The organism is Kocuria oceani, assembly GCF_029524215.1.
GTDB lineage: Bacteria > Actinomycetota > Actinomycetes > Actinomycetales > Micrococcaceae > Kocuria > Kocuria oceani.
Genome location: NZ_JARAMH010000015.1, coordinates 57,672 through 102,492, shown reverse-complemented (window position 1 = coordinate 102,492; position 44,821 = coordinate 57,672). Strand labels below are relative to the sequence as shown.

47 protein-coding genes (1 of these 47 running past the window's edge) are annotated in these 44,821 nt (G+C 67.5%); 18 read left to right on the top strand and 29 right to left on the bottom strand.

The annotated features are described in order from the left end of the window. Window positions 1–239: 239 nt before the first annotated feature. From PU704_RS15390 to PU704_RS15370, 5 genes are all read right to left on the bottom strand, one after another. Window positions 240–971, bottom strand: a complete 732-nt coding sequence (locus tag PU704_RS15390; RefSeq protein ID WP_051317669.1) for a helix-turn-helix transcriptional regulator — start codon at window positions 969–971, stop codon at window positions 240–242. Window positions 972–1,474: 503 nt separating this feature from the next. Further along, window positions 1,475–2,329 (bottom strand): helix-turn-helix transcriptional regulator, encoded by an 855-nt coding sequence (locus PU704_RS15385; protein ID WP_024476689.1) that lies wholly within the window; start codon window positions 2,327–2,329, stop codon window positions 1,475–1,477. 49 nt (window positions 2,330–2,378) lie between these two features. Beyond that, a complete protein-coding gene (locus tag PU704_RS15380; RefSeq protein ID WP_024476688.1) occupies window positions 2,379–3,068 on the bottom strand; it encodes an NAD(P)-dependent oxidoreductase in 690 nt (229 codons plus the stop codon). Then, a complete protein-coding gene (locus tag PU704_RS15375; RefSeq protein WP_197425747.1) occupies window positions 3,065–3,292 on the bottom strand; it encodes a hypothetical protein in 228 nt (75 codons plus the stop codon). Before PU704_RS15375 ends, PU704_RS15380 begins: the two co-directional genes overlap by 4 nt. A 30-nt stretch (window positions 3,293–3,322) precedes the next feature. Beyond that, window positions 3,323–4,213 (bottom strand): MFS transporter, encoded by an 891-nt coding sequence (locus PU704_RS15370; protein WP_197425748.1) that lies wholly within the window; start codon window positions 4,211–4,213, stop codon window positions 3,323–3,325. Between the two features lie 174 nt (window positions 4,214–4,387). Between PU704_RS15370 and PU704_RS15365 the strand changes: the two genes are divergently transcribed. The 5 genes from PU704_RS15365 to PU704_RS15345 all read left to right on the top strand — a co-directional run bounded on the left by PU704_RS15365 (window position 4,388) and on the right by PU704_RS15345 (window position 9,779). Further along, on the top strand, window positions 4,388–4,972 hold the full coding sequence (locus PU704_RS15365) for a TetR/AcrR family transcriptional regulator (RefSeq protein WP_024476687.1): 585 nt from the start codon (window positions 4,388–4,390) through the stop codon (window positions 4,970–4,972). A 239-nt stretch (window positions 4,973–5,211) separates the two neighbouring features. After that, a complete protein-coding gene (mobF, locus tag PU704_RS15360; RefSeq protein WP_200951266.1) occupies window positions 5,212–8,655 on the top strand; it encodes a MobF family relaxase in 3,444 nt (1,147 codons plus the stop codon). A 103-nt stretch (window positions 8,656–8,758) separates the two neighbouring features. Next, window positions 8,759–8,995, top strand: coding sequence for an addiction module protein (locus tag PU704_RS15355; protein WP_024476685.1), 237 nt, complete (start codon window positions 8,759–8,761; stop codon window positions 8,993–8,995). Further along, a complete protein-coding gene (locus PU704_RS15350) occupies window positions 8,992–9,309 on the top strand; it encodes a type II toxin-antitoxin system RelE/ParE family toxin (protein WP_024476684.1) in 318 nt (105 codons plus the stop codon). Before PU704_RS15355 ends, PU704_RS15350 begins: the two co-directional genes overlap by 4 nt. Further along, window positions 9,201–9,779, top strand: a complete 579-nt coding sequence (locus PU704_RS15345) for a relaxase domain-containing protein (RefSeq protein WP_174524654.1) — start codon at window positions 9,201–9,203, stop codon at window positions 9,777–9,779. The genes PU704_RS15350 and PU704_RS15345 overlap by 109 nt, the downstream gene beginning before the upstream one ends. Window positions 9,780–9,933: 154 nt before the next feature. On the opposite strand, the gene PU704_RS20010 is transcribed toward PU704_RS15345, so the two are convergent. Continuing rightward, complete coding sequence (locus tag PU704_RS20010) at window positions 9,934–10,116, bottom strand: hypothetical protein (protein WP_168212703.1); 183 nt, start codon at window positions 10,114–10,116, stop codon at window positions 9,934–9,936. A gap of 49 nt (window positions 10,117–10,165) precedes the next feature. Beyond that, on the bottom strand, window positions 10,166–10,615 hold the full coding sequence (locus PU704_RS15340; RefSeq protein WP_024476682.1) for an aldo/keto reductase: 450 nt from the start codon (window positions 10,613–10,615) through the stop codon (window positions 10,166–10,168). Here PU704_RS15340 and PU704_RS15335 point away from each other — a divergent pair. The 3 genes from PU704_RS15335 (at window position 10,497) to PU704_RS15325 (ending at window position 12,761) form a co-directional block, all read left to right on the top strand. After that, the gene (locus PU704_RS15335) at window positions 10,497–10,946 is read left to right on the top strand and encodes an IclR family transcriptional regulator (protein WP_084423838.1); all 450 of its coding nucleotides are present in this window, start codon (window positions 10,497–10,499) and stop codon (window positions 10,944–10,946) included. The genes PU704_RS15340 and PU704_RS15335 overlap by 119 nt on opposite strands. Before the next feature lie 161 nt (window positions 10,947–11,107). Beyond that, complete coding sequence (locus tag PU704_RS15330; protein ID WP_024476681.1) at window positions 11,108–11,830, top strand: alpha/beta fold hydrolase; 723 nt, start codon at window positions 11,108–11,110, stop codon at window positions 11,828–11,830. Between the two features lie 16 nt (window positions 11,831–11,846). After that, window positions 11,847–12,761 carry an alpha/beta fold hydrolase gene (locus tag PU704_RS15325; protein WP_024476680.1) on the top strand — a complete coding sequence of 305 codons (915 nt, stop codon included), beginning with the start codon at window positions 11,847–11,849 and terminating at the stop codon, window positions 12,759–12,761. Window positions 12,762–13,798: 1,037 nt separating this feature from the next. On the opposite strand, the gene PU704_RS15320 is transcribed toward PU704_RS15325, so the two are convergent. Then, window positions 13,799–14,149, bottom strand: coding sequence for a winged helix-turn-helix transcriptional regulator (locus tag PU704_RS15320; RefSeq protein WP_024476679.1), 351 nt, complete (start codon window positions 14,147–14,149; stop codon window positions 13,799–13,801). 71 nt (window positions 14,150–14,220) lie between these two features. On the opposite strand from PU704_RS15320, the gene PU704_RS15315 reads away from it, so the two are divergent. Next, window positions 14,221–15,228, top strand: coding sequence for a zinc-binding alcohol dehydrogenase family protein (locus PU704_RS15315; protein WP_024476678.1), 1,008 nt, complete (start codon window positions 14,221–14,223; stop codon window positions 15,226–15,228). 55 nt (window positions 15,229–15,283) lie between these two features. On the opposite strand, the gene mobF (PU704_RS15310) is transcribed toward PU704_RS15315, so the two are convergent. Next, a complete protein-coding gene (gene mobF, locus PU704_RS15310; RefSeq protein ID WP_277551939.1) occupies window positions 15,284–17,926 on the bottom strand; it encodes a MobF family relaxase in 2,643 nt (880 codons plus the stop codon). Window positions 17,927–18,494: 568 nt separating this feature from the next. Here mobF (PU704_RS15310) and PU704_RS15305 point away from each other — a divergent pair. Then, window positions 18,495–18,848 carry a hypothetical protein gene (locus PU704_RS15305; RefSeq protein WP_277551938.1) on the top strand — a complete coding sequence of 118 codons (354 nt, stop codon included), beginning with the start codon at window positions 18,495–18,497 and terminating at the stop codon, window positions 18,846–18,848. Between the two features lie 195 nt (window positions 18,849–19,043). Here the strand turns inward: PU704_RS15305 and PU704_RS15300 are convergent, their stop codons facing one another. The 4 genes from PU704_RS15300 to PU704_RS15285 all read right to left on the bottom strand — a co-directional run bounded on the left by PU704_RS15300 (window position 19,044) and on the right by PU704_RS15285 (window position 21,645). Beyond that, entirely contained in the window at window positions 19,044–19,526 is a 483-nt protein-coding gene (locus PU704_RS15300; RefSeq protein WP_277551937.1) for a hypothetical protein, read from the bottom strand. Continuing rightward, window positions 19,513–19,791, bottom strand: a complete 279-nt coding sequence (locus PU704_RS15295) for a hypothetical protein (RefSeq protein WP_277551936.1) — start codon at window positions 19,789–19,791, stop codon at window positions 19,513–19,515. The genes PU704_RS15300 and PU704_RS15295 overlap by 14 nt, the downstream gene beginning before the upstream one ends. Window positions 19,792–20,158: 367 nt before the next feature. After that, complete coding sequence (locus tag PU704_RS15290; protein ID WP_277551935.1) at window positions 20,159–21,247, bottom strand: glutamate--cysteine ligase; 1,089 nt, start codon at window positions 21,245–21,247, stop codon at window positions 20,159–20,161. 152 nt (window positions 21,248–21,399) lie between these two features. Beyond that, on the bottom strand, window positions 21,400–21,645 hold the full coding sequence (locus tag PU704_RS15285; protein WP_277551934.1) for a hypothetical protein: 246 nt from the start codon (window positions 21,643–21,645) through the stop codon (window positions 21,400–21,402). A gap of 433 nt (window positions 21,646–22,078) precedes the next feature. On the opposite strand from PU704_RS15285, the gene PU704_RS15280 reads away from it, so the two are divergent. Both PU704_RS15280 and PU704_RS15275 read left to right on the top strand, forming a co-directional pair. Next, window positions 22,079–22,465 carry a hypothetical protein gene (locus PU704_RS15280; protein WP_277551933.1) on the top strand — a complete coding sequence of 129 codons (387 nt, stop codon included), beginning with the start codon at window positions 22,079–22,081 and terminating at the stop codon, window positions 22,463–22,465. Continuing rightward, entirely contained in the window at window positions 22,462–23,160 is a 699-nt protein-coding gene (locus tag PU704_RS15275) for an RES domain-containing protein (protein ID WP_277551932.1), read from the top strand. The genes PU704_RS15280 and PU704_RS15275 overlap by 4 nt, the downstream gene beginning before the upstream one ends. Window positions 23,161–23,489: 329 nt before the next feature. Here the strand turns inward: PU704_RS15275 and PU704_RS15270 are convergent, their stop codons facing one another. Both PU704_RS15270 and PU704_RS15265 read right to left on the bottom strand, forming a co-directional pair. Then, a complete protein-coding gene (locus PU704_RS15270) occupies window positions 23,490–24,728 on the bottom strand; it encodes an ABC transporter permease (protein WP_277551931.1) in 1,239 nt (412 codons plus the stop codon). After that, entirely contained in the window at window positions 24,728–25,681 is a 954-nt protein-coding gene (locus tag PU704_RS15265; RefSeq protein WP_277551930.1) for an ABC transporter ATP-binding protein, read from the bottom strand. Before PU704_RS15265 ends, PU704_RS15270 begins: the two co-directional genes overlap by 1 nt. 416 nt (window positions 25,682–26,097) lie before the next feature. On the opposite strand from PU704_RS15265, the gene PU704_RS15260 reads away from it, so the two are divergent. Next, on the top strand, window positions 26,098–27,231 hold the full coding sequence (locus PU704_RS15260) for an excalibur calcium-binding domain-containing protein (RefSeq protein WP_277551929.1): 1,134 nt from the start codon (window positions 26,098–26,100) through the stop codon (window positions 27,229–27,231). Window positions 27,232–27,365: 134 nt separating this feature from the next. Here the strand turns inward: PU704_RS15260 and PU704_RS15255 are convergent, their stop codons facing one another. Beyond that, on the bottom strand, window positions 27,366–27,560 hold the full coding sequence (locus PU704_RS15255) for a hypothetical protein (RefSeq protein WP_277551928.1): 195 nt from the start codon (window positions 27,558–27,560) through the stop codon (window positions 27,366–27,368). Between the two features lie 713 nt (window positions 27,561–28,273). On the opposite strand from PU704_RS15255, the gene PU704_RS15250 reads away from it, so the two are divergent. After that, window positions 28,274–28,747: a cupin domain-containing protein gene (locus PU704_RS15250; RefSeq protein ID WP_277551927.1), complete on the top strand. Its 474-nt coding sequence runs from the start codon at window positions 28,274–28,276 to the stop codon at window positions 28,745–28,747. 111 nt (window positions 28,748–28,858) lie between these two features. Here PU704_RS15250 and PU704_RS15245 read toward each other — a convergent pair whose 3' ends face one another. The 5 genes from PU704_RS15245 to PU704_RS15225 form a co-directional block, all read right to left on the bottom strand. After that, entirely contained in the window at window positions 28,859–29,248 is a 390-nt protein-coding gene (locus PU704_RS15245; RefSeq protein WP_136341574.1) for a heavy metal-responsive transcriptional regulator, read from the bottom strand. 115 nt (window positions 29,249–29,363) lie between these two features. Then, window positions 29,364–30,665, bottom strand: a complete 1,302-nt coding sequence (locus tag PU704_RS15240; RefSeq protein WP_465261031.1) for an FAD-dependent oxidoreductase — start codon at window positions 30,663–30,665, stop codon at window positions 29,364–29,366. Window positions 30,666–30,869: 204 nt separating this feature from the next. After that, the gene (gene merA, locus PU704_RS15235) at window positions 30,870–32,312 is read right to left on the bottom strand and encodes a mercury(II) reductase (RefSeq protein ID WP_277551925.1); all 1,443 of its coding nucleotides are present in this window, start codon (window positions 32,310–32,312) and stop codon (window positions 30,870–30,872) included. A 320-nt stretch (window positions 32,313–32,632) separates the two neighbouring features. After that, complete coding sequence (locus tag PU704_RS15230) at window positions 32,633–33,277, bottom strand: cation efflux transmembrane domain-containing protein (RefSeq protein ID WP_136341545.1); 645 nt, start codon at window positions 33,275–33,277, stop codon at window positions 32,633–32,635. After that, complete coding sequence (locus PU704_RS15225; protein WP_136341546.1) at window positions 33,277–33,624, bottom strand: ArsR/SmtB family transcription factor; 348 nt, start codon at window positions 33,622–33,624, stop codon at window positions 33,277–33,279. The genes PU704_RS15230 and PU704_RS15225 overlap by 1 nt, the downstream gene beginning before the upstream one ends. Before the next feature lie 192 nt (window positions 33,625–33,816). Between PU704_RS15225 and PU704_RS15220 the strand changes: the two genes are divergently transcribed. Beyond that, a complete protein-coding gene (locus PU704_RS15220; RefSeq protein WP_136341547.1) occupies window positions 33,817–34,551 on the top strand; it encodes a ZIP family metal transporter in 735 nt (244 codons plus the stop codon). A gap of 169 nt (window positions 34,552–34,720) precedes the next feature. After that, window positions 34,721–35,338, top strand: a complete 618-nt coding sequence (locus tag PU704_RS15215) for a class I SAM-dependent methyltransferase (RefSeq protein ID WP_136341548.1) — start codon at window positions 34,721–34,723, stop codon at window positions 35,336–35,338. Window positions 35,339–35,459: 121 nt separating this feature from the next. On the opposite strand, the gene PU704_RS15210 is transcribed toward PU704_RS15215, so the two are convergent. The 8 genes from PU704_RS15210 to PU704_RS15175 all read right to left on the bottom strand — a co-directional run bounded on the left by PU704_RS15210 (window position 35,460) and on the right by PU704_RS15175 (window position 42,730). After that, the gene (locus PU704_RS15210) at window positions 35,460–36,983 is read right to left on the bottom strand and encodes a multicopper oxidase family protein (protein WP_277551924.1); all 1,524 of its coding nucleotides are present in this window, start codon (window positions 36,981–36,983) and stop codon (window positions 35,460–35,462) included. Then, window positions 36,980–37,246, bottom strand: a complete 267-nt coding sequence (locus PU704_RS15205; RefSeq protein ID WP_144836537.1) for an SHOCT domain-containing protein — start codon at window positions 37,244–37,246, stop codon at window positions 36,980–36,982. Before PU704_RS15205 ends, PU704_RS15210 begins: the two co-directional genes overlap by 4 nt. A 115-nt stretch (window positions 37,247–37,361) precedes the next feature. Further along, a complete protein-coding gene (locus PU704_RS15200; RefSeq protein ID WP_136340785.1) occupies window positions 37,362–37,712 on the bottom strand; it encodes a HoxN/HupN/NixA family nickel/cobalt transporter in 351 nt (116 codons plus the stop codon). Window positions 37,713–37,786: 74 nt separating this feature from the next. Continuing rightward, complete coding sequence (gene cysK, locus PU704_RS15195; protein ID WP_277551923.1) at window positions 37,787–38,722, bottom strand: cysteine synthase A; 936 nt, start codon at window positions 38,720–38,722, stop codon at window positions 37,787–37,789. A gap of 176 nt (window positions 38,723–38,898) precedes the next feature. Continuing rightward, window positions 38,899–39,648: a cytochrome c biogenesis CcdA family protein gene (locus PU704_RS15190; RefSeq protein WP_109269467.1), complete on the bottom strand. Its 750-nt coding sequence runs from the start codon at window positions 39,646–39,648 to the stop codon at window positions 38,899–38,901. 71 nt (window positions 39,649–39,719) lie between these two features. Beyond that, entirely contained in the window at window positions 39,720–40,604 is an 885-nt protein-coding gene (locus tag PU704_RS15185; RefSeq protein WP_277551922.1) for a F510_1955 family glycosylhydrolase, read from the bottom strand. Window positions 40,605–41,390: 786 nt separating this feature from the next. Further along, window positions 41,391–42,344, bottom strand: a complete 954-nt coding sequence (locus tag PU704_RS15180; RefSeq protein ID WP_277551921.1) for a M56 family metallopeptidase — start codon at window positions 42,342–42,344, stop codon at window positions 41,391–41,393. 8 nt (window positions 42,345–42,352) lie between these two features. Next, the gene (locus PU704_RS15175; RefSeq protein WP_277551920.1) at window positions 42,353–42,730 is read right to left on the bottom strand and encodes a BlaI/MecI/CopY family transcriptional regulator; all 378 of its coding nucleotides are present in this window, start codon (window positions 42,728–42,730) and stop codon (window positions 42,353–42,355) included. An 844-nt stretch (window positions 42,731–43,574) separates the two neighbouring features. Between PU704_RS15175 and PU704_RS15170 the strand changes: the two genes are divergently transcribed. Next, window positions 43,575–44,195, top strand: coding sequence for a TlpA family protein disulfide reductase (locus tag PU704_RS15170; protein ID WP_277551919.1), 621 nt, complete (start codon window positions 43,575–43,577; stop codon window positions 44,193–44,195). A gap of 161 nt (window positions 44,196–44,356) precedes the next feature. Further along, window positions 44,357–44,821, top strand: partial view of a cytochrome c biogenesis protein ResB gene (gene resB, locus PU704_RS15165; RefSeq protein ID WP_277551918.1) — the 5' portion only. The gene runs 1,161 nt beyond the window's last position; the window shows 465 of its 1,626 coding nt (coding positions 1–465); it begins with the start codon at window positions 44,357–44,359; its stop codon lies beyond the right edge, outside the window.

The following is a 44,821-nucleotide window of genomic DNA, read 5'->3' as shown; positions in this document are numbered from 1 at the left end:
CAGCGGGCCGAGGTCGCAGGCTGGACGGTGTGGGAAATTTTCCCCGACCGTCGCCCCGCGAGTGTGGTGCCGCCGATTCGACGGAACCACCCCGGCCGGGAGTAAAAGCCCTGGTCGCACGGTTCCGGCAATTTGCCGGAACCGTCACCCCCACCCCGACATGCAGGCGCGCCGGAGCGTATCGCGGTCGCGTGGTGGCGGTGCTCATCGTCGGGTTCCTCCGGTCGTGTGGGCAGGTGTCAGTAGGTAGGTGCGCACCCGTTCCCACGGGAGTCGTCGGCGCGTGCGGTGGCGATGCCGACGCCCGGCCCCGCCCGGCTCGCGGACGGTGGGCCGTAGCGCCGGTACTCGATGGGGGTCACGCCCATGTAGCGGCGGAAGATGCGCGAGGCTTGCCCGCAGTGGTGGCACCAGCCGACCCGTTCGGTGATCGTGCCGATGAGCAGATCGGTTTCGCGGATCAGGCGCGCCATCTCCTGTACGCGCAGGATCGACAGGTACACCGGCGGCGTCACCCCGAACGAGTCCTTGAACACCCGATTGAGCTGACTCGGCGACAGGCAGGCGTGCGCGTCCAGTTCGGTGAGCGGCCACTGCCTGGCGATGTTGCTCTGCATGAGCGCCGCCGTGCGCATAATCTCGCGGCGCACCGGCTTGAACTCCCGCCACCGGGGAGGCGCGACCCGCACGGCCCGCTGCCGAGAGGTCAGCGGCGGCACCTCCACCGGCGCGTGACGAACCAGCGGCGCGATGGCGGCGAGCACCGTGAACAGCAGCGCATACGCACGGAAGTAGCCGCGCGGCGATTGGTCTTCGCCGGTGAGTGTGGCGAGTTCATCGAGGATCGGCCCGAGCCGTTCGGCCTGCGATTCTCCGACGCGCAGCACCTGCACCGGATCGGGATACAGGTGAGTTGCGAGGTCGCGTGCGGCTTCGCCGTCCGCGAGCACGTCGAGGTGCTGCCAGAACAACTGCTCGACCAGTAATCGGTATCCACTGCCACTGTCCTCACCGTGACGGTGCCCTCGGGTTCGTACCCGAACTCGACGTTCGGGGCGACCAGCACCACATCACCCACCGACGCCGACCCGCCCGCATCGGCATCGGCATCGGCATCGGTGAGGATGATCGAGCCGTCGCGCACGACCACGAAGCGCACACAGTCATAGGCGGTCGCCGCCAATATGCGACGGTGACGGATGCTGGTGACATAGACGCAACTCCACGGCTCGACCGGCTGCACTATCGCGGGGTGCGGCGACTGCGGCGTCCTTGTAGGCTCATGACCGGTCGGCGTGGTCGCCGGGCGTTCGAGTAGCAGCGACATGACGACCTCCCTTCTCTGACCACCCCCGAGCAACCAGGGGGAAGAACCGGCCTACCAAGCACCGGCGGTCGCGGCGAAGCAGGAGACGAGCAGGCCGGGCGTTTCCCGGTCACTCCGGCACTTTGCCGGGCAGCGCGACCGGCTCGGTCATGGGAGGTCGGTCATGAGCGGGCGCATGTCTCGGTAGCGGCTCGGTGTCACTCCGGTGTGCGCTGTGGATGCTTCTACCGCGCGCGACCGGCTCCGCCACCCCACCCGCTGCCCGGTGGCGGTGACGGTGATGTTCGTCTCGCGTAGGAGCCGCGCCATCTCTTGCACGCGGAGCATCACCAGGTAGGCGGTCGGGGTCTTCCCGAACGTGTCCGTGAACACGCGCACCAGGTGCTTCGGAGAGAGCCGCACCAGGGCTGCCAGTTCCGCGAGCGTCCACGGGTGCGTGATCCGGCTGTGCAGCGCGTCGCGCACCAGCATCGCCTCACGACGCAACGGTTCAGGCACCCGACTTCGAGCGGAGAACGGGCGAGCGCGGGCACGTTGCAGCCGGGTCAGCCGCACCGTCGAGACGCGGATGCACGGCGCGATCACATCGGTGATGAGGAACCAGAGCGCCTGCATCCGATGGAACCGTTCCAGGTACTTGCCCTCGACGGTGAGGGCGACCAGCTCGTCCAGCCACGGCAACAACCGCCCGGCTCGATCCCGGCCCAGGTGCAGTACCTGGGCAGGTTCGGTGTACACCTTTCCCGCGAAGTCGTGGGCGTCGAGGCGGTCGTGCAAGATCGCGGAGTGTTGCCAGAAGAACTGATCCAGCGCCATGTCGGTGTCGATGTAGACCGTCGTATAGGTGACCCGCCCCTCGGGTTCGACGCCGAACAGCACGCTCGGCCCCAGCAGCACCGCGTCGCCAAAGCTGACGGGTTGCTGTCCGAACTCGCTGAACACGATGGCCGTGCCGTCACGGATCACAACGAGCCGGACAACGTTGTACGCCGCCAGGCCCACAGGTCGATGCGTCGTCCGTGTCCGAGCCGACAACGGCGGGGAGATGCGCCTATCCACTCATCGGGTGCTTTTCTGTCAGTTCACTGGGCCATGCGATGAGTTGCGTGCGAGTGTCGTCCTTGGTGGAAGTCTCCGCGACTGCCGCTCCGAAGTCGGCATAACTGATCGCTTGTCGGGTGAACGCAGTCTCGTCTGTGGAAGGGGAGACTCGTTCCCAGCGTGCTGTCGTCGGCCCCTCCGGTTCGTAGACGGGCGGCGGGATCAGATACGCCCATTCTGATCCTGCGTTGCCCGCTTCGAGGTGGTCGCGCAGCATGGCGTGTGCTCTCCCGCGCGGCAGTGTGGGTTCTGGGAACCGGGGGTCTTGCCAGAACCGTCTGTCTCCAGGGAGTCGGAGTGCTCCTGCTCCGCCGACCGTGACGATCCGGGCCGGAGCGCCGTTGGCCTTGGTGCTTGCCTCGATGAGTCGATCATGTACGGCCACGAGTTCGGTCGGGGCGATGTCCTCACGCAGTCGGATCGCGTTCATGACGACGTCGATGCCGTGCATTGCTTGCGTGAGACTGGCGTTCTCAGCGATGTTCACGACCGTGGAGGTCAGCGATGCAGCAGTCTTGGCGAGCCGCGTGGTGTCTGCCGGATCGCGCAGCGCAGCGGTCGCCTCGATGCCTGCGGGGAGATGAGCGAGGATGGCGGCTCCGGTGCGCCCGGTCGCGCCGAGAATCAGGATGCGAGTCATACAGGTACCTCCGAAGCGGGCGTGCGGGTGAGTCGGGCGAACCCGGTGAGGCTGGCGACGGCGAGCACCATGAGCGCGGCGAGACTGACGAGCAGGATCGGGAAGTCCAAGCCCAGGTAGGCAGTGAGTGGGCCGACGCTGGCACCGAGGAACAGCACGAATCCGTTGAGCGCCATCCCACCGGCCCGGTTCGGGGCGGCGGTCTCGCCGAACAGGGTGATCATCGCGGGCACCGCGAGCGCGACCCCAGTGACTCACACGAGACTCGCCAGCGCCGTGCCCGCGAGGGATGCCGAGAGTGCGGCTTCGATCAGCAGCCCAATCGCGGCGAGGGCGAACCCGGCACGTGCAACCCCCGCGCCGCCGAGACGCTTCGCAATAGCGCCCGCGAAGAGGGAGGCGAACATGCCCGGCAGCCCGACGAGGCGGAGCCAGATCACCTGCGATGAGTCCAGGCAGAGGTCGGTCAGGTGCGGGCCGAGGCCGGTGTACATGCCGACGAACGACAACAGCAGCGTTAGGTGCGCGAGGCTCAGTAGCAGCACCGAGGGGCGTGTGGCGACCCTCCCGACTACGGCGAAGCGACGCACCAGGCTCGCATCGTCTCTGCGACTGTGCGGCTCGGTGACGAGCACGGCGACGCCGATCATGCCGAGGCCGAGCATGATGCCGGAGAGGATGAACACCCACTGCCAGCCCAACGTCAGGCTGAGCGCGGAGGCGAGTACTTGGCCTGCGATCCCGGCAACGAGGAATGCCGTCGACATGGCCCCGATCGCCGTTGCCCGACGCTTCAGCGGGGTCGCTTCGGCCAGATACGCGAGCGCAACCGGCGCGAAACTCGACGCCATCACCCCCTGCACCCCGCGCAGCGCAGCAAGCATCGGCACCGTGGAGGCGAAGCCGCAGGCGATGGTCGCGACGGTGAGATACACCAGGCCGATGAGCATGATCCGCTTCCGCCCGTACTGATCGGCCAACGGCCCCCAGATCAGGAACCCGACCGCATAGCACACGCTGAACACCGTCGAGAGCGCGAACGTCACATCAGAGCCGAGTTCCGCACCGATCGGGGCGATCAGCGGGATTGCCGCGTACAACTGCGTGAGCACCAGCAGCGCCGTGACCACGAGCAGCACGACCACGCCGTTCCCTGCCGGGTGCTCGCGCGCCTCGCCTGCTCCCGCTATCTGTTCCGTCGAGTTCGCAGACACCACCACTCCAAATCCAACGTTTCCGTTGGATTTGACTGTAGTAGGCTAACCGCGAAGACGCAACGTGAGCGTTGGGTTTACCGCACGAGACGGGAGGTGGGAACGATGGGCTGGGATGTTGAGGGCAGGAAGCGCCGCATCCTCGACGCGGCGGTGGCCGAGTTCGCCGCGCACGGGCCGCACGGCACGACCATCGAGCGCATCGCCAAGGCCGCCGGGGTGAACAAGGAGCGCGTCTACACGCACTTCGGGGGCAAGGACAGACTTTTCGCCACCGTACTGCGCGAGGAACTGGCGAAGGTAGCCCGCGACGTGCCCGTCGAATCATTCGCAACCGAGGACGTGGGCGACTACGCCGGGCGCGTCTACGACTACCACCGCGAGCACCCCGAACTCGGCAGGCTCATGCGCTGGGAAGGGCTCGTCTTCGACACCGAAGTACCCGACGAGGCCGAGCGGCGCGAATACTACGGATACAAAGTCGCCGCCATGACCGACGGACAGGCCAAGGGCACAGTAACGAGCGACCTCGACGCCGACCACCTGATGTTCCTCGTGCTCTCACTCGCCGGATGGTGGTCAGCGGTACCGCAGGTCGCCCGCATGATCACCGGAGCCGAGAGCGACGCCGAACACGCACGCCGCCGTGCCTCCGTCGTCACCGCTGCCCGAAGACTCATCGGGCAGTAATCAGGTCACGAAGTTCGCCGAGAAGACTAGTCACTTCATCGAACCGAACTCCGAAAGTTCCCTCGAACTTTGTGACGCCAACTCTTGCCAGCGACACTCTGTGCGACGCTCTCGCGCTGACGCTCGGCTCCATCAGTCATCTGCCCCCTATCTCAGTGAGGCACGTATTTTACGGCGGGGCCGTAGTGCGCACCTCTCTCACGAGACGACTCGTGAGGGAGGCCAGAGTGAAGGGTGGAGTGAAGCTGTTCCACGGCAGCGGTGCTGCCGCGCGCGCCTATGTCGAGGCCGACCGCTCCCGCGCTGACGAGTACTACCTCGGCGCAGACCAGGCCGTGGCCGAGTACGCCGTGATCGACGCGACCGGCGAGGTCACCGCTGCTCGGTCGCTGTCGGCGGATGAGTACGAAGCCTGGGTCGATTGGGTGAACCCGGACACCGGGGAGTCGATGGGTACCCCGCGCAAGCCGGGCAAGGTGCGTCGGGGGTCGCCGTTGTTCGCGGAGATGACGATCAACGCGCCGAAGAGCCTGTCGGTCGCCGCCGCACTCCACCCGGACGTGTCCGAGGCGTTGGACGCGACGCAGCGGGATGCGGCGCGGGAGATTCAGCACTTCCTTGGTCAGCATTCGGTCACGTTGGCGGGGCCGCGCGGCGCGCAGGAGGTGCTGCCGGTCGAGCACATGCAGACCGTCGCGATCACGCACAAGACGAGTCGTGCGGGTGATCCGCACCGGCATATCCATTTCCAGATTGGCACGAGGGTGTGGGCGGGCGGGAAGTGGCGGGCGCTGACCACGGCGGCGTTGTTCCAGCAGCAGGGCGCGATCCGTGCTCTCGGTACGGCGGTGATCGCCGCGCACCCCCAGCTCGCCGCCACGCTCTCCGAGCATGGCCTGACCCTCGACCCCGTAAGCGGTGAGGTTGTGGAGTTGGAGCCGTTCAACGCCGTCATGTCGAAGCGGTCGGCGCAGATCAGACGCAACCTGGAACGCATGGAGGCCGAGTGGCAAGCGAAGCATCCCGGCGAGACGCCCGGCCCGGTGTTGACCGCTCGGATGCAGGACGCGGCGTGGGCGTTCCAGCGGCCCGGCAAGAAACCGGCGGACTTGAAGAACGAGCAGTGGTGGCAGCAGGAACTCCGAGACGCCGGCTACCACCCCGAGAGCTTGCAGCACCCCGACACCGTTGCGCCGGCATCGCTGGATGACCTCAGCGTGCAACAGGTCGCCAGTCGTGCGCTGGATCGCTGCGCGGCGGCTGCATCGACCTGGACACCGCACACCGTGCGAGAGCACGTCACCCGCATCACCACCGAGGCAGGCGTGCAAGCGACCCCGGCGGAGTTGCGCGAGTTCATCGACCTCGCCACCGGACTCGCCGCCTCGGATTGTTTCTCGGTGCTGCCGCCGGGCATGGTGCAACCCGAGCACGTCGCCCACCTCACCAGCCTTGGCGTCGTCGCCGCCGAGACCGCACTCCGCGACCAACTCACCGCCGCGACGCCGGAACGGGAGCCGAAGCACCCCGACGTGACCGACGCTGCGCAAGCCGCCGGACTCGACACCGGGCAGACCGTGGCCGCCGCTGCCGTCGCCTCGACCAACCCGCTCGTGATTGTCGAGGGCGCGGCGGGCGCAGGCAAGACCACCATGCTCGGCGTCGCCATCGAGGTTGCAGCCGAGCACGGGCGATCCTCGCGGGTGGTTGCGCCGACGTTGCGTGCGGCGCAGGTCGCCCACGAAGAACTCGGCGTGCCCGCAACCTCCGTCGCGGCGCTCGTGTATGCGCATGGGTGGCGGTGGAACGAGGACGGCGTATGGACACGCCTCGCACCCGGCGACACCGACCCTGCAACCGGGAACATCTACACCGGCCCACCAAACGACGCCGTGCTGTCGCGGGGTGAGCGGGTGATCGTGGACGAAGCGGGGATGCTCGACCAGGACACCGCCCTCGCTCTGCTGACCGTCACCGCCGAGGCAGGCGCGTCGGTCGCGTTCGTGGGCGACCGGGCGCAGCTCCCGGCGGTCGGGCGCGGCGGGGTGCTCGACATGGCCGCCCAGATTCGTGGCCGTACCTACGACATGACCGAACTCCACAGGTTCACCGATGCCGAGTATGCGGCGTTGACGTTGGTCATGCGTGACCGGGAGCACCCCGGCGACGTGTTCGACCGACTCGCCACGATGGGCCTCGTGACCTTGCATGCCGACGAGGAAGCGGCCCGCGAGCACATCACCGCCCACGCCCACGACGGCGAAGCGATCACCGTCGCCACCAACGACGAGGCCACCGAGCTGAACGAGCACATCCGCGCCGGGCGGGTCGAGCGCGGCGAGGTCGACGACACTATGACGACGACCGGCAGCGACGGGCTGAGCATCGGCGCTGGCGACCTGATCCAGACCCGGAAGAACAGCAGCGACCTCGGCGTGGCAAACCGGCAGCAATGGATCGTGCAGCATGTGACCGACGAGGGCAGCGTCTACGCCCGCGAAGTCAGCGGCGGAGGCAAGCACAGCCGCACCGTCGCCCTCCCCGCCGAGTACGTGAGCGAGTGGGCGCACCTGTCGTATGCCGCGACCGCCTACGGCGTCCAAGGCGCAACCGTCGATGCCTCCCACACGGCCTTGTCGGAGGCGACGAGCGCGGCAGGCGTCTACGTCGGCATGACGAGAGGCCGCCAACAGAACCAACTCCACGTCGTCGCCGCTGATATGGCGGATGCGCGGGCGCGGTTCGTTGAGGCGATGGAACGCGACCCGGCAGACCGTGGCCTCGACCACGCCACCGCCCAAGCCATCGACGCCGTGCAAGGCCTCGTCAGCGATGGCCCCGTGCAGCTCATCACCGAAGAACTCGCCCGCCTCACCGCCGAAGCCGAACGAGCCGAACGTGCGGCGGAACGCTGGGAGCAGACCGCTGCCAGGTTCGACGCCCAGCGCGCAACACACAAGACCGAGGACGACGAGCACGCCGACGTGCTCCGCCACGCCGAGGACGAGGCGGCGCGCATCCGTGCCGAAATCGCGGAACCGTTGACGGTGCAGGCCGAGGCAGACGGCACCACCTATCTCGATGCTGTCGAGCGCGAGGCCGCCGCAAGCAGCCGACTCGCCACCGTCGGCAGGCTCGGCAGGCGCAAGGCCCGCGCGGAGCACCGCCAGACGAGCGAGCACACCCGGACGGTTCGGGCACGGGTGCGCGAAACATGGGGCGAACCACCCCGCACCACCGACACCCTGCCCGAGTGGGCGGCACGACAGGCCGAGCGTCGCGCCGAGGCCGATCCCCGCGTGATCGACGCCGCCCAGCACGTCGAGGCCGCGCGAGCCGACCGTGACGAGTTGCGGCAGCGGCACGAGCAGGAACGCCGGGCGTTGCTGGTCAGCGAGTACGGGCCGCAGGCGGTGATGCGCCACCGGGTCGGGATGCGACTGCCGAACCCAGCACAGCAAGCAGGACAGGCGCACCAGCAAGCCACCGCGCTCCGAGCCGAGGCCGACTACCTCCGCGCGCTACCGATCCGCGACGCCGCCGCACGGATCGAAACCACCCGCGCCGAGCACGAAGCAAGGCAGCAAGCACTCGCCGAACGCGAACGGCAACTCCGCGAGCCGACCGAACGCGACCCGCGGCGCAACGACCCGCGACATGACGGGCCAGCACGCGGCCTATGAGCATCAGCAGCACGTCGCGTCGGCGTGACGTTCACAGCAGCCCCGCAACCCGAGCCACAGACGCCCAGCGCGATTGTCGGCCGTTCGACGTACACTTGAATACATGACACCCGACACCGCAACTCTGATCCGAGACGGCCTCGCGCTCGACGCCGATCAGCGCGCGGTCGTCGCTAACGCCCTGCTCGAAAGCCTCCATGATGCAGACGACGAGAGCGAGGTCGATGCAGCCTGGCGTGCCGAGGCTACCCGGCGACTGGCCGAGGTGCGTGAGGGTGCGGTCGATCTGGTGGATGCCGACGAGCACTACGAGCGTTTGCGCGCCTTGCTCACCGCATGACCTTGGCCCAGCGAGAGCACCCCGAGGCCGTCGCGGAGTTCGACGCCGCCGTGCGCTGGTACGAAGACCAGGAGCCAGGGATCGGCCTTGCGCTCATCGACCGAGCAAGGCAAGCCCGGAAAGACCTCGACCAATGGCCGAACGCCGCCCCACCATTCACGACCGCTGACGATGGCACCGTGATCCGCAGCAAGGCCGTTCGCGGATACCCGTACCGCATCGTCTACACGGTGGAGCCGGACACGATCCTGATCCTCGCCTACGCCCACGAGCGCCGCGAACCCGGCTACTGGCTCCACCGGCTGAACGACTGAACAGCACGCCGCCGGGCTCATGGCTCGGATCGGGTCTCGCGTACATTTCTGGCGCCGTCGAACCCGGTGGTGAGGTCAGCGAGGAGCAGCTCCGCCGTCTCATGGGGCACGGCCAGGACCCCAACACGAGCGAACAGTTGGGTCGTCCGTACCGCCGATTCGCAAGCACTGCCGAGCGAGTTGCCCGTCGGCTTGAGAAGCTTCCCGAGACCCTCGCTCCCGCTGATAGGGGTGCACAGGTGGCGTTGATCGAGGCGGAAGAGGCAGGGAAACCGACGGGTGTGTTCGGCGAAGTCGGTGAGGCGGGCGAGGTTCTGTCGGGTCTTGACGGCGAGGTAGCGGCCGTTGACTTTCCGGTCTTCGTTGATCTCAAGCAGGGCTTCGGCGGCATGCTGGCGGACGTAGGGGTCTTCGGCGTCGTCGGCGGCGATCTGTGGCCCAGACTTCGCGAATTCGGGCAGGGGTACTAAAGCCCACCCCCTGTTCCCGATCGGGCACACTGCAGAACTTACTCTCTCCCTCGCCGCCATCTGCAGTGCACGCGACTTCGCGATGGTTTGGACGCGGCTGTCGAGCGAGCCGAAGGTGAGGCGAGCAAGGCAGATCGCGCCTACGTTCGAGCCATCACCTTCGCCGCCGGTCAGTTGCTTCGCGCAGTCGCCGAAGTCCACCGGGCAAGCCTGGCGAGCCGTATTCGTCGGCGGTCTCGAGGCAGCGGTCGTGTGTGCAGCGCATGATGGCGGAGAGCCGGTCCTGCGTGTAGTCGAATGTCCAGGAGCCGCGCGAGGCGTTCTGCTGCGTCTCCAGAGCGCGCTGAATTTACCAGATCGGTGACGATTTTGGTGTTCTTGGTGGACTAATGACCGTTCTCGGGCAGGTCAGAGTCCCGCGCGGCGGCTTCGCCGTTGTCGAGGGACGCAAGCGTGGCCATCTGGTCGGTGCTAAGGCGGAAGTCGAAGACCGAGAGGTTCTCGACCAGGCGTTTGGGGTCTGACGATCTCGGCACCGGCACGAGGCCCTGCTGCACGTGCCAGCGGAGCACCACCTGTGCCGCCGTTCGTCCGACGTCCGCCGCGATCTGCACGATCGTCGGGTTCTCCCGCAGCTCGGGCCCGCGGCCGAGCGGGCTCCAGCTCTCGGTCACGATACCGAGCACCTCGTGCGCGCGTCGAGGAACGGTACGGGCGATGTCGGGGCTGAGCTGGATCTGGTTCACGTCGGGCACGACCCCGGTCGCGGAACCGACGACGGCGGTGCGAGTCGCTTCACGGTTGGGCAAGGAGATGCCGGCCCATTGCACCTCCACGGGAAAGGTTCTCCTGGCGCAGCTCCCGCGAGAACAATTGGACCGTCTCTACCCCGACGAGCAACTCTCACAGGTGACTCCGCAGTCGATCCGTACCAAGACCGAGCTCCTCGCACAACTGGATCTTGTCGCGAAGCAGGGCTATGCAACGAACCGGGAGGAGAGCGAGGAGGGCGTGGCCTCGGTGGCCGTGGCCGTTCCCTCGGCGAGCGGGCTGCGGTTGGCGATCAACGCATCTGCCCCGGTGTTCCGCTTGCCTCCCCGCAAGGTGAAGACCCTCGTCGCACTCCTCGATGAGGCAGCCGTACGTCTGGCCGACCTGACCTCCTGAAGGCTCGTCGTCTCTTTCCCCTGCGACCTGGTGCAGGGGTCGTTCGGCGCGTTCTGAAGAGAGCTCGAGCCATGCTGGACTGTTGGCGCCGCGCAAGCTATTGTGTCTTCTAGTTAGGAACAAGTTCTGCTCAGCAGATAAATATGCGAAGAGGATGATCAATGCAGATCGTACTGGTGCACGGCGGATGGGTAGGCGGCTGGGCGTGGGACGGCGTCGCCGACGAATTGCGCAGAATGGGGCACGAGGTGATCGCGCCGACGCTGCGCGGTCTCGAAGACGGTGACGTGGACCGCTCCGGCGTCACGATGAGCATGATGGCGCGCGATCTGATCGATCAGGTAAGAGAGCTCACCCAGCTCGACATCGTGCTCGTCGGTCATAGCGGCGGAGGTCCGCTCATCCAACTCGTCGCTGAGGCGATGCCCGAGCGCATCGGCCGGGTCGTCTTCGTCGACGCCTGGGTGCTGCGCGACGGCGAGACCATTAACGACGTGCTCCCCGATCCGTTGGTCGCAGCGATGAAGGCGCTTGCGAGTCAGTCCGACGACAACACCATCGTCATGCCGCCTGAGCTCTGGGCCGCGTCTATGCAGGACATGTCCCCGTTCGAGCAGCAGCAGCTCGCCGCGCTCGAGCCGAGGCTCGTCCCAACGCCGGCAGGCTGGTCCAATGAGCCGATCCGCCTCGACCAGTTCTGGGCGAGCAGCATCCCGTCAAGTTATGTGTTCCTCGCTCAGGACCAGGCCGTTCCCGCTGAGATCTACCAGGCCGCGGCCGGGCGGCTTGATAGTCCGCGCACGATCGAGATCGACGGAAGCCATTTGGTGATGCTCACGCATCCGGAGAGGCTCGCACGGGCCCTCGACGCCGTCATTGCCTAACAGGCCTGGGGAAGCTATGGATTCGATTTCACGCCCAGACGACGTCGCGCCGATCTCGTACACCGAACTGGCGCCGTCGGGTGCGCCTGCTCGGTGGATCGTCCTCGTGCACGGGGGTGGTGTCTCGAAGGAGTGCTATCTCGAGACGCCCGACGGCCGACAGGGCTGGGCGGCACGATTGGTATCGCTTGGCTACGGTGTGCTGGTGGTGGACTGGCTGGGGTTGTCCTATGAGGCGGCCCAACACGTCGATGATCGTGCGGCGTCTGCGCGGCTGGACTATGAGAGCGTGTGCCGAGGGATGGGCGTGTTCCTCTCTGGTCTCGGCCGGAACGTCGTGCTGGTCGTGCACTCGATGGCAGGTCCGATTGGCTTCCGCCTCCTAGAGACGCATGGCGATCTCATCGACGGGCTCGTAGCCGTCGCTCCGGGCCCGCCTGGAAATGTACAGGCGGTGCCCGAGATCGTGAGGGAGTCCGACCAGGAGGTCTCCATCCGTGGAGCGGCCATCGACTGGACCATCCCGAAGATGGGTTTCTGGGAACCCACAAGCGCCTTCGTGAACGACAAGGCCATCGGACCCAGCCGGCGGTTCCCCCGCGAGTGCATCGAGGTGTTCCGCCGCACCCTTCGGCCGATCCCGGCCCGGATGCTTTATCAGCGTCAGAACATCGGTGGGAGCCAAATGAGGATCGGGCCGACCGACGCGTTCACGAACAAGCCGATTCTCGTCTTCACGGGTGGAGCCGATACCGACCACCCCTCGCAGCTGGATCAGGACATCGTGGCCTGGCTCACCGATCAGGGCGCCGCCGTCACCTTCTGGTCGTCCGAACTGCCTGTTCTCGCTGGGAACGGCCACATGCTGATGGTCGAAGACAATAGCGACGAGCTCGCTGACGAGATCGCGCGGTGGATCACGGCGCTCTGACTCGCCACCGTATCGTCCCGGCCATTATTTCAGCCGACCCGACGTCCCCAACAGCGGAGGAGAACGCCAGTCGTTTCCTTCGTGTCACTCGAGGGAACGCTGTGCCAGCTCGTTGCCGACTACGACTTGGTCGATCGGGCCCTTGCTCGAACTCCTCATTTCATACGTCTGGCGATGGACTCAAGGGAGATGTTCGCCGACGGCCGCGTGCAACTCCAGGTCATCGGTGGACAGCTGAGGCGTCTGCCACGACGCATCGAGACGATCGGTTCGCAGCTCGAACGGAACGTTCGGGCTGAGCATAAGGATGTTCCGAGACCTCCAGGAACGCGGATGGATCGGTTCGTTGGTCGGGGAGCTGACGACCACCCTGGTTGGCGTGGCGCTTATCGTCGCTGCGGTGCTACTTTCGGTCTCGGGGGGTGGCCCCCAGCTCGCCCCGACGTCGCACTCCTACCGTTCCTAGGGGCGGGGTGGTCGGCCTCGCGGGCAGGCTCCTCGTGCTGAGGCCGCTGCGCACCTCCTTGATGCGCACCACGCTGATCGCCGGATCCTGGCAAACTATCCCGCGACGCGAATTCGCAGGGGGTGTCGGCGCGACTTTCGATCGACGTACAGTGCCGTCCGTTAACAAACGATCGGTTCGTGCGACCGAACTGTCGAACGCCTGTGCATCGCTGCGGCGAGTTCCTCATGGCGCAGTACCTGGGTTTCGCTTCCGGAAGAAGATTTCACGAACCCCAGCGACACGGTGTTGCGGTGACGTTCGACGAAAGAGAAGAAGGATGGCCCGGCGAATCCCAATCGCGCGAAGTCTCGCCTTCGAAATGACAGAAGCGCTCCTGTGCTCGCGCGTCGGTTACTTCGCACCTTCTAGGTGTGACGTTATCAATTAGGGTGATGACGACCGGTGACGGGTACCGGTACCTGCTGAACTCTGTCGTGTCCGGTGACGGCGACCGCGACGCCTCGTCTGTGTTGACGCGGTATTACGCGGAGGCCGGGACTCCTGGCTCGATGTAGCGCCGAGGGGGTCGCTACTGGTCGGTTCCGACGTTGTGTTCAACCCAGTCGCGCAGATGCTTCAACGGGGCGGCTGCGCTGTGTCCGAGGTCAGTAAGTTCGTACTCCACGCGAGCGGGAACCTCGGGGTAGACGGTGCGAGTGAGCAGGCCGTGGTCTTCGAGACGCTTGAGGGTCTGGGACAGCACCTTGGGGCTGACGCCTTCCAAGCGTCGTTTGAGTTGCCCGTTGCGTTGCGGCCCGTCTTCGAGCGCACCGATGGCCAGGGCGCTCCACTTGTTGGCGAGCAGGTCGAGCATGTCGCGGCACGGACACATGGCCGCGTACACGTCGTTCCGGTCGCACTCATCCACGGTCTGACTCATACGTTCATGGTATCCGATGGGTACTAGGTTGCCTTGACGGTAACCAGTAGGTCTGGGGAACCATAATTGGCATGACGGCTACGACTGCGATCGGATACGAGAAGAACCTCCCCGCCACCGACCCCGAGGCGCTGACCGCCCGCGAGGTCGAGGTGCCCGAACTTGGACCGCATGACTTGTTGGTCGAGGTCGAGGCGGTCTCGGTGAACCCGGTCGATGTGAAACTGCGGGAAGGCGCTCCTGCGAACGGGTTCAAGGTGCTCGGCTTCGACGCCGCCGGTACGGTGCGCGAGGTCGGCTCAGCGGTGACGCTGTTCGCTCCGGGTGACGAGGTGTACTACGCGGGCAGCATCGACCGGCCAGGTACGAACCAGCGCCTGCATGTTGTGGATGAGCGGATTACGGGGCGCAAGCCGCAGGTGCTGTCGTTTGCCGACGCTGCTGCGCTGCCGCTGACGGCGATCACCGCCTGGGAGACCCTGTTCGAGCGGCTCGCCCTTACCGAGGACTCGACCGGCACCCTGCTGGTGATCGGCGCGACCGGCGGAGTCGGATCGATCATGCTGGCACTGGCCGACGCGCTCCTGCCGAACGTCACCGTGATCGCCACCGCCTCCGACGATGAACGCTCCGCCTGGGTGCGCAACCTGGGCGCGGAGCATGTGGTGAACCACCGCGACGACCTGGCTGAGCAGGTGCTCGCCGTCGCGCAGGATGGCGTGGACTGGCTGTTCACCGCGCATTCCGCGGGGCAGATCGAAACCTATGCGCGGATCGTTCGAGCGTTCGGGCATATTGTCGCCATTGACGACGGTCCGCGCGACGTGTTCCCGCTCAAGGGCAAGAGCATCGCTTGGCACTGGGAACTGATGTTCACCCGCCCGCTCAGGCAGACCCCGGACATGATTGAACAGCACCAGCTCCTGAACACTGTCGCTGACCTTGTAGATCAGGGCCGCATCCGCACCACGGCCACAACGACACTCGCGCCGATCTCACCGACCACACTCCGCGAGGCGCACGAGTTGGTCGAGAACGGCCGCACAGTCGGCAAGGTCACCGTCCACAGATGGGAGTAGACTGAAACCGCGCGCACGCGCATGTTCACAGGCGAGTGCGTTTGCAGAACCTCGGCTAACCGAGCTGACCGTGTTTGGCCAGGTACTCGGCATCCAGGGTGATCTTGCCACCGTGGCCGGTGTGGCGCAGCGTGGCGTTGTCGGCCCCGACCTTCTGAACGGTCCACACGTCGTTGTTCTTCACGAAATCGCGGCCGCCGTTGAGCGCCAAGGTCCGGTCGTTGCGTCGGGTCACCACGACGTCCCCGGTGTGGGCTGTCAGCCCGTCGCGCAGCACCACAGAATCCCCGGACGCATCGAGCTGCCCGGTGGCGATCCGGGCGGCCTGAGCCCGGGCGTTGAGGTCGGTGACGGTGGCGTTGTCGGTGGCGATCAGCAGGGACCGCTTGCCCGCTTGGGTGTCGGTGATCCACGCGCGCAACGCGGTGTCGGTCATGGCCTCGGTGTCCCCGGCAACCACCCGGCGGTTCTCCAGATACCAGGCCCACGGGACGTCCGCCCCGGCCGCGGGCGGCTCACGCAGTGCCAAAGACGCGGCCGCCTCACCCTCGGTGTGGAAGCGGTGCACGGCCTCCAGGCGGGTCGCTCCCACCTCATTGTCCAGCAGGCGCAGCGCCCCACCGGAACCGATGGCGCCCAGCTGGCGGTCATCCCCGATGGCGCGCACCACGGCCCCGTGCCGGGCCGCCACGCTCACGAGCTCGGCCAGCTTGGGCGTGGTGACCATGCCCACCTCATCGAGGACCACCACGTCCCCGGCGTGCAGCTGGGCCGCCCCGGTGCGCCCGGTGCGGTGAGCGATCAGGAAGGCGTCAATCGTGGTCGCCTGCGCTCCAATGTCCTCCGACATGACGGCAGCGGCAGCAGCCGTGGGGGCCAGGCCCACGACGTTTCCGCCGGTCGCGCGCACCGCATCGGCGGCCAGGGACAGGCTCGTGGTCTTACCGGCACCGGCCGGGCCGATGCCCAAGGAGAGCAGCTTCTCATCGGTGGCGAAGGCACGGGCCAAGGCCACCTGCCCCTCACTGAGCGGGCCGGTGTGGGCGGCCAGCACCTCCTCGAACCGCTCCGCCGACACGGCCGGAATGACGGTGCGCTGGGCGGCGGCGAGCACCTGGTGCTCGGTCTCCAGGACCTCCCGAGAGGTGTAAATGTGGGCGTCAGAACGGATGAACTGGCTGGTGCCATCGGCGCGGGTGAACTCCGCCAGGCGCGGCACATCGGTCTGCGGGGTGACGGACAGGCTGTGCGTGCTGGTGGCCTCGCGCACCACCGCGGCCACCAGCTCATCGGGCACGGTGCGCCCGATCATGGCCTCTTTCAGGTGCCGGCGGGTCTGAGCCTGAACGTGGTTCACACTCCAGGTGGACCGCTTCTGGGACAGCTCGTGCACCACCAGACGAGCGTGCTCGGCAACGTCGATCTGTGCCGCGTCGGGGCCTGCCAGCAACCCAGTGGCGGCCGCCCGCACATGGGCCAGCAGGTCATCTCCGACCGGCATCTGCACCTGCTGCCCGTACTCCTGCCCCCACGCCTCGACCAGCTCCGACAGGCGCCGAGCCGACTTCTTCGCCGGCCTCGATTCCAGGGTGGCTTGCTGGGCCAGGGCGATCTTCTGCTTGGCATTGGGGGCGTAACCGTGGCGATCGGTGAACTCCGCCTCCAGCCGATCCACGGTGCCGGCAATGTCAGCCCGGCGGGAGGAAGCGTGGTGGATCGCGTCCAGGTCCACCCCGGCAATCTCATAGATCGGCTCGTTCCCACCGGCCATCCGCGGCACCGCAGCGACCCCGAGGGACGCGGTGACCTTCTCCATCACCTTCGCGTTGTAGGTCTCCGAGGCGGCCACATTCATCCGATACAGGGTGCGCCCGTCCAGTGAGGACCACTTCCCGTCGGCGCCCAAAACCTTGTTGGCGATCACCACGTGATCGTGCAGGTGCGGGTCCCCGGTGCGGGAGTCGTAGTGGCGGAACTGGGTGGCCACCAACCCGCCCTCGACGTCGATCTGCCGCACGCCGTTGCGGCCGCGCCGGGTGTAAGTACCCTCCTGCTCCAGGAAGCTCAGGGTCTCGGCAATGGCCTCGTTGTGCGCGGTCTCGACGGCCTTGCGGGCCTCGTCTCCGCCCAGGGCCCAGAGCAGGGAGACGGACTTGGCCGGGGAGAACACCAGGTCGTAGCCGGCCACGGTCTGCTGCTTCGGGGTGGTCTGGTAGGTGATGAACCGACCCAGCTCCTCCTTGTTCCGCACGTCGCGCCCGTGCGTTTCCCGGAACAGCTGACCACCGACGCGACCGCGAATGGCTTGGCGTTCCTCGCGGGTCGGGGCCGCCCCGGTGGTGCGTTCGTGCCGGGCGATCTCCTCCTCCAGGCGCCGGGTCAGCTCCGTGTCAGCACTGGCATAGCGATGGTACTTCTGGCCCAGAGCCACGTCCGCCTCGGTGCCGCCGGCGGCAATGATGCGCTCCGCGTCCGGGCGGATGCCCTCCCCGAACAGGGCCGCCATCTGCGCCTCAGTGACCTCCCCGGAGACCCCCAGCAGGGCCTCGGAGTGGGCCACCCACTGCCCCGGGGGCATGCCCTCCACGGTGTAGTAGTCGCCCAGCTCCCGACCTTCGGCGCGCAGCTCATCAGCGGAAGCCACTTCGGAGGTGTAGTAGGCATAACCGTCCCCAGCGCTGAGCTTGTGGACGGTCATCACAGAAGCAATCTATCGCGTTTTCATCCTCATTTATCAATGATGCATGAGGTGTGACGCTCTGGCAGGGCGTGGAGGGCCGGTGCGAGCTTGCGAGTCATCGGGTCGGAGCGACCCAGAGTGTCCGTCACGGATGTGACGCGGTGGTGCCCACGAGACCTGGGAAGGGTGGGCAGGTGATGCCACTGCGCGGACGAGGAACGAGGACAGGCAAAGCAGCATCAGCTGTCCACGCTGACAGGTCGATTGGGTGGCACCGCCCCCGCGGTTGTCCAGGCGTGGTTTTCGGGTGGACAACCGCGTCGAGGTTTCGCGGGTGGCTGTGGGTCCGGTGAAGGGACCGGAGGCTTTATCCCGGAGCCGGTCCACAGCCACCGGCGAAAGCTCACAGCACTGTCGCGCCGCCCCGCGGCGCGCCCGCATCCGCGGGCTGGTCGTCGGCGGTGGGGGAGTGGTGCTTGAATACGTGTGAACATGTTCATGTCGTGGAAGGGGTGGAATGGCACCGCGGAAGAGTGCGACCAAGACCGAAGCACGGGAGCGGGCCCGTCGGGCGGCCGCGGAATCGATGGCCCGAGAGCAGCGCTTGTTGGCATGGGGTGAGGAGTTCTTCCTCGCCCAGGGCGAGTCCGAACAGATCATGGAGAGCGCCGAGCAGCGCATCGCGGAGATTCGTGCCAAGGCCGAGCAGGAGGCTGCTCGAGCCAGCGCGTCACAGGCGCGCGTGGTCGCCGCCATGAAGGAGGAGCGGATCGGACTCACCGAGATCGCTCAACGGCTGGAGCTTTCAGTCAGTGAGGTCCGCGCCCTCCTCAAGGGTTCCCTTGCTCCCAGGTCATCCGATGCCACCGACGATTCCACTGGCATCGACGTGGCTGATGAATCCGATCAGACGGCGCCACAAGCATCGGTGAGTGTGTGACTTCGATGCGGTGGAACCCTTGTACCTCGCGTAGGGCTCCCTCCTGATTCAAGATCGCGTCGTTGAAGCCGTGAGCTTGAGTCCAGAGCGCACACAGCCCCGTCCTCTCGTGGCCGCTCGTGCGGTAGGCCACCGCCAACAGTGACGCGGGGCTGGAGGGCGGCCCGAGCCGGGTGTGGGTCGGAGCGGAACGCGCTAGAAGAGGGTGGGGTGGTCGGGATCGATGCCGTGCACGAGCTCGCGCACCAGGCCCTCGTCCCAACCGTGGGTTTTGAGTTCCTCGCGCAGCTGGCGAGAGCGGGTCGCGCGCTCGGCCCTCGACAGCCGGCGCCACCGCGCAGCGGTGGCCGAGGGCATCCGGCCCTTCATCGCCCGGTCGGCCATATTTTCCGACCGTGTCCCCAGCAGCAGGTGCGTGGAGGGCTCCAGGGTGGCGTGCACGCACAGCGGGACGTCGCACCAGTGCAGCGCGGTCAGGCCGTCGATCGCGGCCAGCCCGCCATGCACGGTGGCCAGGGAGAAGCGGTGGGCGGCGACGGCTCGTTGACCGCCTACGGTGTTGATCCAGAAGCGGCCGTAGCCGTCGTCACTGATCGCCCCGAGCCACAGCCAGCACGAGTCGGCGTGGGGACCTTTGAGGACGTGGGAGTAGAAGCGGGCAACATCATCGGCTTGCACGGGCCACCTCCACCCGATGGACGATCAGCAGCATCCACGCGGTGATCAGCCCGGCGATCACATGGGCTCGCCAGGTGAAGTCGAGGACCAGGGTGAAGCCCCACACGATCCACAGGTAAGGGATCAGTGCCGCGGCACCGGCCAGGTGATGACGTACCAGGGGCGGCATCGGGATGATGCGCAGGAACCAGTAAGCGGCTCCGTGCCAGATGCGGTATCCGAGGCGGACCCAGAACAAGGTGTAGGGGATGAGGACGCGCAGCATACGATTCCTCCCTCCCGGTGGCCATCGGTCACTTCTGTCGTGGGCCCGTGTCGCGCCCCGTCGATGATGGACGCGGAGCCCGCACAGTGGGACATCCATCGTCTTGGCTTCGATCCTAGAGATCTCCTGCGACGTGGAGAGTCCCTCGACCGCCCCCGCCCTGAACTGTTGCCGCCACCGACCACGGTGGTTTCACCGCGCACCCTGATCCGGAGGTTGGTGCGCGCGCGCCTCCACCCAGGACCTGGACCGGCTGGCCTGCCTGATGGTCCCTCTTGATGTGAGCGTCATCGGTTCGTCAGCAGGTGCGAGCGAGACTTGGGAAGGGGACTCAAGCTCCGATTCAGTGTCGGTTCGCGCCTGAGGATCACTGGGGTGCGGCGGCCAGTGCCGCGTGGATAATTCCGGTAAGGCCTTGGCCGGAGTGATGGGTTTGGCGTTGGTGGTGGGCTCCGGTGCCTTCTCGCAGAATGGTGGTGAGCACGGTCTGCACCGTGTCGTGTTCGCCGTATTCGGTGAGCACCGGGTGCAGGTGTTCCAGCAGGTGGCTCACCACGTCTCCGGCGGGGGCGGGAGTGCCGGTGTGTGGGTTGACCAGGTAGCTCTCCAGCCCGCAGCGGCTGGCCTGCCACATCCACGCCCGCAGCACACCGGCGGACACCGGGGGAGGCGGGTGTCCTGCCCGCCAGCGGCGGGCGCTGGTCTCGGCCAGGGCCCGCACCAGGGTCGCGAGCACCGCGGCGTGCTCAGGCTCCCAGCAGACATCAGCCACTCGGATTTCCACGGTGGGGTGATGTGCGCTCAGACGGGCGTCGAAGTAGAGCATGCCCGCGTCCAGCAGTGCCCGGGAGGCCAGCAGCTGCTGGCAGTGGCGGTCGTAGTCGGCCGCCGAGCCGAAGATCTCGTTCGGCCCGGCAGCCGGCCACCGGTTCATGAGCTGGTACCGGTAGCTGTGGAAGCCGGTGTCGGCCCCGTTCCAGAACGGGGAGTTGCTGCTGATCGCCAGCAGGCTCGGCAACCAGATCCGGATCCGGTCCAGAATCGCGACGCCTTCTTCGCGGGAGTCGATCTGGACGTGGACGTGGAAACCACCGGTCAGTTGCTGGCGGGCGGTGATTCCGCCCCAGGCCGCGATCTGTTCGAAACGGTGATCAGCGACCAGGTGGGTGGTGGCCGGGGCCGGTGCGGTGGCCAGCGCCACCACCCGCCCGCCGACTTCTCGGGCGGCGGTATCGGCCAGGGTGCGCCCGGTGCGGATGGTGGCCAGTTGCTCGTCCAGAGTGGTGCACGGGGGGTTGATGACTTCCAGTTGTTCTTGCTGGAACTCCGCGCTGAGCCGGTGCCCGGTGGCGGTGGGCTCCTCGTGGTGATCCACCACGTACTGCCCGACCGGCATCAGCTGCAGGGAGGACGACTCGATCAGCAGGAGCTCTTCTTCGACACCGAAACTGCGCACGACACTGATGCTCTCACCTCACGGACCCGCCCCGACACCGGCAGGTGTGCTGAGCGCCCCGCGGTGCAGGCCCGCCGCCTGGGGCTCGCGCCACGTGGTGGCGCCCCGCCCTGCCTCTGGGCGGAGAACCCCAGGGGCAGGAACGTGAGGGATTACTCCGGGTTGTCCACGGACACCGGGTTGTCCTCGTCCGGGTCCGCGTCAGCGGCCTGCTCCTCCTCGGTGCCGGGTTCTTCATGGGACGGCTCGCTCAAGCGGTGTTCGACGGCCTGCTGGAACTTCTCGGCCGTGTCCGCATCGACCAGCCCATCCGATGTGGTGGCGTCCGAGGTGGGTCGGTCCTGTGGGTTCTCGTCATCCGGTGTGGAGGTACCGGGGTCATGGTTGGTGGAGTTCATCGATCGCTTTCCGTTGTGGCGGGCAGTTCTACACCCCCTGGCCGGAACAGCACCGGAGCACTTGGGGGCTGGCGAGGGATGTTCTTCTGGTGCTGGGGCACCGCGGCGGGGCTGGCTACCGTGAGCGGCCCGGTTCACCGTTCGGGGTAGGGGAGGGCCATGGATCTTGCCCATTCCGGGTGCTCCCCGTCGAGCGTCCCTGGTGTCGTTCCTACCGTGCTCGCACCTGTGGTCACAAGGACCGCGGCCGCACCGTTCCGAACCCAACCCCTACCGGGTGTGGCACCCGACCGAGCGGCCCCATCGCATTTGTCCCGCCGCGCCGGCGGTGCAGAGAGGGACGAGAGGTGTCGCTGGGGGTGGTATTTGATAGGGGATTGTGCTGGGGATTTGGCGAGGAAGGGGGCATCATGGAGGTATGTCCACTGCTCCCATGGCACCGCGTACCGGTCTTCAGGCCCACGTTGATTCGCAACGGTGGTCCATTCCGCAGGTCGTCGAAGGATTGCGTGAGATCCTGGGTGCGCGCCTGGTGGCCTACCTCGGGGGTGTGAAAGAGACCCGTGCGGTTCGGGAGTGGGTCGACGGCACACGGGAGCCCGGCTCCGAGGCCGTCAAACAGCGGCTGCGCGATGCCTACTACATCGCCGCCCTGCTGGCCGAACGCGAAGCCCCCGGGGTGGTCCAGGCCTGGTTCACCGGCATGAATCCGCAACTGGGCGACCGCGCCCCAGCCCGGCTGCTGCGGGAAGGCGACCCGGAGCGCACGGTGCCCGAGGTCACCGCCGCGGCCCGGGCCTTCGTCGCCTCGGCGCGATGACGGTGGGCCTGGCTATCACCGACGCCCCGCAGGAACCGGTGTTCAGAGTCGGGTACCGCCCCGAGCCGCTGGCCTGGAGTGGCTGGGAACACGCCACCGATGGGCGCTTCCACGGCCGCTGGGACGACCCTCACGGGACGTTCCGCACCTTGTACCTGGGCGAGTCCCTGCTGGCGTGCCTGCTCGAGGTCCTGGCCTTCGCACGTAAGGACAAGCACCTGGCCGCGGCCCTGACGGAGATCGACGAAGACCCCCAGGACGCCCGGGCGTATCCCACCACGACCCCAGGGACCCTGGATCCGGCATGGTTGGAGCCCCGCTGCGCCGCCTCCGCCGTGCTGAGCGGTCGGTACTGCCGGGTGAGTGCGGCCAAGACCGTCGCCGCCCTTTACCCCCGGTTCGTCGGCGACGCGCTGGACGCCGGCTACGACGACTTCGACGCCGGGCTGCTCAAGAACGCCGGAGCCCGATCCATCACCCAATCCGTCTCCGCCCACCTGTACCTCCAGGAAGGCATCGACGGCATCCAGTTCGCCTCCCGCCACGGCGACGAACTGGACCTGTGGTGCCTCTACGAGCAGCCCCACGACTCGCGGATCAGCTCACACCTGCTCAAGCTCGAGGAGTTCGACCTGAGCCCGGACACCCCGCAGCTCCAGCAGGCACTCACCATGCTCGGACTGCGCTGGGCATAGACGGCACAGATTGCATAGACACGCCTTACGCGGACACGGCATCGACGGACGCCCGTAGGCAGGGTGGGACGAGTCGTTGCATCAGATGCGACAACTCCCCTCTGACCGTTGTCCGATAACTGGTATTATGTAAAGTCATCAGGACAAAGTGTCCTGATGCTCAGCGTTCACGGGCTGAGCAGAACCTGCACAGCGGCGCCCACGGACCTCGGCTGGACCCGCCCACAGGCAAGTCAGATCAACGAAACCTGATTGCGCGGCAGTCCCGAGTGATCTAGCAATCCGCTGAGCCGTTGGCCGTCCACCAGCCAGGAAGGCGGCTATGGGCGTTAATTCTTTGCCGTAGCCGGGCGCCGGCGCCCCAGCACAGCTCGGGGGTTGAGCTTGTCGGTGTAGGCGATGGAGCCGTAGCGGAACAGCTGCACCGCGACCCTCAGCACCAGCACCCCGAACACGAACAGCTCGGTGAGCACGATCCCGGCGGTGAGCGGGTCGAGGGTGCCGAAGCCGTTGCGCAGCATCGCGGTCACCGGTGCGGTGAGCGGGAAGAACGTGAAGACTTGGACGATCAGCGCATCGGGGTCGGAGATGATGAGGCTGATGGCGTAGAACGGGATGAACATCGCGAAGATCAGCGGCCCGAAGATCACCCCGGCGTCCTTGGCGGTGGGCATGATCGCCCCGATCGCCACCAGCACCCCGGTGAACAGCACGAACCCACCGATCAGCAGCGCCACCGCCACGGCCATGGTCCCCGCATCCAACGGGAGCTGGCTCAGGTCGAGGTCGGGGATGTTCATTCGGTCGCGGAAGAAGATGTAGCCGATCACCACCGGGGCCAGCAGCACCAAGATCTGCACCGCCCCCACGGCGAAGACCGCCAGGATCTTGCCCATCACCAGGGTGGTGGGGTTGACGGTGGTGAGGATCATCTCGGTGACCCGGTTCTCCTTCTCCTCCAGGGTGGAGTTGAGCATCTGGTTCGAGAGCATCACGATCACCAGGAAGAACACCACCAGCAGCCCCAACGGGGCGATCGCTTCGCTGAACCCGCCGGTGACCTCCCCGTCCCGGAAGATCGTGGACTCCACGCTGAGCTCGCCGGCCGCGGCCGCGGCCAGCCCCGGGTCCCCTATCTGGGCCTGGGCGGCGGTGGTCAGCAGGGACTCGGCCACCGCCTCATAGGTCCCGTTGTCGAAGAGCCCCCGGTCCGCCCCGGTCACCTCGATCGGCTCCGCAGACGGATCGACCGGGTAGGCGAAGTAGGCGTCCAGCTCCCCGGCCTTCACCGCCTCGATCGCCGCAGCGGGGGCGGTGGCAACTTCGCCACCGTAGGCGGTAGCCAACTCGTCCGGGATCGTCCCGGAGGCGTCCGTGTAGGCGAAGGAGATGTCCGCCTCGGCCTGGGCGTCTGCGGAGTCGCTGATTGAGGAGTTGGAGGTGAACGACAGGGCGAAGATGATCGCGATGACCACCGGCACCGCCAGGACCGCGATCCAGAACCCTCGCTTGCGCACGGTCCGGATGAACTCGAACCCGACGACAGTGGAGAGATTGTGCTGCGCCATCAGGCCCCCACCCCCACGCTCTCGGGCTGGGTAGCGTCCTCGAGGCTGTCGGCGCCGTAGACCCGGATGAAGACCTCCTCCAGCGACGTGCGGGCGGTGGTGAACCCGGACACCGGCACCCCGGCGCCCACCAGCTCGGTGAGCACCGTGGTCTCATCGGCACCCGGCGCCGGGGCGAGCTCGGACACCTGCCCCTCCCCCACTGGCTGGCTGCTCACGACGGTGTAGTGGTGTGAGGCTGGTACCACACCGGTGTGAGTGACCCGGTAGGTGGTGCCGCCGAACTGCTCCTGCACGTCTCGGACGGTGCCGTAGGCGTGGGAGGTGCCGTCCTTGAGCAGGATCACCCGGCCACAGAGCCTCTCGACCTCTTCCATCTGGTGGGTCACCATCACCACCGTCGCCCCGGCCTTTTGCTGGTCTTCGATGATGTCCATCAGCAACCGCCGATTAACCGGATCAAAGCCCTTGGTCGGCTCGTCCAGGATCAGCAGTTCCGGGGTGTTCATGATTGTCACCCCCAGCTGTACCTTCTGCTGCTGGCCCCCAGAAAGCTTGTCCAACCGCACTTGGGCCTTGTCTGCCAGCCCGACCCGTTCGAGGTACTCCAGTGACCAGGACCTGGCCTTGGTCTTGTCGAGGCCTTTGAGGCGGCCGAAGTAGGCCATGGTCTCGAGCACCGGCTCCTTCTTGTACAGCCCCCGCTCCTCCGGCAGGTACCCGAGCCGGGCACCGTCGGCGGGCTCGAAGGTCTTGCCGTTGATGTGCAGGACCCCGGCCGTGGGCTGATAGATCCCCAACAGAGCTCGCAGGGTCGTGGTCTTCCCGGACCCGTTGGAGCCGAGGAACCCGAAGGTCTCCCCCGCGTGCACGTCGAAAGACAGGTCGTTGATGACGGTGGTGTTCCCGAAGGTCATCCGGAAATCGTCGATGTGGACCAGCGGCTCACTCATGGTGTTCTCTTTCGCATACGTCCAGCCTACGGAGGCGCTGCCCACCGTCGCCGGAGCCCTGTCTCCGGCGCCTCGAGGGAATGCTGGTGGCGCGACCTTGCCGCCCGCGATGCCTCGGAGCCCTCTCCCTGCTCGGTCGTCTGCACCAGCGATGGTGGGGGCGTCCCTTCGCTCCGGGACACCGCACTCTCGCCCGGTGACCCTCAGCTGGCCTCCTCCCACCGATAGCTGGCGACGGCAGGCCGTTACAGGGCCGCACGAGAGCCTGTGGTGGTGACGTTCTGCGGCTGGACCGTCACATCCGCGGCCTGTTCGCTTTGGTGACCGGCCGGTAGGAAGATGAGAGACGCCTCGATCCCCCGTGCCGGGTACCTCCGTGATCCCCGAGATGACCCGGCCCCTCCCCCAGGAGCGACATGCCCCTCTTCCTCTCCGCCTCCCGCCGCGCCCGCGGCCGCACCGCCGCGGCCTGGACCTCGGCGGCCATGGCCCTGGCCCTGCTCACCGGCTGCACCAGCGCCCCGGCCGACCCCGGTGGCAGTCCCGCCACCGCTGCGAGCACGGCCTCGTCCTCTCCCACGGCTTCCAGCGCGTCTGCGGAGCCCGCGACCACTCCGGCTCAGAGCCCGGCCGCGCCCGCGGCCGCCTCTTCCGAGGCTTTGACGGCGCTCAATGGGCTGAAGGTCGCCGCCCGGGGCACCATGTCCGACTACGACCGTGATCGTCTGTTCGGTGGGTGGATCGACGCTGACGGCGACTGCGAGGACACCCGCCAGGAAATCCTCCACCGCGACCTCGACGACGTCGTCTCCGCCGACGGGTGCAAGGTCGACTCCGGGGTGCTGAACCCGGACCCCTACACCGACACCACGATCAACTTCGTGCGCGGACCGGCCACCTCCTCCGACGTGCAGATTGACCACGTGGTGTCGCTCGGCAACGCCTGGATCACCGGGGCCCGCAACCTCTCACAGGACCAGCGCGTGGAGCTGGCCAATGACCCGTTGAACCTGCTGGCGGTGGACGGGCCGACCAACCAGGCGAAGTCCGACAAGCCCGCCGATCAGTGGTTGCCACCGAACGTGGACTTCCGCTGCGAGTTCGTCGCCATCCAGATCGCAGTGAAGGCCAAGTACGAGCTGTGGGTCACCGTCCCGGAGAAGACCGCCATGACCGAGGTCCTCGCCGACTGCGAGGGCCAGGAGCTCCCGACCGCCGCGGTCCTCACCGACATCGACGCCAACGCCCCGGCCCCGGTCGTGGAGGCGCCCGAGCCGGCACCCGCCCCGGTGCGAAAGGCCCCTGAGCCGGCCCCGGTGGTGCCCGAGCCGGTCGTGCCCGAGCCCGCCCCGGTGGCACCGGCCCCGGTCGCTCCCGCTCCGAAGCCCGAGCCGGTGCCCGCAGCGCCAGCTGCTCCGGCCGGCCCGGCCGGCGGGTTCGCCAACTGTTCTGCGGCCAAGGCCGCTGGTGCGGCTCCGCTCTACGCCGGGTCCCCGGGCTACGCCCCGAAGCTCGACCGTGATGGCGACGGCGTGGCCTGCGAGAGCTGATCCCCCATCAGCACGAAGCCCCGCTTCTCCTCGTCCCGGCAGGGAACAGGAGGGCGGGGCTTCGCCGTGTCACCGGCCGGTACTCAGGAACTCCAGGAATCCCCGGGCTGCTTGGGTCGGCCAGCGGTGAACGCCTAGCGCACCGCGGACTGCTGTCGTTCGAGCGGGGCGGTCTCGGCGTCGGCGATCACCGTGACGAACGCCTTGGTGTCCTCCACCAGCGAGGTGATCTTCTCGGGGTTGTCCACTGCCCAGGTGTAGGCGGTGGCGTAGTCGACAGGCTGGCCAGCAGCCACCACGACACCGACTTCGGTAATCTCCACGGACACGGGTGCGCTCCTCTGCTGCGGTGAACTGCTGGGAGCTCAAGCGTAGTTGGCTCACTGGCACCGGCCCGGGGCGCCGCGCGCTGAGCCGAGGCGGACCTACGTCCCTCGAACCAGTGACGGCGACGGCATGACCGGAGCGACTCGCCTAGCGATGATCGGCGCACATACGACGATCCGCACAACTTGGTCACCTCGTCCGGGCACATGTTTCCAAGAAGGGCCTCGCTCTGCCATTTCCGCGGGTGTTCATGTACGGGAAGCAGAACGACGATCTGTCTTACCTGGGACACCTGACCGAACACGCGGTGGAACTGGCCGAGATCCCGCACAGCACCCACTTCCCGATGCACTCCAAAGGCACCGACGAACTCAGGCGCTCCTCACTTGCGGTAGCTCCCGGATCCGCCGGTAGCCGGTGGCCCCCCGACACGCCCAGGTCATCTAGCCTGACCTCGCCGCTCCATGACCGGACCCCTCTGGAGCTGATCCCCGGTGATCGAGGAGCACATTCGTGGGCTTGTCACCGGCCTTGGGCACCCGACCGAGTGGTCATCGGCAAGCTGATGTAAGTCCGGGTGCCTCGGACCGGCGACGAGAAGATCACCGACACTGTGTGTTCACTCCCCACCACCGGGCGCCGCGGGGACAAGTGGATCGGCGTCGGACGGTTCTCCACCCTGGTGATCCTCCGGGGAGAGGTACAGAATGCGGTCATGGACATCACCGACAACGGGCCGAAGCCGAACGCGTTCGATATCGAGAGCGCTACGACGGAGAACGCTGACTACCGCCGCGTCGCCTGGACGGGCAAGCACCTGCAGGTGACGCTCATGTCGATCGAGCCCGGCGGAGCGATTGGTCTCGAGGTGCATCACGGCACCGACCAGTTCCTGCGCATCGACGCAGGCAAGGGTCGCGCGAAGATGGGGCCCTCGAAGGACGATCTCTCGTTCCAGCAAGACGTCGAGGACGGCTGGAGCATCCAAGTGCCCGCCGGCACGTGGCACGACGTGGAGAATACCGGGGACGAGCCCCTGCGCCTCTATGCGATCTACGCGCCCACGCACCACGCGCAGGGCATCGTGCAGAAGGCACCGGAAGACGCCGAGAAGGACGAGGAGCAGGGCCGCGACGAGCCGCCGCCGTGGATCGATGAGGTCGACGACCAGGGCGAAGAGACCGCCTGAGCTGCTACAACGATTACCTGACTGTCCGATAGACGGGCCATATGTAAAGCGGTGGTAGCGCTCTTCGGGTTCATCGCTGTGTTCATCCACATCTGAACATCAGGGGTGACCTCAGAGGTAGCTGCAGATCTGCTCGGCGTCGCACTGGGCGGGGTCCCCCTGGGCGGCGATCTGGTGGTAGTCGGCCACGGAGGCCCGCAGAGCGGTGAGTTCAGCGATTTGCTGATCGAGGCGGGTCAGTTGCTGGGCCAGCTGGGCGGCTACGTGGGTGCAGGGGGCCTGACCGGCGTCGCGGACCTGCAGGATCTCGCGGATCTCGGCCAGGGTGAGCCCGGCGACCTTGCTGCGGCGGATGAATTCCAGTCGGGCCACGGTCTCTGGTGGGTAGTCGCGGTATCCGTTGGGACAGCGGTGCACCGAGGGGAGTAGTCCTTGCTGCTCGTAGAACCGCAGGGCCTTGGTGGTCATGTCGGCGGCTGCGGCCGCTTCACCGATACGCACGGTGCACCTCGATCCTGGACTGATCCTTGGTCTTCCACGGTAGAGGAAGGTGCTGGCGCAGGACGCAGGGCGCTGTCTGAACCTTGCGCGACGGGGACGGCCCCGTCCCCGGTGGTCACCCGGGTTCGGTGCGGGATCGGTCGGCCTCCACGGCCTGCCAGGCCTTGCGGGCGGCGATCAGCACCGGATCCCACACCGGGGAGAACGGTGGGGCGTAGGACAGGTCGATGTTCAGCAGCTCCTCCACCGGGGTCTCGTGCCACAGCGCCACGGAAAGCACGTCGATGCGTTTGGCCGCGCCTTCCTCCCCGACGATCTGGGCTCCGAGCAGCCGTCCGGTGCCGCGTTCGGCGATGAGTTTGGTACGGATCGGTTTGGCCCCGGGGTAGTAGCCGGCCCGGGTGGTGGAGTCGACCACGGCGGTGATGGGATCGAACCCGGCCGCCTGCGCCTCAGACTCCCCGAGCCCGGTGCGTCCGACTTCGACGTCGCAGATCTTGGTCACGGCCGTGCCCAGCACTCCGGGGAAGGTGGCGTAGCCGCCGCCGAGGTTGATCCCGGCGGTACGGCCCTCCTTGTTCGCGTGCGTGCCCAGCGGCAGCGTCACGTGGCGGCGGGAGACGCGGTGGAACTTCTCCACGCAGTCCCCTCCCGCCCACACCCCCTCGATGCCGGTGCGCAGTCTGCGGTCCACCGCGACCGCCCCGCTGGACCCGAGGGGAATCCCGGCCTGGGCGGCCAGGGCCGTGTTCGGGGCCACCCCCAGACCCAGGATCACCAGATCGGTCGGGATGGTGGCTTGATCGGTCACCACCGCGGCGACCTGGCCGTTGTGGGTGTCGAAGCCGGTGACTGTCTCCTCCATCCGCACGTCCATCCCGAAGCCCTCCATTGCGGAGGCGATGAGCGCGCCCATGTCCGGGTCCAAGCCCGGCAGCGGGGCCGGGGGGCGCCCGATCACGGTGATCTGCACGCCCCATGCGGACAGGGCCTCGGCCAGCTCCAGGCCGATGTAGCCGGCCCCGACGACCACCGCCCGGCCCGGCCGTTCCCGCTCCAGCACCGCCCGCAGGGCGAGGCCGTCGTCGAGGGTCTGCACCCCGTGGATGCCCTGGGCCTCGATCCCGGGCAGCGGAGGGCGGGTCGGGGTGGCGCCGGTGGCGATCATGAGCTGATCGAATTCCTCCCAGATCTCCCGTCCCGTGGGCAGCTCGCGCACGAGCACGGCCCGCCGGTGAAGGTTGATCTCCAGGACCTCGTGCCCGATCCGGGCATCGATGCCCTGGTTGTCGCGGAACTGCTCAGGAGTGCGCGCGATCAGGGTGGTGGCGTCGGCGACGTCCTTGCCGATGAAGTACGGGATCCCGCAGGCCGAATAGGAGGTGTAGTGACCGCGTTCGAAGGCCACGATCTCCAACTGGTCCGGGGGGGACCTGGCGGCGTGCGGCTGAGGCCGCGCTCATCCCCGCAGCATCCCCACCGATGACGACCAACCGCTCAGCCATGAGCATCCCTTCCGCGTAGCGACTGTTGAATCCCGGGCCTCCGGGCGGCACCGACGATCAAGGTGTCTCGTTCGCCCCGTAGAGGGAGGGCCCGCCCCACTGTGACAGGCCGGGGTTCACGCGGCGCAGCAGGACAGTTTGGACACGTCGGTGCGGAAGGACTGGGCTGCGATCTTCAGGCCTTCGGCCATGGTCAGGTACGGGCACCATAGGGTGGCGAGCTGGTCCACCGTCATGCCCGCGGACACGACGTAGACCCCGGCCGCAGCCAGCTCCCCGGCGTCTTTGGCGACCGCGGTGATCCCGAGGATCCGCCCGGTGTTCGCCTCGGCGACGATCTTGATGAACCCACGGGTGTCGCGGTTGACCAGCGCCCTCGGCACGTATTCCAGGGGCAGGACCCGGCATTTGCACATGATGCCGGCCGCCCTCGCCTGTTTGTCGGTCATCCCCACCGCCCCCACGGCCGGGGTGGTGAAGGTGACCCTCGGCAAGTGGGTGTAGTCGACCTCTTGGCCGGTGTGGTTGAACGCGTTCTCCACCGCGGTGACCCCGTGGGCTGAAGCGACGTAGACGTACTGCGGGTGACCGGTCACGTCCCCGGCCGCCCACACCCGCCGATTGGAGGTGCCCATCCGGGTATCCACGACGATCTCCCCATGCTCACCGGTGTCCACCCCGACCGCCTCGAGGTCCAACCCGTCCGTGACCGCCCGGCGCCCGACCGCGACCATGAGCCTGGCCCCCCGCAGCGTCTCTTGCCCGCCGGGGCCTGTGGAGGTGGCGATCACTTCCCCGGTGTCCGGATCGGAGGCCACCGCCGAGACAGTGGTGCGGCGGATCACCCGGATGCCCTCCTCGGCGAACACCCCCATCAGCGTCCGGGAGACCTCCGGCTCCTCGTGGGCAGCCAGGCGGGAGCGGACGACCATGGTCACCGCCGAGCCCAAACGGGCGAAGAGCTGGGCCTGCTCCATCGCCACGTACCCGCCACCGATGATCAGCAGCGACTCGGGCACTTCCTCCAACTCCATGGCGGTGGTGGAAGTCAGATACTTCACCTGCTCCAGGCCCTCGATGTCCGGGACGATCGGGGTGGAGCCGGTGGCCACCAGGTAGTGGGCCGCCCGCACCTGTCGGCGGGCATCGTCGGCTCCGGTGACCTCAAGCGCCGGGTCCTCAGCGGTGCCGGTGAACACCGCCTCACCCGTAACCAGGTCCCAGCCGTACTCCCCGACCAGATCCACGTACTTCTCCGCACGCATCCCCTCCACCAGGGCGTCCTTGCCGGCGATCAGACCGGGCATGTCCACCGGACCTGTGGAGGCCGTGATCCCGGGATACCGGGCAGCATCCATTGTCGTGTGCCTCGCCTCGGCGGCGGCCAGCAGCGCCTTCGACGGCACGCACCCGGTGTTCACACAGGTCCCCCCGACAGTGGACCGCTCGATCATCACCACCCGCTGGCCCAGATTGGTGGCCCGGATCGCGGCGGCGAAAGCACCACCACCAGAACCGATGATCGCCAGATCCACCTCGTACGTTCCAACTTCAGGCATGACCGGCCTCCATAAGTCCGTGAGGAAAGCCCCGAGGGAGCCTTCTATGTCCTGAGGCACCCAGCCTGCACCTTGCCCTGCAGGGGAAGGTCAAGGTCTCACTGCGGAAACGTCCTACCAAAACACCCCTACCGCAACGCATAAACCCTGCAACATTTGGAGGGCGCCGTGTCACCGGAGGCATGACCTCGCCGGGGACAGCGGAGGGGCCTTGCCATTGACAGGGCCCCTCCGCTGTTGTTCGGTGCCGTCCAGTAGCAGGTGCTGCTGCCAGACCCGATGGGCGGTCTCGCCTTGTCTCTGAAGGAAGAGCGTGTTGGTCAGTCGCCGCCCTCGACGAGTTCGCCCTCCCAGGCCTCCTTGCCCTCGTGGAGAGCGAAGGCGGCGATGATGAACCCGGCCACCGGGTCCACCCACGCCGCCCCGGTCAGAGCGAAGATGATCAGCCCGGCCAGCGTGGAGACCGACAGCAGCACGCAAATCCTGGTCTCGGCGGCATCGGCCAGGATGAGGTTGTCACCCAGGGCCGTGCCGACCTTCTTCTTGGCTGCGGCCAGGATCGGCATGATGATCAGCGAAAGCACCAGGACGACGACGCTCACCGGGGATGACTCCGGGGTCTCGCCCTCGAGCAGGGACCGGATGCCCTCGTAGGTGACGTAGGCGGCGAGGATGAAAAAGGTCACCGCCACGAGCTTGAGCGTGACCCGCTCCTTGCGTTCGTCGGCCTCGCCGTGGCGCAGCCGGGCAGACAGGCGCAGAGCGACCAGCACCGCGGCGATGGACTCGATGCCCGAATCAATGCCGAAACCGACCACCGAGACCAGTCCCGCCATCAGCCCCGCGGTGACGGCCACGATGCCTTCGATGACGTTGTAGCCGACGGTGAACTGGGCCAGGCGCAGCCCGCGACGAGTGAGGGCTTCGGTCTCGGTCGGGGACAAGTCGGTGGTGGGGTTGCTCATCAGTCTTCTTCCGTGGACGTGCCGTAGGTGAGGCAGAGCGCCACCTTCGAACCGGTGGCCGCCAACAGGGTCTCGGCGGTGGCCAGCAGGTCCATCAGCTCCGGGCGGGCCAGGGCGTAAAAGGTCTGGCGACCCTCGGTGCGCCCGGCCACCAGCCCGCACTCGCGCAGGCAGGACACATGGGCCGAGACGGTGGATTGGGCTAGCCCGGTCTGCTCGACCAGGTCCCGCACCCGGGCCTCACCTTGAGCCAGACGGGCCACGATGGTCAGGCGGGTGGGGTCGGACAGGGAGTGGAACAGGGCCACGGCCGGGTCCAGGCCAGTCGCACAACTGGTTTTCGTCATTGTTCGATGTTATCGCCCAAACCTGATTGGTTCGCCCGCGACGATGTGATTCTGCTCGCCTCCGGGAAGCCATAGGGGCCGGGACATCCCGATTCCCGGCTGCCAGACTGTGCACGTCCGGACCAGCCGGTCCGGACGTGGTTGGCCCCGGACAGATCCCGCCGTCGTCGTTCAAGCCTGAAGGGGTGGCCCGTGGAAGGTTTTGTGCTGGTGTTGGCTTTGGCCGCGTTGCCGGCGGCGGGGAACTTTCTGGGCGGACTGGCCGCGGAGATGGTGGATGTCTCCGAACGGGCCTTGTCCCTGGCGCTGCATCTGGCCGCGGGCATCGTGATGGCCGTGGTCGGCCTCGAGCTGATGCCCGAAGCCCTGGGCGCCTCCCCACCGTGGGTGCCGATCCTCGCGTTCATGGGCGGCGGAGCATCCTTCATGGGCATCGAACGAGCCATCGGCTCCATCCGGCGACGCCTCGGAGCAGGAGAAGAAAGCAGCGGCCCTCTGGCGATCTTCAGCGGAGTGTCCCTGGACCTGTTCAGCGACGGGGTGATGATCGGCACCGCCACCGTCCTGAACCCGTCCCTGGGCCTGCTGCTGGCCCTGGGCCAGGTCCCGGCCGATGTCCCGGAGGGCTTCGCGGCGATCGCCACGCTGCGCCGGGCTCAGATCCCCCGGCGCGCCCGAATCCTGATGGCCCTGAGCTTCACCGCCCCGATCCTGCTCGGGGCGGCCCTGGGCTACTTCGCCCTGCGCCAGGCCCCGGAAATCCTGACCCTGTCGGTCCTGGCGGTCACCGGTGGGGCACTGACCAGCGTGGTGGTCGAGGAAATGCTCACCGAAGCCCACGAAGGCGACACCAGCGTATGGGGCCCGATCCTGCTCACCGGCGGATTCGCGCTGTTCGCCGCGATCTCCGTCTACCTCGGCTCCTGAGGCGTCGCACGCACCGATCTCCCCTCCCAAGGCGTCGGTACATGCCGAGGATGGCGCCCACTATGTTGATGATGCACATCACCCACGTGCAGCTGAGCCAACGGCCACGGCATGGTGGCACAGACACGACCTGAGATGATGGGCGGCAACGTGGGGGGAAGGAAAAAGCATGGGTTTCTACGACGACCGGGTGCTCCCACACGTCATCGACGTGGTGATGAACGCCAAGCAGATCCGAGAGATCCGACAGCGTGTGTGCTCAGGCCTGCAGGGCGAGGTGGTGGAGATCGGGTTCGGCACCGGACACAATCTGCCCTTCCTCCCGCCCGAGGTGACCCGATTGCAAGCTGTGGAGCCCTCCCAGCGCAGCATCGCCCTGGCTCAGGAACGGATCGCCGCCTCGGAGGTCCCCGTGGAGATCGTCGGCCTCGACGGGCAACACCTGCCCCTGGAGGACAACTCCGCAGATGCGGTGCTGTGCACCTGGAGCCTGTGCACCATCCCCGACCCAGAGGCGGCGGTGCGCGAGATGGCACGCGTGCTCGCACCGGGCGGGCAGTTGCACTTCGCCGAGCACGGTCGGGCACCGGAACACGGCGTCCGCCGATGGCAGGACCGTCTCAACGGCATGCAGCAGCGCATCGGTGGTGGGTGCCACCTCAACCGCGACATCCCCTCAATCATCGAAGCGGCAGGAATGAAGATCACTCGGCTGAACACCCACTACGCCGAGGGCATCCCCAAGCCATACGCGTTCATCTACGAAGGCACCGCAACGGCCAGCTAGCCCAGCCTCTGCAAGCGGCCATCCGCAGGCCGGGATCGTTCCTCCGACTCCAGGCCGCCCCGGCGCAGCCACCGGCCATTGGGGCCCTCCGCAACGAGGCCGCACTGCGGGGAGCCCGGCCTCAGCGGGCTTCGACGGTGCCCATCATGCCCTGATCCTCGTGGTCGAGGATGTGGCAGTGGTACACGGTGCGCCCGGGGAAGTCCTCGAAGGCGATGAGGACTTTCACCTCCCCGAAAGCCGGGACGTTGACCACGTCCTGCCACCTCGGTTCGGCGAGGTCGCGGTCCCCATCCTGGACGACCTGCATGGGCCACACGTGCAGGTGGACGGGGTGGTCCATGGGGCTGGAGTTGACCAGGGTCCACTCCTCCACGGTCCCGGCCGCCACCAGGGTGTCGACCCGGTCGGGGTCGAACTCCTGGCCGTTGATGGTGAAGGCCATCATGGTGGTGTCCTCCTCACCGCCTCCACCGCCCATCATCGCCCCGCCGCCACCCATGGCCCCGGCCATGCCCATGGCGAAGTCCAGGGTGTGACGGGACGTGATCGGTTCCTCGCGCAGATCTCGCAGGGCCGGGCCCTCCGGCACTGGTGTGGGCGTTTCGACGGGGTCCCCGGACACCTCGAGGGCGAGTAGCTCGATCGGTTCGTCGTTGCCGGGCTCGTTGTCGCCCATCATGGTCCCGCCCATCATGCCCTCGTCCATCATGGCGTCCATGCCACCGCGGTTCACCGGTGCGGCGACCAGGGTGGCGGAGCCCGCGGTGGTGTCCACGAGCAGTTCGATGCGGTTGCCGGGGGCGATGACCGCTTCGGTGATCTCCTCGGGGATCGGCAGGCGCCCGAGGTCGCGGCTGAGCAGCCGAACCTGCTGGCCGTCCAATTGCAGTCGGAGGTAGCGGGAGGGGCAGGCGTTGATGATCCGCCACCGCTCTCGTTCCCCGGGGGCGGCGGTGAGCTGCGGGCGGACCTGGCCGTTGACCAGGACGACCTCGCCTTCCCGGCCCATCATCTGCTGCATCGGGGAGACGTCGGCGAGGTTGCCGGAGGCGTCCAGGGTCACGTCCGAGACCACCATGACCCGCTCCCGGGTGACCGGGACCGGCTCGGGCTCCTCCACGACGATGGCGCCGTAGAGCCCGGCGGCGACCTGGTCGGCCACGTGGCCGTGGCGGTGCGGGTGGTACCAGTAGGTGCCCGGCGGGTGGTCGGCGGGCAGGGCGAACTCGTAGTCGAAGGACTCGCCCGGGTCGATGCTCACGAACGGGTTGTCGCCGTTGCCCTCCGGGGAGACGTGCAGCCCGTGCACGTGCAGATTCGTCGGGGCCTCCATCTCGTTGGTCATCGCCACCCGGATCGTGTCCCCCGGTGCCACCCGGAGGGTCGGTCCGGGCAGGGAGCCGTTGAAGGCCTGGACGGAGGCCTCCCGGCCGCCGACCTGGATCCGTGCCGGGGCGGCGGTCAGCTCCAGTTCCAGCACGCGGTCGCGGCTGGCCAGCACGTCCGGTTCGGCCAGGTCCTCACCGCCGGTGTAGCCGGGGCCGCCGGTGGTGGTCCACCACAGCCCGGCCCCGCCCACGACGGTGGCCCCTGCCCCGGCCGCGCCCAGTGCCAGCAGCTGCCGGCGGGTCAACGGGCTCACCGGCCATCCTCCTCCAGGGTCCGGAGACGTTCGCGGTACTCCTCGGTGCTCAGCTCGCCGCGGGCGTAGCGTTCCTCGAGGATCTCCCGCCCCCGGCCGGTGCCCGTGCTCGCCCCACGGCTGTGGTCGGGCCCGCCCGTGGTCGAGGACCTGCCGGTGGAGGCCTTCACCAGCACCACCACCAGTACGATCACCCCCACGAGCGTCAGCAGCCCGAAGATCCACATCAGCCCCATACCGCCCATACCGCCGCCGTTCATCATGATCGTGCTCCTTCGTCTCTCGTCGTACATGGTCAGATCGCTCGTAGTGCCTGGTCAGGTCAGTCTTGACCTCTCGGGCCCCTGGGCGTCAACAAGGGGGGGGCGGGCGGGGGCCTCACCGTCGCTGTCCTCTGGGGGACCGGAGGAGAGCCGGGGAAGGTTTGGCCGTGCGTGCGGCGGCGGTAGCCATCCAGGCCAGGGCGAAGAAGGCGATCACGGTGATCCCGAGGAAGTTCAGATCCACGGCCGTGACCGCTTCCAGAAGTCCGCCGGAGGACTGGGGCAGCTCGGCGGCCACCGAGAGCAGGCCCATCCCGCCGATCAGGAAAGCGATGAAGACGGAGACGTCGGTCACAACGATGTTGTAGTCGAGACTGCGCCGAGCATCACCGGTGGCCCGACTGTAGATCCGGTTCACGGTGATCTTCTGCTCTTGCAGGTTCTTATATGGACCCAGTAGCAGCATCGCCCCGAGGTCCCGTCAGGCACTGCATCGCCCACCGGAACCCCGGCACAGTGTGCAGAGCCGGATACGGGGCCTCAGCTGCGGATGTCCTCGTAGAGCAGGGTGGAGATGTAGCGTTCGCCGAAGTCGCACACGACCGCGACGATCAGCTTGTCCCGGTTCTCCTCCTTGGCGGCCTCCTGCAGGGCGGCCCACACGATGGCGCCCGAGGAGATCCCGCCGAGGATGCCCTCCTTGGTGCCGAGCTCGCGGGCGACCCGCACGGAGTCCTCGACGGTCACGTCGTAGACGTCGTCGTAGATCGCACGGTCGAGGTTGTCGGGGATGAAGTTCGCGCCGAGGCCCTGGATCTTGTGCGGACCGGCCTTGCCCTCGGTGAGCAGCGGCGAGTCGGCCGGCTCGACGACGACGAGGCGGATGTCCGGCTTCTGCTCGCGCAGGTAGCGGCCCGCACCCGTGATGGTGCCGCCGGTGCCCACCCCGGAGACGAAGACGTCGACCGCCCCGTCGGTGTCCTCCCAGATCTCGGGGCCCGTGGTCGCGTAGTGGATCGCCGGGTTGGCCTCGTTGGCGAACTGCTTGGCCAGCACGGCGTTCTCGGTGCTGTCCACGATCTCCTGGGCCTTCTCGACCGCCCCGCGCATGCCCTCCGCACCCGGAGTGAGCACGATCTGGGCGCCGTAGGCGCGCAGCATGACCCGGCGCTCCGTGGACATGGTCTCGGGCATGGTCAGGATGACCTTGTAGCCGCGGGCGGCGCCGACCATGGCCAGCGCGATGCCGGTGTTGCCGGAGGTGCCCTCGACGATCGTGCCGCCGGGCTTCAGCTGGCCGGACTTCTCCGCGGCGTCGACGATGGCCACGCCGATGCGGTCCTTGACGGAGTTGGCCGGGCTGTAGAACTCCAGCTTCACGGCGACGTTGCCGGGCAGGCCCTCGTCGAGCCGGTTCAGGTGGACGAGCGGGGTGCGGCCCACGATCTCGGTGACGTCGTGGTAGATCTTCGGCATGTGTGCTCCTCGGTGATAGTGCGGTGGGTTCGTGGCTGCTGACTGGACAGTGAGTGGTTGTCGAAGGATCGCTGCGGGCAGAGAACCGAGAACGTCTGGGGCGCATCGGTGCACTTCTTGAGAGGCCCGGCCACGTCCTTGCCGATCCCTGCGGTTCGTACAGCCAGACCCAGGGATCAGACGGGCGTGAGATAGGTGCCGGAAAGGTTCTGGAGCTGGTAGATCCAGCGCACCCAGATCCCGGAGACCATGAGCACTCCCACGAGGATCAGCACGGAGCCACCGGCGAGGTTAAAGGCGCGCATGTGCCGGCGGATGAACGCCAGGGTCTTGGAGACCCAGTTGATGCCCAGGGCGACCATGACGAAGGGAATGCCGAGTCCGAGGCAGTAGACGAAGGCCAGCAGCGCCCCACGCCAGGCGGTGCCAGTGGTGGTGCTCAGGGCCAGTACCGCACTGAGGGTCGGTCCCATGCACGGGGTCCAGCCCAGGCCGAAAACTACGCCCAGCAACGGAGAGCCGGCCAGGCCTCGGCGCGGCTGCCAGGAAGGCTTCGTCGTGGCCTGCAGGAAGGGCAGTCGCCCGATCAGGGCCAGGCCCATCCCGATGACGAACACGCCCAGGATGCGGATCATCACGTCCTGCCACCGCAGCAACCACCCGCCGATGGCCCCGAATGCAGCCCCGTAGAAGGTGAAGACGAGCGCGAAACCCAGGATGAACAGACCCACACCGGTCAGGACTCTGCGCCGATTACCGGGAGCAGCGGGATCAGTCAACCCCGAGACGTACCCCAGGTAGCCAGGCACCAGCGGCAGGATGCACGGGGAGATGAAGGAGACGATCCCCGCGGTCAGCGCCAAGGGGATCGCCACGAGCAACGCCCCGGACTGGACGTTCTGGGCGAAGAACTCTCCGACGCTCAGCAGAATCACCGGCCCCGCCCCTCACGGGCGGCACGGCCGCTGACACGCAGATCCTTCATCATCGGAGCTGCTTACTGTCCTGCCGGGATGGTGGTGGAGAACGTGGCCCCGGCATCGTCGGAGAACGCGATGCCCTGCTCAGTGGCCACCCAAATCTGCAACCCGTCCTCGCCGTCCGTGCTGGCGGCCACAGCGGAGGGTTGGCCGGTGGTTCCTCCGGTCGTCTCCCAGCTCTTCCCGGCGTCGCGGCTGACGTGCACGGTCCCGTCCGGGGCCACCCCCACCGCCGTGTTGGCGTCGGCGAAGGCGGTGATCAGCAACACCGGGGCGCCTTCGGGTAGCTCCCAGGTGGCCCCGCCGTCATCCGAGCGTTGCACGCCGTCTTCGGTAGTGGCCAGCACGACCGGCCCGTCCGTGGAGGCGGCGAGGTTGACCGGCTGAATCTGATCGCTGGCCTCGGTCCACTCCTGCCCGTCGGTGGTCATCCGTAGAGTGCCGTCAAAGCCGATGACGCCCTCCTCCGAGACCGTCAACGCGTGGAAGTCGGACTCGCCCTGACGGGAGAGCTCCTGCCAGGTTTGCCCGCCGTCGGTGGACTCCACCAGACCCAGCGGGTTAGGCAGATCCGAGCCCGAGCCGGGGTGCCCGGAAGCGTAATAGCGCCCGGCATCGGCGGTGGCAAAACCCATCAGGTCGTTGGTGGGCCCGATCTTCTCCGGTGACTCTCCGCTGATGTCGAACAATCCATTGTGGGTTGCCAACAACAGCTGATCGGTACCCGGGTCCAGCGCCAGGCCGTGAACGTGTCCGAACGGATTCTCCTCCCCAGACGAGGACGCAGCCTCCCCCGACTCGGTGCCCTGCTGGGTGCAGGCGGTGACGAGCAGAGCGGTCACTGCAGCCATCGCGGCGGTGCGGGTTTTTCGGCTCCCGACGATGTTGGCGTTGAGAATCATGAGGTTACTTTCCTAAAGAGGACAGGGGAACGGACTGGTCGGTCTGTCTAGACGCCTACGAAGCGAGTGCTCTCTACTCTCTGCCCGCCTATGTTGCCCGTCGTCTGTTCACGTGGCGGGGCCATGTTGGGACGGTGGGCCATCATTGCTCGGACATCCGCGCCTTGCCCGCGTTGCTGGATCCCGGCTCTTGGGGCGGGATGGCAACGACTGGGCGCCGACGACGGCTCCGTCGATGACTACGGCGGCGGCCCGCGTCGAAACCTTGGCCGCGAACACGAAAAAGGCTCCGGCTGGCTGCCATCAAGACATCTAATACTATGTGGCATAGTAGACGGTTTGAGAGACCAAGTCCAAACGTCGCCTTTGCCAACCCCACGGGCTGCATGGACCTGAACCCATGGCGCGGGCGGTCACCACAGAGCGCACCGGGACAGCGCTAGGAGCTACCGACCACCACGCGTCATCGTGGCGTTCACCAGCTCGACACGAGGGCGCACACCGCTGGCCTCACGTCTGTTGCACCTGCAACATTTTGATCCCCTCACTCCGCTTGGCGACTTCTTCATGGAGGCCATCGCCAGTCATGCGGCTGCGGTGATCACTGCTTCTCGACGGCGCGGCTATGACTCGAGGACCGGGGCGATGGGAACGGACGCTGCGCGGACGCAGACTGTGATTGACAACGGACACCGAGGCCAACGCCATCACCACCCCGACAATGGCGTTCTCCTCACCGACTCGTTCGCTACCCCCTGTACCGGGTGGTGCATCCGGCCGTGCGCTTCAGACGCTCTGGGTCAACTCCACCGGGCAGGTCTGTGCTTGGACCGTGGCAAGGGCCGGGGTTGCAGTAACAGCCACCGGCAGGGCCAGCATTGCGGTGGCCGCGACCATCGTCAGCGCCACCCGTGCCCGGTGCAGCGGGGCGGCAGGTGCCGCCAACCGGCGCACACGTACCAGTGTCGCAGTACCGCTGGCAGCCAGGGCAGAGGCGGGAGCATGTCCGGCCTCGGCCAGTCGCACCAAGGCACTGGCCACGGTGAGCCTGCTGTCATTGCCGGCGGCCGCTCGGTCGTCGGCGGCCAGTTCCACCAGCCGGCCCAGCTCCACTCGCGCCATGGCGAAGATGGGGACTCGGGGGATGGCCCGCGCCAACGCATTGGCACCGATAAGGATCAGATGGTGGTGCCCGCGCAGGTGCGCCAGTTCGTGGCGCAGCACCGCCTGACGTTGTTGTTCGTCCAGGACGCGTAGGGCTGCGGTCGTGAAGACAATGTCGCGGCGACGCCCGGGCAGACAGTAAGCGGCCGGCACCGCGTGGTCGACCACCAGCACATCGGTGGTCGGATCACGGTGGGAGACCAACGACAGGGAGCCGATGTGCTTTTTCCGGTCCCGCCGGGCAGACATCACCTCGATGGCCAGACAGTAGAGCACCCGGGCCCCGAGCACGAACGCCATCACTGCCCCTGCCGTGCTGACTGCTGCACCTCCGGGTGTGGAGTACTGGGCCCGCAGTACCATCGCGCAGGCTTGCAGGAAATCCGCCAATTCCCTGAGGGCCGGCATCACTGGTAGCGCCAGGGACACACCGGCCAGGATGACACTCACCACGATCGAGGCGGTTAGGGCTTGCCAGACCAGGATCCCCAACCGGGGCGACCGGTCGACCCAACCCCTGCCCTCCAGCAACGGACCCGCCAGGATGGCGAGCAGTGCGAAGGTGATCAGCAGCACCGGGGTTGTCACGGGGTTGTCCCGGCCGACGGCCCTGCCGCCTGGTTCAATGCCTCGCGCAGCTGGGTAAGGTCTTCGGCCGGGATCTGCTCCAGGAAGTGCAGCAGCGTGGCTCGCCGATCGTTGCCACTGGCCAGGACCTCCCCCATGTGCGCCGCAGTGTATTGCTCACGCGTGCGGGTGGGCCGGTAACGGAAGGCGCGCCCGTCGGGTTCCCTGATCAACAAGCCCTTGCGGTGGAGGGTGTCCATGACGGTCTTCACGGTCATGTAGGCCAGTTCCCGCTCCGGTTGCAGGCCGACCAGAATCTCTCGAACGGAAGCCGGAGCGGACCGCGACCACATGAGGTCCATGATCGCCGACTCCAGGTGTCCCAGATGGTGCATGGAGGTCTCCTTCCCGCGTCCAACGCCGCCGCTTCCCCACGTTTCCTATGCCCCATAGTAGGGCCCCGCCGCGAAACGGATTCTGGGCACCGGCACCCTTCTACCCAGCCCTGCAATCCCACTTTCCGGGCTTCCCGCAACATCAGCGACCGGCGTTCCGCGGCCACTGTGGGGTTCATATCGGCATTTCGGTCGTGAACGTAGCCGGAGGTGACCCGGGCAGCCGCGCGCCAGCGGTGCCCGAAGGTCACCCGAGGCACGTCGGTCTGGCGTTCACCAAGGCCGCGCCACGGACTAGACCTGCTGCGGGCTCCGGTCACTCCTGGTGCCGCCGCGTGCGGCAGAGATGGCGCAACAGCCTCGCGTCCAAGGCCATGACCGGAGAGGTGGAGGTCCCGCGTGATCAGCGATAACGCCCATAGGAAGAGATCATTCTTCCCCTCCGGCATCATCGGAACGCCGCGCACCAGCAACAGCGCCTTGACCGTAGAACCGGCAAACCGACCCTCTTGCAGAAGGAAAGAGGCGATATGAAATCCTCCCCCAGAACAGTTACTATCCATCGTAGTACTTCCGTGGATGATGGTGCAGCACGTCGGCTGGGAAACAACGCGGAGTCGAGAACGGTTGCGGCCGCGCAATCGGCTTCGGCTACACGGTGGCCCCCGATCCTGGGCCTGCCTGGGATCTAGGACCTCGATGCCGGGTGCCGGCCCCGAACCTTCCCATGGCAAGCCCGCGGGGTAACCTCCCCAAACCCATCAGCTTCCCTGCCCATCAGGGCGGGGGGTCTGCGCTGCCCCTCCCGTCCCCACACCTATTCCAATCCTCAGGTGAAATGCCCATGATCTCCCGCCCCTCGCCCGCCTCCCGTCCGTCCCGCCGCCGCGTGCTCTCCCTCGCGGGCCTGGGCGTCCTCGGACTCGCCCTCGCCGGGTGCACGGAGGAGGACTCCCTCGCCCAGCAGGCGAACTCGGGGGACCAGAAGGGCTACATCGCCGGGGACGGCACGGTCTCCGAGTACCCGGCCGACCAGCGCGGGGAACCGGTCCAGTTCACCGGCACGCTCTTCGACGGCACGACCCTCTCCGCCGAGGACCTGCGCGGACGGCCCGCGCTGCTGAACTTCTGGTACGCCGGATGCGCCCCGTGCCGCGTCGAGGCCCCCGACCTCCGCGAGCTCGCCGAACGGTTCGACGGGCAGGCCGCGTTCTACGGCGTGAACCTGCGCGACGAGCGGGCCACCGCCGAGGCGTTCGAGCGCACCTTCGAGATCCCCTACCCCTCCTTCGAGGACAAGGACGGGGGCGTACTGATGGCGCTGAGCGCCTACGTGCCGCCGCAGGCCGTGCCGACCACGCTCGTGCTCGACGCCCAGGGGCGGGTGGCCGCCCGCATCCTCGGCATCGCCGACCGCTCCGTGCTCGAGACCCTCCTCGAGGACACGGTGGCCGAAGCGGCATGACGGCCGGCAACCCATCCCGCCCCAGTCCCGGGGTCAGAAAGGCCGGTATGAGCCCCACCGCCAGCAACACAGAGAGCAGCACCGCCAGTGGCGCCGGGGGCTCCTCAGCTGCTGGCCCTGGGAAAAATGACGTCGAGCTCCCCGCCCTCGGACCCCTCGGCATGGCCCGGTGGGCCTGGACCCAGCTGACCAAGATGAACACCGCCCTGTTCCTGCTGCTGCTCCTGGCGGTCGCCGCGGTGCCGGGCTCCATCTTCCCGCAGCGCATCCAGGACCCGGCGGCGGTCCAGGACTACCTCGACAACAACCCCGTCCTGGGGGAGTGGCTGGACCGGCTGCAACTGTTCGACGTCTTCTCCTCGGCGTGGTTCTCCGCGATCTACATCCTCCTGTTCGTCTCCCTCGTAGGATGCGTCCTCCCGCGCGCGGCCAAGCACTGGCGGGCGTGGCGGGCCGAGCCCCCGCGCACCCCGCGCCGGCTCGAACGGCTGCCCGAGCACCGGGTCCTCGCCCTGGGCGGGCGCGACGACGCCGGGGCACCGGCCCCCGACGACGTCGTCGCCGACGCCGCCCGGCTGCTCAGGAGGCGCGGCTACCGGGTGGCCGTGCGGGACGCCGGGACGGCC

Excerpts from the sequence above, each read along its gene's own strand:
- PU704_RS15380 (WP_024476688.1), bottom strand. The coding sequence starts at position 3,068 with ATGACTCGCATCCTGATTCTCGGCGCGACCGGGCGCACCGGAGCCGCC.
- PU704_RS15375 (WP_197425747.1), bottom strand. The coding sequence starts at position 3,292 with ATGATCACCCTGTTCGGCGAGACCGCCGCCCCGAACCGGGCCGGTGGG.
- PU704_RS15365 (WP_024476687.1), top strand. The coding sequence starts at position 4,388 with ATGGGCTGGGATGTTGAGGGCAGGAAGCGCCGCATCCTCGACGCGGCG.
- PU704_RS15355 (WP_024476685.1), top strand. The coding sequence starts at position 8,759 with ATGACACCCGACACCGCAACTCTGATCCGAGACGGCCTCGCGCTCGAC.
- PU704_RS15350 (WP_024476684.1), top strand. The coding sequence starts at position 8,992 with ATGACCTTGGCCCAGCGAGAGCACCCCGAGGCCGTCGCGGAGTTCGAC.
- PU704_RS15335 (WP_084423838.1), top strand. The coding sequence starts at position 10,497 with ATGTCGGGGCTGAGCTGGATCTGGTTCACGTCGGGCACGACCCCGGTC.
- PU704_RS15330 (WP_024476681.1), top strand. The coding sequence starts at position 11,108 with ATGCAGATCGTACTGGTGCACGGCGGATGGGTAGGCGGCTGGGCGTGG.
- PU704_RS15325 (WP_024476680.1), top strand. The coding sequence starts at position 11,847 with ATGGATTCGATTTCACGCCCAGACGACGTCGCGCCGATCTCGTACACC.
- PU704_RS15320 (WP_024476679.1), bottom strand. The coding sequence starts at position 14,149 with ATGAGTCAGACCGTGGATGAGTGCGACCGGAACGACGTGTACGCGGCC.
- PU704_RS15315 (WP_024476678.1), top strand. The coding sequence starts at position 14,221 with ATGACGGCTACGACTGCGATCGGATACGAGAAGAACCTCCCCGCCACC.
- mobF (WP_277551939.1), bottom strand. The coding sequence starts at position 17,926 with ATGACCGTCCACAAGCTCAGCGCTGGGGACGGTTATGCCTACTACACC.
- PU704_RS15305 (WP_277551938.1), top strand. The coding sequence starts at position 18,495 with ATGGCCCGAGAGCAGCGCTTGTTGGCATGGGGTGAGGAGTTCTTCCTC.
- PU704_RS15295 (WP_277551936.1), bottom strand. The coding sequence starts at position 19,791 with ATGCTGCGCGTCCTCATCCCCTACACCTTGTTCTGGGTCCGCCTCGGA.
- PU704_RS15285 (WP_277551934.1), bottom strand. The coding sequence starts at position 21,645 with ATGAACTCCACCAACCATGACCCCGGTACCTCCACACCGGATGACGAG.
- PU704_RS15280 (WP_277551933.1), top strand. The coding sequence starts at position 22,079 with ATGGCACCGCGTACCGGTCTTCAGGCCCACGTTGATTCGCAACGGTGG.
- PU704_RS15275 (WP_277551932.1), top strand. The coding sequence starts at position 22,462 with ATGACGGTGGGCCTGGCTATCACCGACGCCCCGCAGGAACCGGTGTTC.
- PU704_RS15270 (WP_277551931.1), bottom strand. The coding sequence starts at position 24,728 with ATGGCGCAGCACAATCTCTCCACTGTCGTCGGGTTCGAGTTCATCCGG.
- PU704_RS15265 (WP_277551930.1), bottom strand. The coding sequence starts at position 25,681 with ATGAGTGAGCCGCTGGTCCACATCGACGATTTCCGGATGACCTTCGGG.
- PU704_RS15260 (WP_277551929.1), top strand. The coding sequence starts at position 26,098 with ATGCCCCTCTTCCTCTCCGCCTCCCGCCGCGCCCGCGGCCGCACCGCC.
- PU704_RS15250 (WP_277551927.1), top strand. The coding sequence starts at position 28,274 with ATGGACATCACCGACAACGGGCCGAAGCCGAACGCGTTCGATATCGAG.
- merA (WP_277551925.1), bottom strand. The coding sequence starts at position 32,312 with ATGCCTGAAGTTGGAACGTACGAGGTGGATCTGGCGATCATCGGTTCT.
- PU704_RS15230 (WP_136341545.1), bottom strand. The coding sequence starts at position 33,277 with ATGAGCAACCCCACCACCGACTTGTCCCCGACCGAGACCGAAGCCCTC.
- PU704_RS15225 (WP_136341546.1), bottom strand. The coding sequence starts at position 33,624 with ATGACGAAAACCAGTTGTGCGACTGGCCTGGACCCGGCCGTGGCCCTG.
- PU704_RS15215 (WP_136341548.1), top strand. The coding sequence starts at position 34,721 with ATGGGTTTCTACGACGACCGGGTGCTCCCACACGTCATCGACGTGGTG.
- PU704_RS15205 (WP_144836537.1), bottom strand. The coding sequence starts at position 37,246 with ATGATGAACGGCGGCGGTATGGGCGGTATGGGGCTGATGTGGATCTTC.
- PU704_RS15200 (WP_136340785.1), bottom strand. The coding sequence starts at position 37,712 with ATGCTGCTACTGGGTCCATATAAGAACCTGCAAGAGCAGAAGATCACC.
- cysK (WP_277551923.1), bottom strand. The coding sequence starts at position 38,722 with ATGCCGAAGATCTACCACGACGTCACCGAGATCGTGGGCCGCACCCCG.
- PU704_RS15185 (WP_277551922.1), bottom strand. The coding sequence starts at position 40,604 with ATGATTCTCAACGCCAACATCGTCGGGAGCCGAAAAACCCGCACCGCC.
- PU704_RS15175 (WP_277551920.1), bottom strand. The coding sequence starts at position 42,730 with ATGCACCATCTGGGACACCTGGAGTCGGCGATCATGGACCTCATGTGG.
- PU704_RS15170 (WP_277551919.1), top strand. The coding sequence starts at position 43,575 with ATGATCTCCCGCCCCTCGCCCGCCTCCCGTCCGTCCCGCCGCCGCGTG.